Origin of the sequence: Streptomyces sp. NPDC047049, from assembly GCF_040643995.1 — a bacterium.
GTDB classification, from domain to species: domain Bacteria; phylum Actinomycetota; class Actinomycetes; order Streptomycetales; family Streptomycetaceae; genus Streptomyces; species Streptomyces mooreae.
Window position 1 is genome coordinate 1 of record NZ_JBEYVM010000020.1, and the last position, 57671, is coordinate 57671.

Sequence of the window (57671 nt, forward strand, 5' to 3'; positions counted from 1 at the left end):
CGGGGCGTTACGGTGGGACACGAGGGCCTCCTGCACTCGGCGGTAGATGTCGCAATCCCCACCGAGCCAGAAGGCCCTCACCTCGTTCAAGCACCACGAAGGCGCATGTCGCCTGTCACCAACGTGCCGGGACAGCACAGCTAGGGCCTGTCTAGACAGGCCCTAGGAACGCCTCAGGGTGTGTGCCTCGGCGTCATAGCGGTCCGTGCGCGCGGGATCCGCCGTGGCCAGCGCCTTCGTGAGCGGCATCCCGGTGCGGCCGGCGAGCGCCAGCCGTTCCCGGACCTCGCGCGGGGTACGCGGGCGGTAGCCGGGCCCCGTACCGCAGCAGCCGCCGTGGAAGGTCAGCCCCGCACGCAGGACGGCCTCCAGGGCGCGCCAGCCCGCTGTGTCGCGCCGCTTGGGGACCGCGAGGTCGGCACCGGCGTCGATCAGTTCGGCGCGGCACTGCGGGCAGCGCCCCGGCCCCCGTGAGGTTGCCGTCTTCTTCCACGCGGCCCGGCAGTCCAGGCACACGAAGTGCATCCGGCTGCTGTAAAAACACATCCGCGCAGCGTACGGCTGGTGACAAGGCCGTACCGAGCCAATTAGGGTGCGCCGACATACTCCGCGATGGATTGGATGGGGAGGCACGCGTGCCCACGACCGAGAGCGCCGACAACGACCAGTTGTTCGTGCTGACGGCGGTGCTGCTGACGCCCGCGCAGTTCCCGAGCGTGCTCGGCGACGACTACCCCGAGGTGTGTGCGGGCCTCGGCCTCGAACCGTTCGCGGAGGGCTACGGGCTGGTCCTCGGTCAGGACAGTGACGGCGCACGCTGGACCGTGGCGACGGAGGATGTGTCGCTGGTGGCCTGTGCGATCGCGGCCTGGGACTGCGGGATGGAGTACGACCTCTCCCCCGGGGAGCACAGCATCGTCGGGGCGCTTCCCGGCTGGCCGCTCTCGCTCGCGGTGGCGGCGCCGGGTGTGCCGCAGCCGCACGATCCGGAGCCGCAGGAGGGCGACCCGGCGCCGCTCGCGCCGCCGGATGCCGAGGAGTGGGGGCCTGCGCAACGGCGGCTCGGGGCGGACGAGATCGCCATGCAGTGGGCGGCGTGGCGCGAGCAGGTGGATGACGAGGACACCTTCGCCGAGCCGGGGGATCCTGCCCACGAGGGCGTGCGGAGGGTGCTGGAGGAGGCGCGCGGCTATGTGAGCGAGCCGCCGCCGCCCGGGCGGGTGCGGTCGTCGTTCGCGGCCGGTGAGGCGCGGACCCTGCGGGTCGACGGCCCCGGCTGGAGCATGGTCGCGCGCACCGATGACATTGCGTTCGTGCTGCTGGACGACGAACCGGGTGAGGTGCATCCGGTGGGGCGGGGGCCCGCGCTTCCCGCGCTGCTGTCGTCGCTCGACGAGTTGGCGGTACGGCCGGTCTGAGGCGGGCTGCTCCGGCGGACCGTTGCGCGCGGGGACGGGCGGGGAGGGCTGGTCGGGCGCGACCGTACGACAGGAGACCGCGGGGCGGGCCAGGGCCTGTTCCCCCCTCCCGCCAGGGCCCGTGAGCCCGCCCGGTCAGCGGCCGATCTGCTTGCGGCTGACGCGGCGGAGCCGGCGCCGTTGGGAGGGGTCGAGCGTCAGATACGCGACGGCCGGGACCCCGACCATGACCAAGAGGGCCGCCCAGAAGGGCAGCAGCCACAGCAGGATCACTCCCACCGCGACGCCGCCGACCGCGACCTTCGCCTGTGTGGACATCCTTCACGCCCCTTCCGCGGCGTACGCCGCGCTCTGTGTACTCCATTGAACGCCGTTTTCGCGCAACAGGTTCCAGGTATCCGCGTGCCGTCCTGTACTCTCGGGCGCTTCAGGCGCCAGTAGTCAAACTTGAGGAGTCCTGATCCAGTGACACCACTCGCGGCGATCACACCCGCTCGGCTCTCCGCTCTGTCCCGCTGTGCAGCGGTTTTCCTGCCGTCGGATCCGCCACGTGCCGGGCGGGTGGCCTTCTGGCGTCCCGATGGCGCACCCGTGGAAGAGGCAGGCGGCGCGGACGGGGCGACGGGCGGGGACGGCGGGGCGCCGGACGGGGACGGCCGCACCAGGGACGGGGAGGCCTGGGTGACGGAGCAGCTGGAGGTGGTCCTGCCGGACGAGGACGAGGACGGTGGGGTGTCCCTGTGCGAGGTACCGGCGCTCGTCCTGACGGTTGCCGAGGCGGTGCCGGTGCTATCCCGCGCGCGGGCCGCGCGGGGCACCCATCCGGCCGCCGCCTTCTGGGGGGCCGCGGCGGTGCTGGCGCTGCAGCTCGCGGCGCGCGGCCGGCTGCTGCCGGGGGTGAGTCCCGACGGGTATGACGCCTGGCGGCTGGGTCCGCTCGATCCGGTGGACATCGAGCGGCTGCGCGATCTCGCCGCCGCCATGCCGCCGTACGCCCACGCCGTCCCGCTGCCGGATTCCGCACCGCCGGCGCTGCCGGACCCCGAGCGGCAGGTCCGCGCCTTCCTCGACGCGGTGGCGGACGGGCTGCCGCGCTCCCCCGCGGCGGCGCTGGTCACCGGAGCGCCGGCCTTCGCGGTGCCGGCGCCCCAGCAGATCCCCGAACAGCGCGCCTGGGCCGCCGAGGTCGCCGCGGGGCATGACGCGGGCGTACGGATCTCGCTGCGGGTGGAGGTACGGGGCACGGAGGCGGCGGGAAGCACCGAGACCTCGGCGGCCACCGAGACCACCCAGGCCACCCAAGCCACCCCGGTCGCCGGTACCGCGGAGCCCACGGCCGCCGGCATCGCCTTCACCGCCGTGCTCCAGCTGCACAGCCTCACCGACCCGACGCTGGTCGCCGATGCCGCCGCGGTGTGGGCGGGGGCGTCGCCCGCCGGGCAGGCCTTCGGGTCGCAGGCGCGGATGGACACGCTGCTGGCGTTGCGTCGTGCGGCGGATGTCTGGGCGCCGCTCACCCCGTTGCTGTCCGCCGCGGTGCCCGGGGCGCTGGAGCTGGCCGAGGAAGAAGTCGCCGAACTGCTCGGCCCGGCCGGCCGTGCGCTGGCCGCCGCCGGGGTGCAGGTGCACTGGCCGAAGGATCTGGCGCGCACGCTGACCAGCCGGGCCGAGGTGGGGTCGCCCGAGGCGGGCGACGGCAGCCGGTGGGACGGGCCGGGGCCGGGGCTGCCGTCGCTGTTGTCGGCGGATGCCCTGCTCTCCTTCAGCTGGCGGTTCGCGGTGGGCGGCCAGGAGGTGGGCAGGAACGAGCTGGACCGGCTCGCCGAGGCGGGACGGCCGCTGGTGCGACTGCACGGCCGGTGGGTGCTGATCGACCCGGAGACGGTGCGGGCCGCCCGGGACCGGCCGGACCGTAAGATCACGCCGCTCGATGCGCTCGGCGCCGCGCTCACCGGATCCGCCGAGATGCCGGACGGCGGGCGGGTGGAGGTGACGGCCTCCGGGTGGCCGGCCCGGCTGCGCGATCTGCTCGCCGACCCGGAGAACGACACTGCCGCAGCCGTCCGGCAGCCGGCCGCGCTGACCGCGACGCTGCGCGACTACCAGCTGCGCGGACTCGGCTGGCTGCACCGGATGACGTCGCTGGGGCTGGGCGCCTGCCTCGCCGACGACATGGGACTGGGGAAGACGATCACGCTCATCTCCCTGCATCTGCACCGGCAGACCCACCCCGCCTCGGCCGGCCCCACGCTGGTCGTCTGTCCCGCCTCCCTCATGGGCAACTGGCAGCGGGAGATCGAGAAGTTCGCGCCGGGAACACCGGTGCGCCGCTTCCACGGCGGGCGGCGCAGCCTGGCGGAGCCGGCGGACGGCGAGCTCGTGCTGACCACCTACGGAACGATGCGGCTCGACGCCGGGAAGCTGGCGCAGGTGGGCTGGGGGCTGGTCGTCGCCGACGAGGCACAGCACGTCAAGAACCCCGTCTCCGCGACCGCCAAGGCGCTGCGCACCCTGCCCGCCAAGGCCCGGGTGGCGCTGACCGGCACCCCGGTGGAGAACAATCTGTCGGAGCTGTGGGCGATCCTGGACTGGACGACGCCCGGCCTGCTGGGGCCGCTCAGCCGGTTCCGGACGCGCTATGCGCAGGTCATCGAGGGCGGTGCGGCGGCGTCCCCGGAGGCGGGCGCGGCGGCCGAGCGGCTTGCCCGCCTGGTGCGGCCCTTCCTGTTGCGCCGCCGTAAGTCCGATCCGGGGATCGCGCCGGAGCTGCCGCCCAAGACGGAGACCGACCGTGTCGTGGCGCTGACCGGGGAGCAGGCCGGGCTCTACGAGGCCGTGGTGCGCGAGGGGCTTGAGGAGATCGCCGGGACGGACGGGTTCGCCCGCCACGGGCTGGTGGTCAAACTCCTCACCTCGCTGAAGCAGATCTGCAACCACCCCGCGCAGTACCTCAAGGAAGGCAGCGGCACGGCGGACCGGGGGCAGACGGCGGGAGCGGTGCGGATCGCGGGCCGTTCGGGAAAGGTCGAGCTGCTGGACGAACTGCTCGACACCGTCCTGGCCGAGGGTTCGAGCGTGCTGGTGTTCACCCAGTATGTGCAGATGGCACGGCTGCTGGAGAGCCATCTGGCGACGCGCGGGGTACCCACGCAGTTCTTGCACGGCCAGACGCCGGTGGCCCGCCGTGAGGAGATGGTGCGGCGCTTCCAGGACGGCGCGGCGCCGGTGTTCCTGCTGTCGTTGAAGGCGGCGGGTACGGGGTTGAACCTCACCCGGGCGTCGCATGTCGTCCACTTCGACCGCTGGTGGAATCCGGCCGTCGAGGCGCAGGCCACCGACCGCGCGTACCGCATCGGGCAGACCCGGCCGGTGCAGGTCCACCGGATCGTCACGGAGGGCACGATCGAGGACCGGATCGCCGACATGCTCGCCCGTAAGCAGCAGTTGGCCGATGCGGTGCTGGGGTCCGGTGAGGCCGCGCTGACCGAACTCACCGACGCCGAGCTGGCCGACCTGGTCGCACTGCGAGGGAGTGAGCGATGACGAGGCCCGGAGAGGAAGAGGGAGAAGTGATGACCCCGGACCAGGAGTCGTCTCCGGACGAGAGGGACCCGGCAACGGAGCGGCACCCGGACGGGCGGAGCCCGGAGCAGGTCAGGCGCCCGGACGACCGGGACGCGGCGGCCGGCGAGCGGACGTTCGGTGCCTTGCCCCCGGCACGCGGCCGGGCCTTTGCGCGGAGTTGGTGGGGGCAGGCGTGGCTCAAGGCGCTGGAGGACACCGCGCTGGACGGCGAGCAGCTGAAGCTGGGGCGGCGGCATGCGCGGGCCGGGGCGGTCGGCGCGGTCTCGGTGCGTCCCGGCCGGATCACCGCGATCGTCCAGGACCGCGACCATACGCGGCACCGGTCCGATGTCCTGTTGCAGCAGTTGGACGCGGCGGACTGGGACCGCCTTCTCGACCTGGTCGCGGACCGGGCCGGGCATATCGCGGCGCTGCTGGACCGGGACATGCCGCCGGTACTCGTCGAGGACGCGTCGGCCGCCGGGGTCGAACTGCTGCCGGGCATCGGCGACCTGGAGGCGGAGTGCGGCTGCGGCGCCTGGGACCACTGCGCGCATACGGCCGCGCTGTGCTACCAGTTGGCGCGGCTGCTCGACCAGGATCCGTTCGTCCTGCTGCTGTTGCGCGGCCGGGGGGAGCGGGAACTGCTCGACGCCTTGCAGGCACGCAGCGCGGCGCGGGCGGCAGGGCCGGCGGGCGGGGCCGGAGCAGCGGGCAGGGACGGAGCGGCGGAGCGTCCCGGTCCGGGGGTGCCGGCGACGGAGGCGTATGCGGCGCGCGACATCCTGCCGCCGCTGCCCGCCGCACCGCCGCCGGTCGCCGCACCGGGCGTCCCACCGGTGCTCGGCGGTGCCACCCCGCCCGCGCCCGGGGTTGCGGTGGCGGCACTGGAGTTCCTGATCGGGGACGCGGCGGGGCGCGCCCGGGGCTTGCTGGCGGATGCGCTCTCCGCCGGGCATCCGGACGATCCGCTGCCGCCGGTGCTCACCCCCGCCCAGGACGCGGTCCGGCTCGCGGCGGCCGGCCCCGGGGAGGCCATATCGGCGCGGCTGGCGGCCGGTTCGGGGCGTGATGCGCGGGCGCTGGCACTGGCCGTACGGGCCTGGGACCTGGGCGGCCCGGCCGGGCTCGCGGTCCTGGAGGAGGACTGGACACCGGAGCCGGAGGCGCTGGCGCGGGCCACCGGGCAGCTCGCGGCCGCCTGGGAGGACGGCGAGGCCCGGCCGCGGCTGCGGGCCGCCCGCAACCGCTGGACGGTGGCCGGTGGCGAGGCCCAGCTGCGCTACGGGCGGGACGGCCGCTGGTGGCCGTACCGCAGGGAGGAGGGGCAGTGGGTGCCCGCGGGCCCGGCCACCGACGATCCTGCGGGCGCCTGGGCGGTGTTGTCGGCCGAGGGGTGAGGGGAGCGGTGAGGCGGGGGGTCGGGGAGAGGGGCGCTGCCGGTGCTGCGGGACGCCGCGCCGTGGCGGCATCCGGCAGCCCGGGGCGAGGGTTCCACGGCCGCCGTCCAGCTCCCTTTCGTCGCCGGGGTGGGCCGCTGCCCCCTGGGCCGGGGCGGCCGCTGGGCAGCACCCCGTGGCGTCCCGGCCCCATCCTCCCCATCCGGCTGCGCCGTGCCGCCGCACATGATTCGCTGAGCTGATCCCCCCACCGCCAGGCACGTCGCCCGCAGCAGGAGGACCAGTGACCGGCACCTCGCCGCACGCGCCGCACCACCCCGCCCAGGACCAGCACCCCCCGTACTACGAGGACCGCTCACCGGGAAGCGGGGCTCTGCCGCCGCGCGCCTGGTACCCGAGGTCGGATGCCGCCCGCCTCTCGCTGCACGGCCGCTGGCGGTTCCGGCTCTCGGCGAGCGCCACCGCCGAGGACGACTCGTTCGCCCGCCCGGACTTCGACGACACGCACTGGCCGGAGCTGCGGGTGCCGGGCCACTGGGCACTCCAGGGACGCTTCGCCTCCGAAGGCTCCTACGAGGGCAGCGGCACCGCGCGGCCGATCGGGACACCCGCTTACACCAACACCGCCTACCCCTTCCCGGTCGATCCGCCACGGGTGCCGGACGAGAACCCGACGGGTGATCACCGGCAGGTCTTCGATCTGCCCGCGGGGTGGGGCGAGGGCCCCGCGGTGCTGCACTTCGCCGGGGTGGAATCCTGCGCCCGGGTCTGGCTCAACGGCCAGGAGCTGGGCCACTTCAAGGGCAGCCGGCTGCCGCATGAATTCGAGGTCGGTCCACTGCTGCGGCCGCGCGGCAATGTGCTGGCGGTACGCGTCCACCAGTGGTCGTCGGGCAGCTATCTGGAGGACCAGGACCAGTGGTGGCTGCCGGGCATCTTCCGGGAGGTCGTGCTGCACCGCCGTCCCGAGGGGGCGGTCGCCGACCATTTCGTCCATGCCGGGTTCGATCACGTCACGGGACACGGCACGCTGCGGGTGGAGTCCGAGCCGGAGGGCCGGGTGACGGTCCCGGCACTCGGCCTCGATCTGGCGACCGGTCAGAGCGCGACGGTGCCGGTGCGCCCCTGGACGGCCGAGACGCCGCACCTCTACGCCGGGGAGCTGGTGACCTCCGGTGAACGGATCCCGCTGCGCATCGGGTTCCGTACGGTCCGCGTCGAGGACGGGCTGCTGAAGGTCAACGGCCGCCGGATTTTGCTGCGCGGCGTCAACCGCCATGAGTTCCATCCGCGCTACGGACGGGCCGTCGGGCCCGAGACGATGCGCCGCGATCTGCTGCTGATGAAGCAGCACCACGTCAACGCGGTGCGCACCAGCCACTATCCGCCGCACCCCGCCTTCCTCGACCTGTGCGACGAGCTGGGCCTGTGGGTCGTCGAGGAGTGCGATCTGGAGACCCATGGGTTCGGCGGGCAGGGCCGGCGGGACAATCCGGTGGATGACGCGCGCTGGGAGCCGGCGTTGCTCGACCGGGCCCGGCGGATGGTCGAGCGGGACAAGAACCACCCCGCCGTCGTGCTGTGGTCGCTGGGAAACGAGTGCGGTACGGGGCGCGGGCTGTCCGCCATGGCTGCCTGGATGCGCGAGCGCGACCCGTCCCGCCCGCTCCACTACGAGGGCGACCCCAGCTGCGCCGACACCGACGTCTACTCCCGGATGTACGCCGACCACGCCGAGGTGGAACGCATCGGGCGGCGTGCCGAGGAGCCGCTGTCCGATCCGGAGCTGGACGCCCGACGGCGTCAACTCCCCTTCCTCCTCTGCGAGTACGCGCATGCGATGGGGAACGGGCCGGGCGGACTGAGCGAGTACCAACGGCTGTTCGAGCGCTATGAACGCTGCCAGGGCGGTTTCGTCTGGGAGTGGATCGACCACGGGCTGCGGCAGCGGACGCCCGCCGGGGAGGTGTTCCACGCCTATGGCGGAGACTTCGGAGAGGAGCTGCACGACGGGAACTTCGTCTGCGACGGCCTGGTCTTTCCCGACCGGGTGCCCTCCCCCGGCCTGCTGGAGTTCAAGAAGGTCGTCGAACCGGTACGGATCGAGGCCTGGGCCGACGAGACCGGGCCCGCGGCCGGGGCCGACGGGAGCGCGGCCCGGGCCGACGAGGGCGGCACGGCGGGCGCGGTCCGGATCACCAATCTGTACGACTTCGCCGACCTGGGTCACCTCGGCTTCCATTGGAGCTACGAAGTGGACGGTGAGCTGCGCGGTCACGGCCGGCTCACCGTGCCGCCGCTGGGGCCGGGCGAGTCGGCCGTGGTGCAGCTGCCGGCGCCGCCGGTCGGGCCGGACACCAAGGGCGCCGAGGACACCGGGGGCGACGAGGGCCCCAGGGGCGACGAGGGCTCCAGGGGCGACGAGGGCGAAGCGCTCTGGACGGTCCGGGCCGTGCTGGACGGGGACACCCCCTGGGCATCCGCGGGGCACGAGATCGCCTGGGGCCAGCTGCCGGCCGCCCCGCGCCCCGCCGTCACTCCCCCGGCCGCCACCGCCGCGCCGCGCCGCGGTGAGGGCAATGTGATCGTCCTCGGACCCGGGACCTTCGACGCGGGGACGGGGACGCTGGCCTATCTGGACGGCGTCCGGATCGGCGGTCCCCGGCTGGATGTCTGGCGGGCGCCGACCGACAACGACGAGGCCGCGCCCTGGCAGCCGGGGCCGCGGCCGGCCACCGAGTGGCGGCGGATCGGCCTGCACCGGATGCGGCACCGCGTCGATGCCGTCGAGACCGGGCCTGACACCGTGGTCGTACGGTCCCGGGTCGCCCCGGCCGGGTCGCCGCTGGCGCTGCGCACGGTCTGCCGCTGGACGGCTCAACGGAACCTGCTGCGGCTGGAGTTGAGCGTCGACCCCGAGGGTGACTGGCCGGTGCCGCTGCCCCGGCTCGGCGTGCGGATGCGGGTGTGCGGCAGCCTGGGCCTGGCCCGGTGGTTCGGCGGCGGGCCGGGCGAGGGCTATCCGGACACCCGGGCGGCCGCCCGGCTCGGCCGCTGGTCGATGACGGTGGACGCCCTGCAGACGCCGTACGTGCGGCCGCAGGAGAACGGTGCGCGGCCCGGTGTGCGCTGGGCGGAGCTGACCCGTTCGGACGGCTCGGGCCTGCGGATCGAGGGCGATCCGGACTTCTTCCTCACCGCCCGCCGGTGGTCGACCGAGGAGCTGGCCGCCGCCCGCCACACCACGGATCTGCGGCCGGGCGAGGACCTGTGGCTCCATCTCGACCATGCACAGCACGGCATCGGCAGCCAGTCCTGCGGGCCGGGGGTGCTGCCGCAGCACCGGTTGGAGGTGGCGCCGGCACGGTTCTCGTTCGTGTTCTCGTCGCTGCACTGAGCCCGCGCCGGACGAGGCGCCGGCCGGTCGCCGACCGGTCGTCGGCCGGTCGTCGGCCGTGCGCACCACTGCGGCCAGGGATGGTGTCACCGGTCGGCGTTACGATCCGGGGTGAGGCGTCAGCACCCGCGCGTCCGCAGCACCGAGAGGCTTTGCACCATGGTCAGCACGCCCCCGCCGCTCACCGACGCCCTCGCCGCGGGGCCGCTCGTCCTCGACGGCGGGCTGTCCAACCAGTTGGAGGCCGCCGGGCACGACCTCAGCGACGCGCTGTGGTCGGCCCGGCTGCTGGCCGAGGAGCCGGAAGCGGTGGTGCGGGCACATCTGGCGTACTACGAGGCCGGGGCGCAGGTCGCGATCACCTCCAGCTATCAGGCGACGTTCGAGGGGTTCGCGCGACGCGGCATCGGCGGGGAGCGGGCCGCTGCGCTGCTCGGCCGGAGTGTGGAGCTGGCCCGCGAGGCGGCCCGGCGGGCGTCGGCCGGCGGGGTGGCCGGGCCGCTGTATGTGGCCGCGTCGGCGGGACCGTACGGGGCGATGCTGGCGGACGGGTCCGAGTACCGCGGCCGGTACGGCCTGTCGGTGGACGAGCTGGAGCGTTTCCACCGGCCGCGTCTGGAGGTGCTGGCCGCGGCGCGGCCGGATGTGCTGGCGCTGGAGACGGTGCCGGACGCCGAGGAGGCCCGGGCGCTGGTGCGGGCAGTGCGCGGACTGGGGGTACCGGCCTATCTGTCGTACAGCGTGGCGGGGGACCGCACCCGGGCCGGGCAGCCGCTGACGGAGGCGTTCGCGGTGGCGGCCGAGGCGGATGAGGTGATCGCGGTGGGGGTGAACTGCTGCGCACCCAAGGACGCGGACCGGGCCGTGCGGTCGGCGGCGCGAGTCACGGGCAAGCCGGTGGTGGTCTACCCCAACAGCGGGGAGAGCTGGGACGCCGGGGCGCGGGCCTGGTGCGGCGAGGCCGCGTTCAGCGCGGACCGGGTCGCCGCCTGGGCCGCGGACGGTGCCCGGCTCATCGGCGGCTGCTGCCGGGTGGGTCCGGACGCCATCGCCCGGCTGGCGGCGGCGCTACGGGCTGCCCCGTAATCCCCGGCGGGCGCACGACAGCTACGGCGCCTCACCGCGCTGCCGGTTCGCCCGAATATGCCCAGTATGAGAACGACCCTCCGCCTTGCGATGCAGCTCGGCATCCGAGGGGCGAAAGCGGGAGCCGAGACGGAGCGAGCGCAGCGAGTGCAGTGCATCTGACACCGCGCGCTGATCCACCGGGGATTACGGGACAGCCCCTGGGCCGCTGACGGGGCCTGCCCGGATGCGGGCCGAAGGCGTTACACAGACGCAACCGACGCAGCGGCGACAGAGCCCAGGACCGGTGGCAGGATGCAGCCACATCGCAGCACGCACGGCTTGATTGATGTTCATCCTGCCCCTGGAGGGCCTGTGTCCGCTCGCTCCGCGTTGCCTGTCATAGCCGTCGCCACAGCCGTCGCCGTCCTGGCGGGGTGCAGCAGCACCACGTCCGGCGGGAAGAAGGGGTCCGGCGGCCTGGAACTGGTCTCCTCCGGGACCCTGAAGACCTGCACCCACCTGCCCTACGCGCCGTTCCAGGTGAAGAAGGACGGCAAGGTCGTCGGGTTCGATGTGGATCTGGTGGACCTCGTCGCCAAGGATCTGGGCGTCAAACAGGAGATCGTCAACACCCCCTTCGAAGGCATCGAGACCGGCCAGGATTTCACGATCCGCAAATGTGATCTGGCCGCCGCCGGCATGACGATCACGCCCGCGCGGGACAAGGTCATGGACTTCTCCGACCCGTATTTCAATGCCACCCAGGCGCTGCTGACGAAGAAGGGCAAGCCCTTCAAGAAGGTCGAGGACCTCAAGGGCAAGAAGCTCGGTTACCAGAAGGCCACCACCGGCGGGATCTACGCCAAGAAGCACGGCGCCGGCGTCGAGCTGGTGGAGTTCGAGGATCTGGGGCTGCTGCTGACCGCCGTGAAGTCCGGGCAGGTCGACGCCGGCATCAATGACAACGGTGTGCTCTTCGACTATGTGAAGCAGAATCCGGACACCGCGGTCACCGCGGAATTCAATACCGGTGAGCACTACGGCATCGGTGTGCGCACCGGAAATGACGCACTGCGGAAGAAGATCAACGCGGCGGTCAAGAAGGCGAAATCGGACGGGACGTACGACCGGATCTACAAGAAGTGGTTCGGCACCACCCCGCAGAGCTGAGGCCCGCCGTCATGTCCGTCATGTCTTTGTCGAAACGACAGCGCGCCCGGGTGATCCGCGGCGTGCAGTACGGCGTCCTGGTCCTCGCCGTGGTGGTCTTCGCACTGATCGCCGACTGGCATCAGCTGCGGATGGCGTTCTTCGACGTCGAGGTCGCGAAGGCGCTGTTCCCCGACATCATCACCACGGCGCTGGTCAACACCGTCCTCTACACCCTGCTCGGCTTCGGCTTCGGTCTGGCGCTGGGGCTGGTGCTCGCCCTGATGCGGCTCTCCTCGGTGCCGCCCTACCGCTGGATCGCGGTCACCTATATCGAGTTCTTCCGCGGGATTCCCTGTCTGCTGGTGTTCATCGCGCTCGGCTTCGGTGTGCCGCTGGCCTTCGAGGTGGCGCTCGATATGAACGTCACGGTCATGCTGTCGCTCGGGCTGGTGGGCGCGGCGTATATGGCGGAGACCATCCGGGCCGGTATTCAGGCGGTCCCCAAGGGGCAGACGGAGGCGGCGCGTTCCCTGGGAATGTCGCACGGCCGGGCGATGGTCTCGATCGTCATTCCACAGGCGTTCCGCATCGTGCTGCCGCCGCTGACCAATGAACTGATCCTGCTGACCAAGGACTCGTCGCTGGTGTACCTGCTGGGGCTCTCCCTCACCCAGTTCGAGCTGGCCAACTTCGGGCGCGATGCGCTCAATGAGCACAAGAGCCTGACCCCGATCCTGATCGCCGGGCTGCTCTATCTCGTGATCACCCTCCCGCTCGGCCAACTGGTCCGACGGCTGGAGGCCCGTACGGCGAAGGCCAGGTGAGCTGTGTGACGACCGACCAGGCGGCACCGGGGACGACGGATGCGAAGGCCATCGACGTCCAGGGCCTGCGCAAGGCGTTCGGTGAGCTGGAGGTGCTGCGCGGGATCGACTTCTCGGTGGCGCGCGGTGAGGTGGTGTGTGTCATCGGGCCCTCGGGGTCCGGGAAGTCGACCCTGCTGCGCTGTGTGAATCTGCTGGAGGAGCCGAGCGCGGGCCGCGTCACGGTGGCCGGCACCGAGGTGACCGACCCGGACGTGGACATCGACCGGGTCCGGCAGCGGATCGGGATGGTCTTCCAGGCCTTCAACCTCTTTCCGCATCTGACGGCGCTGGAGAATCTGACGATTGCCCAGCGCCGGGTGCTGCGCCGCGACCGCGCCGAGGCGGAGCGGATCGCCCGCGCCAACCTCGAACGGGTCGGGCTCAGTGACAAGGCGGCCGCCTATCCGGCGCAGTTGTCCGGTGGGCAGCAACAGCGCGTGGCCATCGCCCGCGCGCTGTCCATGGACCCGGAACTGATGCTCTTCGACGAGCCGACCTCGGCGCTGGACCCGGAGCTGGTCGGCGATGTGCTGGCGGTGATGCGGGGGCTGGCGCAGGAGGGCATGACGATGCTCGTCGTCACCCATGAGATGAGCTTTGCGCGGGAGGTCGCCGACCGGGTGGTGTTCATGGACGGCGGGGTGATCGTCGAGCAGGGCACTCCCGAGCAGGTGGTGGGCGCCCCTCGGCACGAGCGGACCAGGACGTTCCTGGCGCGGGTGCTGGATCCGGCCGCCGCCGAGGTCGGCGAGGTGACGGACACCGGCGCGGCGGGCAAGCGCATCGATCGCTGACCGCCCCGCTGCCGTCGGCGGGGATCAGCGGGCGTCGGCGGACGTCGGCAGGCGTCGGCATGCTGCTCCCGAAGTCGCCGACGCCCGTGCTGACCGGGCCGAAACCGCGTCTGAACCATCCGGCTGGTGGGCACCTTGGCCACAGGCAGCAAGGCACCCTACGGCTCGGAGGTCCTTCGTGTTCACCGACCTGCCCCTGGACGAGCTGCGCAACTACCGCCCGCCGCGCCCCGAGCCGCCCGGCTTTGACGCCTTCTGGCAGCGCACCCTCGACGAAGCCCGTGACCGTGACCTCGATGCCCGCTTCACCGAGGTCGATGCGGGGCTGGCGCGGCTGCGCACCCATGACGTGACGTTCTCCGGTTTCGGCGGGCACCGTATCCGCGGCTGGTTCCTCTTCCCGCGCGCGGCCGAGGGGCCGCTGCCGTGCGTCGTGCAGTACCTCGGTTACGGCGGCGGCCGGGGGATGGTGCACGACTGGCTGCTCTGGCCTTCCGCGGGGTACGCCACCCTCGTCATGGACTCCCGTGGGCAGAGCGGCCCCAACCGGCCCGGTGACACCCCCGATCCGGTCGGCTCCGGCAATCCGGGCGTGCCCGGCAAGATGACCCAGGGGCTCCTCCATCCCGAGGACTACTACTACCGGCGGCTGTTCACCGACGCCGTACGGGCCGTGGAGGCGGCTCGGGGGCACGCGGCGGTGGACGCCGGCCGGATCGTGGTCGCCGGCGGCAGCCAGGGTGGTGCCGCCGCGCTGGCGACGGCGGGGCTGGTCCCCGGGCTGGCGGGCGCGTTGATCGATGTGCCGTTCCTGACCCATATCCGCCGGGCCGTCGACCTCACGGATCGCGGACCGTACGGCGAGCTCACCCGCTACTTCGCGGGTGCCCGCGGCCACATCGACACCGCGCTGCACACCCTGGACCACTTCGACGGCCTGAACTTCGCGGCCCGTGCCACCGCCCCGGCGCTCTTCGGCACGGCACTGCGGGACGAGGTCGTGCCGCCGTCCACCGGCTTCGCCGCGTACCACCACTACGCGGGCGAGAAGGAGCTGAAGGTCTGGCGGTTCAATGCCCATGAGGGGGGCGGCGGCGAGCAGCGCGCGGCCGAAATATCCTTTGTGCGCCGATTGTTCGGCGGCTGAGCGGCCCGGCCCGACGCGACTGGCCGGGCACGCGCCGGGCCGGACCGGTCGGGTCGGGTCGGTCGGGTCGGGTCGGGTCGGTCGGGTCGGGTCGGTGGTCGACGGCTCTCAGAAGGTCCCCAGCAGATGCTCCAGCGCCAGCTGGTCCAGATGCTCGAAGGCCATCCCGCGGGCGGCCGCCGCCTCGGCGTCGAAGGACTCGTAGGCGGTGTGGTCGGCGAGCAGCCCGGCCAGGCCGTCCTCGGCGGTGGGCCGGCTCAGCTGATCCAGCCGCGCGGCGTGCAGCGCGTCCTGGACGGCAGGGTCGGCCCGGAAGGCGGCGGCGCGCTCCCTGAGGATCAGGTAGTTGCGCATACAGCCGGCCGCCGAGGTCCAGACGCCGTCCAGGTCCTCGGTGCGCGGCGGCTTGAAGTCGAAGTGCCGCGGCCCGTCGTATCCGGCCGTCTCCAGCAGGTCGACCAGCCAGAAGGCGGACCGCAGGTCACCCGCGCCGAAGCGCAGGTCCTGGTCGTACTTGATCCCGCTCTGGCCGTTGAGGTCGATGTGGAAGAGCTTGCCCGCCCACAGCGCCTGGGCGATGCCGTGCGGGAAGTTGAGCCCGGCCATCTGCTCGTGCCCCACCTCGGGGTTGACGCCGTAGAGCTGCGGGCGCTCCAGCCGCTCGATGAAGGCGAGGGCGTGGCCGACGGTGGGCAGCAGGATGTCGCCGCGCGGCTCGTTGGGCTTGGGCTCGATGGCGAACCGCAGGTCGTAGCCCTGCTCGACGACGTACTGGCCGAGGAGGTCGAACGCCTCCTTCATCCGGTCCAGGGCGGCCCGCACGTCCTTGGCCGCGCCGGACTCCGCGCCCTCCCGTCCGCCCCAGGCGACATAGGTGCGGGCGCCCAGCTCGGCGGCGAGGTCGATATTGCGGAGCGTCTTGCGCAGGGCGTAGCGGCGGACGTCGCGGTCGTTGGCGGTGAAAGCGCCGTCCTTGAAGACGGGGTGGGTGAAGAGGTTGGTGGTGGCCATCGGCACGACCAGGCCGGTGGCGTCCAGCGCCTTCCGGAAGCGGGTGACGGCCGCCTGGCGCTCGATGTCCCCGGCGCCGGACGGGATCAGATCGTCGTCGTGGAAGGTGACGCCCCACGCGCCCAGGCCGGCGAGGCGGTGGACCGATTCGACGGGGTCCAGGGCGCGACGGGTGGCGTCACCGAAGGGGTCACGGCCCTGCCAGCCGACGGTCCACAGGCCGAAGCTGAACTTGTCCTCGGGCACGGGCTGGTGACTCATCGCGACTCCCGGTGATTTCGTCAACGCACTTTACAAATTACGCCGCGGCCAAACTAATATGCGGCAGCACACCGGGGAACCCCCTGGAACAGGACGATGGAGCAGGGCCGCCGAGGGAGGCAGTGCACGATGGGCGCACAGTCAGCGGGACCGCTGGTCGTCGGGGTGGACAGCTCGACGCAGTCCACCAAGGCGCTGGTCGTGGACGCGGCGACCGGTGCCGTCGTCGCCCGGGGCCAGGCAGCGCACACGGTCGGCGGCGGCGCCGGCAAGGAGAGCGACCCCGCGCAGTGGTGGCGGGCGCTGAGCGAGGCGCTGGAGCGGTGCGGCGACGCGGCGCGGCAGGCCTCGGCGGTCTCCGTCGGCGGCCAGCAGCACGGTCTGGTCACCCTGGACGCGGCCGGTGAGCCGGTACGCCCCGCCCTGCTGTGGAACGACGTACGGCCGGCGCCCCAGAGCGAGCGGCTGATCGCGGAGCTGGGCGGCGCGCGGGCCTGGGCCGAGCGGGTGGGGAGCGTGCCGGGGCCGGCGTTCACCGTGGCCAAGTGGGCCTGGCTGCGGGAGCACGAGCCGGCCGCGGCCGCCGCCACCGCCGCGGTGCGGCTGCCGCACGACTACCTCACCCAGCGCCTGACCGGCGAGTCCGTCACCGACCGCGGCGACGCGTCCGGGACGGGCTGGTGGGCGTCGTCCACCGGGGCCTATGACGCGGAGATCCTGGAACATGTCGGCCTGTCCCCCGAGGCGCTGCCGCGGGTGGCGCTCCCGGGCGAGGCCGCCGGGACGGTGCACGCCGGTGATCTGCCGCTGCCGCACGGCGCGTTGGTGGCCGCCGGGACGGGAGACAACATGGCTGCCGCGCTCGGGCTGGGCCTGCGTCCCGGGCAGCCGGTGCTGAGCCTGGGCACCTCGGGGACGGTCTATGCGGTCTCCACCCACCGGCCCGCCGACCCGACCGGCACCGTCGCGGGCTTCGCCGATGCCCGCGGCGACTGGCTGCCGCTGGCCTGCACCCTGAACTGCACCCTGGCCGTGGACCGGGTGGCGGCGCTGCTGGGACGCGACCGGGAGGCCGTGGAAGGCGGCGGTGACGTGGTGATGCTGCCGTTCCTCGACGGCGAGCGCACCCCGAACCTGCCGGGCGCCTCGGGCCTGGTCCACGGGCTGCGGCACGGCACCACGGCCGGTCAGCTGCTCCAGGCGGCTTACGACGGCGCGGTGTTCGCGCTGCTGCAGGCCCTGGACCGGGTGCTGGACGCGGATGCCGCGCCCGATGCGCCGCTGCTGCTGATCGGCGGCGGCGCGAAGGGCGTGGCCTGGCAGGAGACCGTCCGCCGGCTGTCGGGACGCCCGGTGGTGGTGCCGCGGGCGCAGGAACTGGTGGCGCTCGGCGCGGCGGCGCAGGCGGCCGGGCTGCTGCTGGAGGAGGACCCGGCGGCGGTGGCGCGTCGCTGGGGGACGGCGCGCGGCGCGGAGTACGAGGCGCGGCCGCGGGACGGCGCCGCCTGGGACCGGCTGGCGGCGACGCTCTCCGACGGCGGGGCGCTGCTGCGACGGTGACCCCGGCCCCGCCGCCGTCCCCCTCCTGGAGGGAACGCCCTCCCCCCCCCACGTCGAGGAGACCCCTGTGACCGCGCCCGGCGGCGACACCCAGCACGGCATCCGGCGGCGCAATCTTGCCCGGGTGCTGCGGACCGTGGCCGCCGAGGGGCCGCTCTCCCGGCCGGCGGTCGCGGCGCGGATCGGACTGACCCGGGCGGGAGTGGCCCCCCTGGTCGACGAGTTGCTGCGGGCGGGCCTGCTGGTGGAGGCGGGGCGGGCGGCCACCGGTGGCCGGGGCCGGCCGGGCGGCGAACTGGCGGTCAGCGACCGGGGCCCGGCCGGGCTCGGTGCCGAGATAGGCGTCGATCATCTGGCGGTGTGCGCGGTCGATCTGCGCGGGCGGGTCCGGGCCCGGGTGGCGGCCGATGCGGCGAACCGGCACAGCGCTCCCGGGCCGGTGCTGCGGCGGCTGGCCGCGCTGCTCGCCGAGGTCACCGACGCGATCGCCGCCGAGGGGCTGCGGCCGGCCGGGCTGGCGGTGGCCGTACCCGGTCTGGTGGCCCGCGGCACGACGACCGTGGTGCATGCCCCCAACCTCGGCTGGCGGGCCGCCGATCTCGCCCCGGGGCTCGCCGGGGCAACGGTCCCGCGGGACGGCTGCCCGGCCCTCCCGCTCACCGTCGAGAACGAGGCCAACCTCGGTGCGCTGGCCGAACTGCGGCTGGGCGGGGGCGACGGGCAGCCCGGCCCGCCCCCGGACTTCGTGCATGTGTCGGCGGAGATCGGCATCGGTGCCGCGGTCGTCGTGGACGGTCAACTGCTGCGGGGGGCGCGGGGGTTCGCGGGGGAGCTGGGGCATGTGCCGGTGCACCCGGACGGCCCGGCGTGCGACTGTGGCGGCCGGGGCTGCCTGGAGCAGTACGCCGGTGAGGAGGCCGTACTGCGTGCGGGCGGGCTCGCCCCCGGGCGGGCGGCGGCCGCTCATCCGGGACCGGGTGCCCGTATCGGCCTGCTGGCGCGCCGTGCCGCTGACGGGGACACGGCCGTCGTGCGGGCGCTGCACGAGGCGGGGACGGCGCTCGGTATCGCGCTCGCCGGGGCGGTGAATCTGCTCGATCCCCGGGCGGTGGTCCTCGGGGGCGCGCTGGCCGGGCTGGCGCCCTGGATCCTGCCGTCCCTGGAGCGGGAGTTGGCGCTGCGGACGGCCGTCGCGGCGGATTCCGGGCGGGCCGGCGGGCCGGTGGTGACGGTGTCCCGCCTGGGCGCGGACGGGCCGCTGCTGGGGGCGGCGCACGCGGCGCTGCAGACCGTGCTGGACGATCCCCTCCACGCCGGCGCCTCGGCACACTCTCCCCGGAATGGAAGCCGCTAAACCTATCCATGGACAGAGAATTCCATGCCACCCCATCGAGCGATTGTGTCGATAAAAACAGCACCACTATCTTCGGTTCGGCGGGCTGCCGCGGAACTCCCGTGAAAGGGGGCTCCGCAGGCGGTCCGTATCGCGCCCTCCGAAGAGACAGGTGGCATTGTGACGATTGCCGAGGAATCACTGCCCGGCAGTGCGGAAGAGGCCCAGAATTCCAGTCTGAGCACCACCGCCGCGCGGAATCTGGCGACCACCACCAAGACCGCGCCGCAGATGCAGGGCATCACGTCCCGCTGGCTGCTGCGGCTGCTGCCCTGGGTGCAGGTGTCCGGTGGCACCTACCGGGTGAACCGCCGGCTGACGTACACCCTCGGCGACGGGCGCATCGATTTCGATATCAGCGGCCACGACGTTTCGGTCATCCCCGAGGAGCTGCGCGAGCTGCCGGCCCTGCGGGATTTCACCGATACCGAGGTACTGGCCGCGCTCGGCGAGCGGTTCACCCAGCAGGATTACGCACCCGGTGAACTGATCGCCGGGGCCGGCACCCCGGGCGACCGGCTGGTGCTGATCGCACACGGCCGGGTGGACCGTATCGGCACCGGCAAGTACGGCGACGAGACGGTGCTCGAAGCGCTGGCCGGCGGCGATCACCTCGGCGACGCGCCACTCACCGACCCCGAGGGGACCTGGGAGTTCAGCTATCGCGCGGTGACCCGGGTGACCGTGATGGCGCTGCCCCGGCAGGCCGTGGCGGAGATCGCCGACCGCTCCCCCGGGCTGCGCGAGCATCTGGCCCAGGCCGGGCAGGACGCCGCACAGCCGACGAACGCCACGGGGGAATCGGCGGTCTCCATCACCTCGGGGCACCACGGCGAGCCGTCCCTCCCCGGCACCTTCGTCGACTACGATCTGGCGCCGCGGGAGTACGAACTCAGCGTCGCGCAGACGGTGTTGCGCGCCCACAGCCGGGTCGGCGACCTCTACAGCGACCCGATGAACCAGGTCGAGGAGCAGCTGAAGCTGACCGTCCAGGCGCTGCGCGAGCGCCAGGAACACGAGATGATCAACAACCCCGGCTTCGGGCTGCTGCACCACGCCGACCTCAAGCAGCGCATCCACACCCGCACCGGCCCGCCCACCCCCGACGACCTCGACGACCTGCTGGCGACGGTGTGGAAGGACCCGGGTTTCCTGCTCGCCCATCCCCTCACCATCGCGGCGATCGGGCGGGAGTGCAGTGCCCGCGGACTGTATCCGACCGCGGTCGAGGTCATGGGGCATTCACTGCCGTCCTGGCGTGGGGTGCCGATTTTCCCGTGCAACAAAATTCCGGTGACGAAGGAGCGGACGAGTTCGATTCTGCTGCTGCGTACCGGAGAAGAAAAGCAGGGAGTTGTCGGTCTGCACCAGACCGGAATTCCCGATGAATACGAGCCGAGCCTCTCGGTGCGTTATATGGGCCTCGATGACCGGGCCGTACTCAAATATCTCGTCAGCGCCTACTATTCCGCGGCCATTCTCGTGCCGGATGCGCTGGGCGTTCTCGACGACGTACAGATCGGCCACTGACCGGCCCGCGGAAGGGCACGGCGCGCACGGGAGCGGCCCGGTCCCCGCCCGGCCGCGCCGGCCGTCCGCAGATGCAGGCCCCGCACGCAGAGCACAGCCCGCACCGACAAGAACAGGTGAGCCTTCTCCATGACCACATCGGTGGATCCGACGTCCGGCCCGCAGCAGTCCCCGGTCGAGCAGAGCCGGTCCAGCCTGGACACCGCGGCCGCCCGCAAGCTGGCGACCACGACCAAGACCGTGCCGCAGATGCAGGGGATCTCCTCCCGCTGGCTGCTGCGGATCCTGCCCTGGACGCAGGTCTCGGGCGGTACGTACCGCGTCAACCGCCGCCTGACCCACACCCTCGGCGACGGCCGGGTGGAGTTCACCTCGACCGGCTCCGAAGTGCGGGTGATCCCGGCGGAGTTGCGGGAGCTGGCGCCGCTGCGCGGGTACACCGACGCCGCGACGCTTCAGTCGCTGGCGGACCGCTTCGTCCAGCGGGAGTTCGCCCCCGGTGAGGTGCTGGCCCGGAGCGGCGCGCCCACGGACCGGGTCATCCTGATCGCCCACGGCAAGCTCGACCGCATCGGCGCCGGCAAGTACGGCGACGAGACGGTCCTGGGGGTGCTGGCCGACGGTGACGCCCTCGGCGCCGCGGCGCTGCTGACACCGGACGCGGAGTGGGAGCACTCCGTGCGGGCGGTGACCCGGGTGACCGCGCTGACCCTCTACCGCAGCGACCTCGAAGAGGTGCTGGGCCGGTCACCGTCGCTGCGCAGCCATCTGGAGGAGTTCCGCGAGGCGCTGGTCCCCGCGCAGAACAAGCACGGTGAGGCGGCCATCGAGCTGGCCGCGGGCCATGTCGGCGAGCCGGCCCTGCCGGGTACCTTCGTCGACTACGACCTGGCGCCGCGGGAGTACGAACTCAGCGTGGCCCAGACCGTGTTGAAGATCCACTCGCGGGTCGCCGACCTCTACAACGACCCGATGAACCAGCTGGACCAGCAGCTGCGGCTGACCGTGGAGGCGCTGCGCGAGCGCCAGGAACACGAGCTGATCAACAATCCCGGGTTCGGGCTGCTGCACAACGCCGACCTCAAGCAGCGCCTCCACACCCGCAGCGGACCGCCGACCCCCGATGACCTGGACGAGCTGATCTCCCGGCGCCGTAAGACGCAGTTCCTGCTGGCGCATCCGCGCACCATCGCGGCGATCGGGCGGGAGTGGAACGCCCGGGGGATCTACCCCACCACCGCGGAGTGCGAGGGCACGGCGGTCCGCGCCTGGCGGGGCATCCCGCTGCTGCCCTGCAACAAGATCCCCATCACCCCGGACCAGACCAGCTCGATTCTGGCGCTGCGGGTCGGCGAGGAGAACCAGGGCGTGGTGGGGCTGCACCAGACCGGCATCCCGGACGAGTACCGGCCCGGCCTGTCGGTGCGTTTCATGGGGATCAATGACCAGGCCGTCATCAATTACCTGGTCAGCGCCTACTATTCGGCGGCGGTGCTGGTGCCGGACGCACTGGGCATCCTGGAGGACGTGGAAATCGGCCACTGACCGGCCCCATCCCGGTCCGGGTGCCACGTCCACGAGCGGCCGCCAGGGCCGCGGGCGTGGCACCCGGGTGACGACCGATCAGGTATCTCCGCTCTCCTGACCTGCGCCGTTGCCGCCTTTGGTCGAGCCATTGGCGAAGCGGCCATTCCCTTGGCAGGGCGTGCCCTGTTGCGCATCATGAACACACCGCAGGTGTGTGACATGTACGCGACCATGCCCCCCCACGGTCCCTGTCAGGAGTTCACATGGAGCCCGACCACCGCTGCCCGGACCGCCGTCGCCTGCTCACCGGTGCGGCCGCGCTCGCCGCATCCGCCGCGCTCGTCCCCTTCACCGCGCCCGGGGCCGGGGCCGCCGCGCACCGGCCGACTCCGGGCGGCGGCGCCTACCCCCCGCACCAGTGGGTTCCGGCCAGCCCGTCCAACTTCACCGCGGCCAGGCGGCCGACGAAGTACCCGGTCGAAATGGTCGTGGTGCATGTGACCCAGGAGACCTACAAGAACACCCTCAAGCTGTTCAAGGACCCCCGGCACAAGGCGGCCGCGCACTATCTCGTACGGTCCGCCGACGGCAGGATCGCCCAGTGCGTCAGGGAGCGGGACGTCGCCTGGCACGCCGGGAACTGGGACTACAACACCCGCAGCATCGGCATCGAGCACGAGGGCTGGATCGACGACCCGACGTGGTTCACCGACCCGCTCTACGAGCAGTCCGCCCGGCTCACCGCCGCCATCTGTGACCGCTACCGGATCCCCAAGGACCGCGAGCACATCATCGGCCACGTCGAGGTGCCGGGCACCGACCACACCGACCCGGGTGAGTACTGGGACTGGGCGCGCTATCTGATGCTGGTCAACGAGGCCTCCTGGCGGGGCGTCGGGTGACGCGGGCGCGCCGTGGCACGCCCTCCGGGGGTGTCCGGACCGGCGCGGTGCGGCCCCCGGCGGCGACGGCGTCGGCGACACGACGGCCGTGGTGCGGGTCTACGCATTGATGACATCTCCGGGTCATAGTGAACGTCTCCGGCACCTGGGACAGTTGGCACGACGTCAGGGGGGATCGTGAAGCGGCGATTCGGTCGAGTGCACGCGGTGCTGACGGTGCTGGTGGCGTGGGGGGTGCTGGCCGGCGGAGGGATGGCGGGCGGGGCACCGGCCACCGCCGCGGACAGCGCACTGCGCCGCTCTTCCGCCCGGCTGGTGGCCCCCGGCGTGGCCTACGGCGAATTCCGGATGACGGTGCCGCGCGGCCTCGTGCACGGGCATCTGCTGACGGTCGACCTGGCCGATCCGCGGGTCTCGGTCGACCTGCTGTATCCGGGGGCGGTCGGCGCGCGGTCACCGGTGTCCCTGCTGGCGGCCGAGCGCGGCGCGGTGGGCGCCGTCAACGGCGACTTCTTCAACATCACCGAGACCCAGCACCCGGGCGTGCAGGCGACCGGCGCCTCGGTCGGCCCGGCGGTGGCCTCGGGGCGGCAGCTGAAGGGCGCGGTGCCCGACGGCCAGCGGTTCGGGCCGGCCATGCCGCCGGGCGCGACCACCGAGGACGTCATCGGCGTCGGCTACGACCACCGGGCCCGGCTGGACCGGCTCACCCTGCGCGGCGCGGTGCTGACCGGCGGGGGGACGCTGCCGCTGCGCGGCCTGAACCAGTACGCACTCCCCGTCGGCGGCATCGGCGCCTACACCCCGCAGTGGGGCACGGTGTCCCGGATGCGCGCCACCTGCGGCACGGACACCGACCGGGCGGCGCCGTGCAGCAGGGACACCACGGAGGTGACCGTCCGGCACGGCCGGGTGACGGCCGTGGAGGACGTCCCGGGCAGCGGCGGGGTGCCGGGGGGCAGTGTGGTGCTGGTGGGCCGGGAGGAAGGGGCGCGGCGGCTGCGCGCCCTGGAGGTCGGCGATCCGGTGCGGCTCGCCTCCCGCCTCGTCGGCAGGGGGCCCGTCCCCCTGCGGTTCGCGGTGGGCGGCTTCCCGATCGTGCGGGACGACGCGCCGGTGGCCGGTCTGGACACGGTCGCGGTGGCGGTGCGTACCTCCGCGGGGACCGGGGACGGCGGGCGGCTGCTCTATCTCATGGCGCTGGACGGGGCCCCCGGCCAGACCGGTCTGACGGTGCGCGAACTGGCGGACCTGATGGTGGCGTTGGGTGCGCGGGACGCGATGGACCTGGACGGGGGCGGGTCGTCGACGCTGGTCACCGGCGACAGGTACGGGGCCACGGTCCGCAACCATCCGTCGGGCGGGGCGGAGCGGCCGGTACCCAACGCGATCGGGGTGTTCTCCGCCGGGTGAGGGCCCGGGCGGCCACCGGCGACACCGGTCGCGGGACCGCCACCGTCACAGTCGCGGAGCCGCCACCGTCACAGCCGCGGAGCCGCCACCGTCACGGGCGCACGCTGCTCACCACATCCGCGGCACCGGAGAGCCCCTGGTGGATGTCCGGCGCGAGGCTGCTGTTCGCCAGGTAGAAGCCGAGCAGCGCGCACACCAGGGCGTGCGAGATCTTGAGCTTGCCGCTGCGCAGGAAGATCACGGTCAGGACGACCAGCAGCAGTACGACCGAGATGGAAATGGCCATGGACGCACACCTCCTCAACCGCCGCCCGAACGGGCAGCAAGGGGTGGCCAGTTTGGCGTATTTCGGGGTATGTCAGGTTCTCCTCCGGGTGCTCCGATCAGGTGATCACTGCGGGTCACTGCGGGGTGCCGGGCAGGTGTGTGCGGGGTGCGGCGGGCAGGCAACAGACCCAGAGTGAGGCCGGCGGCGACCGGCGCGCAGGGGATCAATCGCCCATATCGCCGCAAGCTCCTGACATCGACCCGCCACCCCCGCACTCCCCACGGCCCGCCGGCGACTGTGCCGTGGATCACATCACTCCCTGCAACGAAGTGTGGCGATCCCTCGTCTTAGCGGCCGACAACGCCGCCCTCGCCCACAGCCCTGCCCTCCACCGCACCACCCGCCGCCCTCCCGCACCGCAGACGGAAGCCCCCGACATGAGCCAGCCCCCCTGCCGCCGCCGGCCTTCCCGGCCGCGGCGTGTCGCACTCGCGCTGGCCCCGGTGCTCGCCCTGGGCACGCTCACCGGGTGCGGGGCAGGCCGGGAGGCGGCCCCGCAGGGCGATCCGGTGCAGGTGGCGCTGGGCGCGGCGGGCGGGACCAGGACCGTACAGGCAGGCGACCGCCTCCAGGTGACGGCTCAGGGCGGCGTCCTGACCGAGGTGTCCGTCACCGACCCCAGCGGACGGCGGCTGCCCGGCGGGCTCGCCCGCGGCGGAACCAGCTGGACGTCCAGGGCGAAGACCGCGCCGGGCACCAAGTACTCCGTCGTCGCCCGGACCAGGAACGCCCAGGGCGGCGTCGGCGCGGCCAAGGAGTCGCTGACCACCGCGACCGCGGCCAGGCTCAATACGCTGATGCTCGATCCCCGCTCGCCGGACGCGGCGGCCGGCGCCGACCGGCCCCTGACGATCCTCTTCAACTTCCCGGTGGCCGACCGGGCCGCGGTCGAACGGCGGCTCAGCGTCACCACCGACAGCGGGATGACCGGGTCGTGGGCCTGGGAACCGGACGGCGACGGCGGCGACCGGGTGGACTGGCGGCCCGCGCGGCCCTGGAAACCGGGTACCGAGGTCACGCTGCGGGCGGCTCTCGACGGCGTGGACTCCGGGGGCGGCCGCTACTTCGTCCACGACTATGACCTGAAGTTCACCATCGGCCGGAGTTGCACCGACTCGGACATGGAGCCGGTTTGTGGCAAGGTCCACAGGAGTGACCCCATAGAGGTCACCGCACCCTCCGTACGAGGGGAAGACAACAGGGCCATCGGGATCGGAGACTGGAATGACGGCTGATCCCCGTGGCAGAGAACCAGCGCCGCGCGGCGCGCAGCTGAACCCTTTCCAAGCCTAATGTGACGGAATGAGCACCGTGCAGGACCAGGATCAACTCACGGGGTGGCAGCGCTTCCGGCGCCGCGTCCCCAATGGCTTCGCCATCATCTTCAGCGTGTTGGGGCTCTTCTGTGCCCTGATGGCGCTGATCGGGCCCCTCCGGCGCGGATTCCACCCGGTGATCTACTGGCTGGACACGCTCACCATCCCGGTGGTGCCGAACTTCGCGTATGCGGTGTTCCTCTTCCTTCTGGCCGCGGCGATGACCGCCCGCAAACAGGTCGCGCTGTGGTTCGTGGTGACCTACATGGTGCTGGTCACCCTCGCGGACGCGCTGTTCCTGGTCGAGAGGTACTGGGAGTACACCTTCTCCCTGGTGCTGTGCGCCGGTGCGCTGGTGCTCCTGCTCGTCTCGCACCGCGAGTTCTATGCGATCACCCGGCGCGGCGCGTTCCTGCGCGCGATCCTGGTGCTGATCGGCGGGCTTGCCGCGGCGGTGCTGATCGGCTGGGGACTGGTCTCGCTGGCCCCGGGCACGCTGGAGCCCGGCGCCGCCAACCGGCTGCTGTGGGCCGCCAACCGCGTCTGCGGCGGGCTCGTCGGCGGCCGGCTGATCGAGGGCCATCCGCCGCACTGGACCAGCGCCGTCCTCGGCCTGCTCGGGGCGCTGGCGCTGCTGAACGCCGCCGCCACCCTGTTCCGTTCGCAGCGCATGGAAGCCGCGCTGCACGGTGACGAGGAGGCCCGCATCCGGGCGCTGCTGGACCGCTACGGCAGCCAGGACTCGCTCGGCTACTTCGCTTCCCGCCGCGACAAGGCCGTGGTCTTCTCCCGCAGCGGCAAGGCCGCCGTCACCTACCGCGTCGAGGCCGGTGTCTGTCTGGCCAGCGGTGACCCGGTCGGTGACCGGGAGGCGTGGACGCAGGCCATCGAGGCCTGGCTGGAGGTCGCCGGACGGTACGGCTGGCAGCCCGCCGTCATGGGGGCCAGCGAGAGCGGCGCCAAGGCGTTCGCCCGCAGCGGCCTCGGGGCGCTGCAGCTCGGCGACGAAGCGATCTTGCATGTGAAGGACTTCGACCTCGACGGCCGGGAGATGCGGGTGACCCGCCAGGCCGTCAACCGCGTCGAGCGCACCGGCGCGACCTTCCGCGTACGGCGTCACTCCGCGCTGACCGACGAGGAGATGCAGGAGGTCATCCACCGGGCGGATGCCTGGCGGGACACCGAGACCGAGCGCGGCTTCTCGATGGCGCTGGACCGGCTGGGCGACCCGGAGGACGGCGACTGCCTGCTGGCCGAGGCGTTCGACGGCGACGGCAACATGATCGCGCTGCTGTCCTTCGTGCCGTGGGGCAAGGACGGCATCTCGCTGGACGTCATGCGCCGGGACCGCACCGCGCCCAACGGCGTCATGGAGTTCATGGTGGCCCGGCTGTGCGCCCAGGCCGGTGCCATGGGCGTGCGCCGGATCTCGCTGAACTTCGCGGTGTTCCGGTCCGCCTTCGAGGAGGGCGGCCGGATCGGTGCCGGGCCGGTGCTGAAGTTCTGGCGCCGGCTGCTGCTGTTCTTCTCCAAGTGGTGGCAGCTGGAAGCCCTCTACCGTTCCAACGCGAAGTACAACCCGGAGTGGTACCCGCGGTTCCTGTGCTACGCGGACGCCGGTGCGCTGGCCCGGATCGGTCTGGCCTCCGGTATCGCCGAGGGCTTCGTGGCCGTGCCGAGCCTGGGCAAGCTGTGGGGCAAGGGCCACAAGAAGCGGGTGCTGGCCCCGGCGAGCACCGCGGGCCTGCCGTCCCTGGACGAGCTCGGGCTGGTGCAGACCGGACCAGCCACCGAGGAGGAGCTGCACGAGCAAGAACTGGCCGCGCTGCCCGAGCAGGTGCGGGTGCGCCACCGGAAGCTGGAGCGGCTGCGGGAGGCCGGCACCGATCCGTACCCGGTGGGCGTGGAGCGTACGCACACCCTGGGCCAGGTCCGCGACGAGTACCCGGATCTGACGCCCGGCGCGCGGACCGGCAAGACCGTCAGCATCGCGGGGCGGGTGCTGCTCACCCGCGATCACGGTGGCGTGCTCTTCGCGGTGCTGCGGGACTGGTCGGGCGATCTGCAGATCGCGCTGACGCGGGAGGGCAGTGGCAAGGAGCTGCTGGAGCGCTTCGGTGCGGACATCGACCTCGGTGACCATGTCGAGGCCGAGGGCGAGGTCGGCACCAGCGACCGCGGTGAGCTGACGGTGTTCGTGACCCGGTGGCGGCTGACGGCCAAGTGCCTGCGGCCGCTTCCGGACAAGCGGCGCGGGCTGACCGACCCGGAGGCCAAGGTCCGCCAGCGGTATGTGGACCTGGTCGTCTCGCCGGATTCGCGGGACAACGTACGGGCGCGCAGCACGGCCGTACAGGCACTGCGCCAGGGTCTGATCGAGCGCGGCTACCTCGAGGTCGAGACACCGATGCTGCAGCAGATCCACGGCGGCGCCAACGCCCGCCCCTTCCAGACCCACATCAACGCCTACGACCTCGACCTGTATCTGCGGATCGCGCCGGAGCTGTATCTCAAGCGGCTGTGCGTGGGCGGTATGGAGAAGGTCTTCGAGATGGGGCGGACCTTCCGCAACGAGGGCATCTCCTACAAGCACAACCCCGAGTTCACGATGCTGGAGGCGTACCAGGCGTTCGCCGACTACGACGTGATGCTCGACCTGACCCGGGAGCTGATCCAGGGCGCGGCCGTCGCCGCGTTCGGCAGCGCCACCGCCCGCAAGGCGGACGAGAGCGGCCGGCTGGTCGAGCACGACATCTCGGGGATCTGGCCGGTGAAGACCGTCTACGGCGCGATCTCCGAAGCGCTCGGCGAGGAGGTCGACGCGGACACCGGCTCCGAGGCGCTGCGCCGGCTGTGCGCCGCCTCGTCGGTGCCGGTGAAGCCGGAGATGGGCCGGGGCGACATCGTGCTGGAGATGTACGAGCGGCTGGTGGAGGAGCGGACCGAGCTCCCGACGTTCTACAAGGACTTCCCCACCGATGTCTCGCCGCTGACCCGTCAGCACCGCCGGGACCCGCGGCTCGCCGAGCGCTGGGACCTGGTCGCGTTCGGCACCGAACTGGGCACCGCCTACTCGGAGCTGACCGACCCGGTGGAGCAGCGGCGGCGGCTCACCGCCCAGTCGCTGCTGGCGGCCGGCGGTGATGTGGAGGCGATGGAGCTGGACGAGGACTTCCTGCAGGCCCTGGAGTACGCGATGCCGCCGACCGGTGGTCTGGGCATCGGCGTGGACCGGCTGGTCATGTTCCTCACCGGGCTGTCGATCCGCGAGACGCTGCCGTTCCCGCTGGTGCGGCGCCGCTGACGGGGCCGCGGGCCCGCTTCTGCGGGTTGGACGGCGGAGGCCGCCCCCACCGCACGGTGGGGGCGGCCTCCGCCGTTTCGCGCAGTCAGCCCGTGGCGCCGGCCGGGCACCCGGCCGGGGTCGACGCCGCCTGCTGGGAGTACTTCCACTCCGGGTCGAGCAGTTCGGTCTTGAGCTGCTTCGCCGCGGCCGGGCTCTCGACGATGTAGCCGAAGTCCTGCAGCCAGGCCGGGTAGAGGTTCTTGGAACCGATGTAGAACGCCGAGTCGTCCACCGACACCAGCTTGTGGTGCAGCGCGTACGGCTTGCCGTCGGCCCACTTCGCGGCGTCGGAGCTGCGGAACGAGGCGAGCCGCAGGTTGCCGCACAGCGCCCGCGACGCCTTCTCGTTGTCGCCGGTGAGGGCCACGAGACGCGTGCGGAGGGTGTCGCTGATCTCGTCCAGGGACTTGATCTGGGAGTAGCCCCCGCTGCCGACGGCACCGCGGTTGGCGGGATCGCTGACGACGAGGCGGACCTTCACCCCGGCGGCCAGCTTGCCCGCGAGGGTGTCGTAGGTCCGGATGTCGTAGCGCGGCAGCGGCGGACAGGTGCCGTTGAGGTCCTGCTGCGAGATCTCGACGTGGTCGCGCGCGCTCGCGATGAGCGAACGCAGCGCGTTCTCCTCGGGGTTGACCGTGTCGTAGTCGCGGTCGCCGTTGGTGTGGTCGTGCAGCCCCACGGTGCACTTGGTGTCCGGGGCCGTGGGCAGGTCCGGGTGGTACCCCGAGGAGGGGTCCAACTCCTTGATGCCCACGCCCAGCCCGCCGACCGCGATGACCGGGACGTCACCGGTGGGCCCGGCGGGGGCGGCGCCCGCCTCCTCCTTCTCCATCGACGGCATGCAGGAGGAACCGTTCGAGGTGGCGAGCCAGACCTTCGCCGGGTCGGACGCGTTCCGGCAGGTCCAGTCCCAGAGGGTGTCGAGGTACTTCCCCGCCGAGCGGGCGGCCGGCCCGCTGAGCGCCATGTCCACGTCCGACACCGGGTGGTCGGTGTCGAGGTAGTCGTCCTTCCAGCCGTTGATCCCGCCCGTGATGGCCGTCTTCCCGTCGACCACAAGGAGCTTGGAGTGATTCCAGGAGAGCGACGTCTTGGACGTGGTCATCGAGGCGACGTTGAGCGTGACCTTGCCGGCCGCCGGGCCGAGCTTGTCGATCAGGTCGTCCCGGTAGCGCGACGGCACCACATTGAGGTGGTAGAGGGGGGCGGCGCCGACCAGGATGCGCACCCGCGGGGAGTGTCCCGCCTTGACGGACGCCTTGAGACCGGCGACGACGGCGTCCTCGAACCCGCCGTTGGGGAACGGGGCCAGCGAGGAGATGTCCACGGTGTGCCGGGCGTCGGCGATGTTGCGGGTCATCTTGTCGAGCAGCCGCCGGGTGCCCGCGCGGTCCTTGCAGCCGGCGTCGCCCCAGCAGCCGGGGGTCTGCAGCAGCCAGCCGGAGGGGTTGTCCGCCGGGGCGTCCAGGCGGTTGCCGTCGGTGCGCTCCCACACCGAGCCTTCGAGGCCGGGGGAGGTTTCGCGGAGCGACCGCTCGATGGAGTCCAGGTGGGGGGTGGGCGGGGTGTCCGCGGCGTATGCCGCCGAGGCCGGTAGCGTCGCGCACACGGTCGTCAGGGCGACGGACGCCGGTATGAGCCGGCGGAGCCGGTGGAGTCTGTGAGGAGCCAAGAACTTGCCTTCTTACGGTGACGAGGCGAGCCGAGCGCTGATCACCTGCCGCTGATCGCACGCCCGGCTCCGGTTGCCCCCAGAAGCTATCGGGCCGCCTCCCGTTCGCTCGGTGCGGAAGACGATCTTCGCTACAACTGCGATCGCCCCCGCGGCGTTTGCGGCTTTCCTGTACGTGACTGCCGCGAAGTTGCCGATGTTCAGCACCAAGTGCCGGAACCAGGTGTCAGAACCAGTTGACGGTGAGCGGGAAGGCGGCGGTGGCGGTGGCGCCGTGGGAGTCGGTGACGGTGGCGGTGATCGGAAAGGTGCCGGTCTGCCAGGGCCTGCCGCCGATCCGGCCGCCGGGGGCGTCGGCGCCCAGGCCCAGCGGCAGGCCGGTGGCGCGGTAGGTGAGCGGGGGCGTGCCGCCGGTTGCGGTCAGCTGGACGGTGCAGTCCTGGAGGAAGCGGCAGGTCTGCGGGCCGGGGGCGGTGAGCTTCAGGTCACCGCCGGGCGGCTCGGTGCCGCCGGTGTCGAACACGCCGGTGACGGGGGCGGCGGTGGCCGCATTGCCCGCGTGCCCGGTGCCGTACATGTCCTCGACCGTCCGCAGCAGGCTGTAGTGGTTGTAGGCGCCGCTGAGGCTGCCGGGTGCGACATGGGCTCCGTGGAAGACGGTCGCGATCCGGTTGGAGCCGAAGTAGTTGTCCTCGTCCCAGGTCACCAGCAGCAGGCTGTTGTGGTCCTCGGCCCACCGGGCGTAGGAGGCGAGGTTGTTCCTGAGCCAGGTGTCGCCGGTGCCGACGCCGCAGTCGTGCATGTCGTTGCACATGTCCGGGATGACGAAGGAGACGGTCGGCAGCCGGGTGAAGTCGTCCTGGGGGAACTGGGCGAAGGTCTTTCCGGTGCTCACGGGCACGTTCTTGAAGGCGAACCAGGGGTTGTGCTTCTGGGCGTAGCGGCCGTCGGAGCAGGTGGTGGAGCCCTCGTTGGGCAGGCCTTCGTTGTAGCTCGCGAAGGTCTTGCCGGCGGCGAGCAGTTCCTGGCCAAGGTTGGGCGCGGTCATCGACTGCGCGGTGTAGCAGCCGTCGCCGGTGATCCCCTGGGTGGCGCCGGAGAAGAGGTTGAAGTAGTTCGGCTGGCTGGGATGGGTGAGCGCCTGCATGCCCGTCAGGCCGGCGCCTTCGCCGGCGAGTTGGTTGAGGTAGGGCGCGGCGGCGTTGCCGATGATCTCGCCGTACTGCTTGTTCTCGAAGACGACGATCACGACATGGTCGTAGGACGGCAGAGCGGCCCGGATGCCGGTGCCGCTCGCGTGGGCCGCCGTACCTTCCGTGGTGGTGCGGGCGTCGGCGGTGGTGGCCGCAAACGTCAGGCCGAGCGCGCCGAGCACCGCCACGAGCGCCCTGCGCAGATGGACGGCTGTTCGCTTCATCGGGTCTCCCTCCGTTCCGGTGATGCCGGGCCGGGCTGAGGTGTTCGTGGTCGGGGCGTGGTCGTGACTCGGGGCAGGGGCGGAGCGTGATCGTGGTCGTGGTCGTGGTCGTCAGGCTTCGCGGCGGGCCGCGTCCACGACGTTGATCCGCAGGAGGCGGGGTACGGGCAGGTCACAGCTGCGGAAGGCCTCGGCGGTGGCGGTCCGGACCGCCGCGCGCCGGTCCGGGGGCACCAGCAGCAGCACACCGCGCCCCGGGCGGGTGCCGGGCCACCAGGCGGACCAGGCGCCGGCGCGCAGGGCCGCGCTTACCGCGGTGGCGAGTCCGGTGGCCGTACGGGTGGTCGGGGTGTCGGGGGTGGCAGTGGTTGCCGGGGTGGCGTCGCCGCTGTCCGCGTCGCGGGTCGCGGTGGGACGGGCCGTCAGGAGGAGCAGGCCGGCGTCCGCGGCGCCGTCAGGGGCGCGCAGCGGCAGCTGGGTGCGGCCGTCGGCCGCCAGGAGGTGGCCGGCCCGGGCGAAGAGCACGGCCCGGCGCAGCCCGTCATCGCCGGGCACGGCGGAGCCGAGGAGGCGGGCCAGTTGCGGGCGGGTCGGCGGGTCGCCGCCCCGCCCGGCGTGCACACCCGAGACCGCCAGGGCGACCGCGCACTCCAGCGGTTCGGCGACGGGCAGCCCCACGGCCTCGGGCAAGGGGGCGTTCAGCTGCAGATCGGCGCCGCCCCGGCCACAGCCGGCAGCGGCGAGGCCGCGCAGCACGGCGTACGGGCGGGCGGCCCAGGCGGGGGCGCGGGCCGCCGGCCCGGTGAGGGGGAGCTCGGCGGTCTCCGCGGGGTGGTTGAGCGAGGCGCAGCGCAGCATCCCGTCGGCGCGCGGGGCGACGGCTACATCGACGTAGTGGCCGGCCGCCGCGAACCAGTCGGCCCCCGGCGCCGGCCCGGTACCCGGCGGGCCGGGCGGGACGGCGGGCGCGGAGACCCGGAAGGCGTACGGGGCCCGCCACACCGCGTCGGGCGGACGGTGAAAACCCGTCGAGAAGCCGTGGGAGAGCAGGCGCAGCAGCGGGTCCGCCGTGGTGCGGCGGGCCAGGTCCACCGCGCTCACCCGAGCTCCTTGCGGGCGAGCAGCCGGTAGGCGTTGCCGCCGTCGGTGGCCCGGGCCACCGCGGTACGCAGGCCGTCGAGGGCGAGCGCGGCGGCGTAGCAGGGCACCGCCATGGCCTGTACGGCGCTCCGGGCGGCACGGCGGGCCGGGGTCGCGGGCACGGTGGACCAGGGGGCCTGCGGGTCGGGGGCGATCCTGTTCGCGGCGAGGGCGGTGGCGGCGAGGAAGTCACCGTTGGGCTGGTGGGCCTCGCCGTGCTGCTCCGCGAGCACGGTGAACCCCCGTGCGGCCAGGGCCTGTTTGAGGTTTCCGATGGGCATCAGGTGCTGGTGCTGGGGCTGGAACCAGGGCAGCCAGTAGCGGCCGAGCAGCCGGCCGGCCCGGGACTCGGGGTCGGGGAGTTCGATCAGCAGATGGCCGCCGGGCGCCAGGACCTTGACGGCGGCGTCGAGTTCGGTGAACGGGTCCCGGGTGTGTTCGAGGTAGTGGTGCATGCTCACGGTGTCGTAGCGGCCGGCGAGCCGGTCGGCGAGGTCGGGGAACTGCCCCTGGTAGGCGGTGTCGATCCAGCCCCGGCGTGCGGCCTCGTGGACCCCGTCGCCCATGTCCAGCCCGTCGAAGCGGGTGTCGGGCCATACGGAGCGGGCGGCGTTGCAGAAGTGTGCGGCGGCGGTTCCGACGTCGAGCCAGGCCCGGGGGGTGGTGAAGGGCCGGAGCAGTTCGGCGCGGGCGCGGTAGGTGGCGCTCATCCGGCCCAGGACCAGGGCGGTGCCGTCGCCGCCGAGACCTTCGTAGAAGTCGCGGTAGTAGAAGTCGAGTCCGTCCGGGGTGAGCCGGGGATTCTGGAAGATGTGGCCGCACTGGCGGCACTCCTCCAGGGTGAACCGGCCGGGCTTGCCCTGGAGCAGGTCGGGCGTGCGCAGCCGCACCTCGGGGCCGGGCGCCGAGCACCAGGGGCAGTCGGTGCGGCGCGGCTCGAAGAACCGGTCCGTGCCGCCGGCGAGAGCGGTGGCGTAGGCGGCGCGCCGTGCCGCCTCACCGGCGGTGCCGGGTGCGTCGACGGCGCCGGGCGTTCCGGCGGCCGGTGTGGCGAGGGTCCGCAGGGCGGTCGACAGGGCGCGCAGCGGACGCAGGGCGGTGGCGCGGGCGAGGCCCGCGGGGCGCGGCCCCCGGGCGGGCCCCAGGACGACGGCGGGCTGCAGCCAGTAGAGAGCGGTCGCCGCGGCACCCCAACGCGGCGCGGAGACCAGGCACTTCACCAGCAGGGCGAGACCGGCGAGCTGGGCTGTGGACATCAGGGCGGGCGGCAGACCACGGGCGCGCAGCTCCTCGGCGTGCCGCGCGGGGTCGGGGGGCGGGCCGGTCAGTCCGGGGGCGAGGACCCAGCCGGTGGCGTCGGGTGCGTACTCCTTGAGGGTGCGGACGAGGCGGAGCAGATCGGCGGCCGAACGCGGCGGGGTGGCGGCGTCGAGACCGGCCCGCCGGTGGACGTCGTCGGCCACCAGCAGGGCGTGGGCCGCGCCGTGTCCCGGGGCGCACCGGTCGGTGCGGTGGGCCGTGGGGTCGAGCAGCCGGAGCAGACCGAGAACGCTCTCGGCCTCCAGGCGTACCGGTATCAGGTCCACGACGCGCAGGCCTTCGCGTACGGCGTGGTCCGCCGCGGCGCGCAGGGTCGCCGCGTCGGCCGTGACACCGGGCGCGGTGATCAGGTGCCAGCCGGGCAGCGGCGGCCGCGGGGCATCCTGGGCCGGGGCGGGTTCGAGCACGGGCAGCGCGGCGAGCCTGCGGCGGGCGCGCACGGTACCCGCCCCCAGGGCCGTCACGGCGGCGGCCGCCACCCATCGCGTGCGGGGTCCCGAACGGTGCACTCGCGTCATCGGGCTCACGGTCCCTTCTCGTTCTCGGTCTCGGGCTGGGGCTCGGGCGCGGTCCCGGCCTCGGGCGCGGTCCCGGCCTCGGGCGCGGTCCCGGCCTCGGGCTCGGTGGGGGCGGTGCCAGGTCCGGCCACGGCGCCGGCCCGCAGCTTCTCCAGACGGTCGGCCGCCGTACGGGCGCCGCCCGCTGCGGCGAAGGACGCCTGGATGCGGCGGGCCGCGCGGCGGTGGGCCGGGGCGTCCAGCACGGCGGCCAGCGCCTGGTGCAGCTCGTCCGCACGGGCCCGGCCGAACCGCACCCGCACCCCCGCCCCGGCCCCGGTCACCTGGCCGGCGACGATCGGCTGATCGTCGCGGACGGGCGCCACGACCAGCGGCAGTCCGTACGCAAGCGCCTCGCACACGGTGTTGTGGCCGCCGTGGCACAACACCGCGTCGAGGTGTGGCAGCAGGGCGAGCTGGGGGACGTACTCCTGGTGCAGCACATGGTGCGGGACGTTCCCGGCGAGGTCAGCGGGGGCCGCCAGGATCAGTTGCGCCCGGTCCGCGAGGGCGTCCGCGGCGCGCAGGACCGCGGGGTAGAAGCGGGCGCCCGCCTCGCGGTTGAGGGTGCCGAGGGAGACGAGCACCCGGGCACGTGCGGGGTCGAGACGGTGCCACGGGAAGTCTCCGTGGGACGGGCGAGACCCGAAGGCGGGTCCGACGAAGGCGTAGTGGGAGGGATACCGCCGTCCTGCGGGACGGGACGCCGCACCCGCATGGCCGGCGGCCGGTGCGGAGGAATGGCCCTCGGCAACGGGCGGCCCGCCGGCCTCGTCACCGGCCGGCCCGCCGTCCCCCAGAAGCGCGGGCGTGGAGAAGACCAGGACCAGGTGCGGGGAGAAGCGTGGGTCCCAGCCGCTGGGCGCACCGCATTCGGCGAGCAGGGCGGTGATGCGCTGTGCCACCCACTCCCCCACCTTGGGGACCCCGGCGAAGGGCCGGGTGAACTCGGCCGTGGTGGTCGCCGAGGTCGCCCAGGGCAGACCGTGACGCCGCGCCACCAGCGGCCCGGCCAGGGCCTGTTGATCGGCCACCAGCACGTCGGGCGCAAAGGCCTCGACGGCGGCGTGCACGCCGGGCAGCATCGCGCGGGCGAGGGGCAGCAGGACGTCCGCCCACAGGAAGCGCAGGGCCGCGATGCCGCGCAGATCGCGCCACCGCCCGTGCAGGACGTCGATGCCATCGCCCCCGCTCCGGTCTCCCGCCGGGTACAGGAGCGAGCCCGCGGGGAGCAGGGTCGCAAGGGCCGCGGCGGGTCCGGTCCAGGCGACCTGGTGGCCGCGCGCGGTGAGCTCGGCGGCGACCGCGATCGTGGGGTTGACGTGTCCGGCGAGCGGCGGGACGACGAACAGCACTCTCATCGGGCCACCGCCCCGGCCCGGTCGCCGAGTCGTTCCAGCACGGCGGCGCAGAGCCCTTCGGTGGCTTCGTTGAGCACGGTGTGTCCCACGCCCGGGAGCACACACAGAGCGCAGTCCGGTGCCCCGGCCGCGAGTTCCCGGGCTCCGGGGAGGAGTTCGGAGTGCTCTCCGTAGACGGCGAGGACCGGGCACCTCAGCCGGGCGAAGTCGTGGGAGGTGAAGGCAGCGCCGGCCGCGATGTCCTCGATCAGGGAGGTGCGGTTGAGCAGGGCGTCGGCACCGGCGGTCAGCCGGGCCTCCTTGCGCCGCCCGAGTGCGGCAAGCTGCTCGGGCAGGCGGCGGTGTTCGAGGCCGAGGGCCGCGACGGAGAGGGTGTCGGTCATGTCCTCCACCCAGTCGCCGGTCAGCTGGGCGTCGATCAGCACCAGTGAGGCGACCAGTTCGGGCCGGACGAGCGCCGTGTGCAGGGCGAGGACACCGCCGTAGCTGTTGCCGACCAGATGGACGGGACGGCGGTCGAGGCCGAGGGAGCCGAGCAGGGCGGCGAGGTCGGCGGCCGCGGTGTCCCGGTCGTAGCCGCCGGGCGGGCGGTCGCTGCGGCCGTGGCCGCGCTGGTCGTAGAGGAGCACGGGGTGACCGGCGCGGGATACGGGGCCCGCGAGGGTGCAGTAGAAGCTCGACAGGTTGTCCATCACCAGGCCGTGGAGGAAGACGACCGTGGGGCCGTCACCGCGGCCCGGCAGCCGCTGGGTGTGCAGGCGCAGCCCGCCCGCGGGGGTCAGGGACATGGGTGCGCTCAGCCCGCGCAGGCCTGGTCGGCGGCGGTGACCGTGTCGATGTGGACGGCGAGTTCGCCGACCGTCATGGCCAGGATCTGGTCGATGTCCTTCTCCGCGAGGAGACCGAGGAGGTCCACCGCGCTGCCGTAGCGCTGTTGCAGCAGCTCGGCGAGGGCGACGAACTCGATGCTCTCCAGCGCCAGATCGTCGTTGAAGGTGGTCGCGGGGGTGACCTCGCCCACGATGAGCAGTTCGTCGCCGACGACGCTCACCAGCATGTCGGTGATCTCGGCCAGGATCGTCCCGGTGCGCTCGGGGAGCGGGTCAGCTGCCATGGGTGGCCTCCGTGGAAGTGGGGGTGTCGGTGTCCGTACGGGGCACGGGCGGCGGCCCGGTCCAGGCGACGACGTGGTGCGCGGACAGGTCGTGGACGGAGTCGAGGTGGACGAGGTGGCGTAGGCCGTCCGGGGAGTCCACCCGCAGCGCGCCGCCCGGTGCGGACGTCACGGCCCAGTCCAGGGGCCGGCCGCCGAGGCCGCTGCCCGCCGCCTTCGCCGCGGCCTCCTTGGCGCACCACAGGGCGGTGAGCCAGTAGGCGCGGCCCGTTCCACGAGTCGCTCCGCGGGCCTGGAGGCCGTCCGCCAGACGGCGTTCGGCCGGGGTAAGGACGATCTGTTCGAGGGCTCGCGGATCGTCGGTGACCGGCTCGATGGCGATGCCGACGGGACCCGCCCGGTGGGCGAGGGCCACGGCGACGTGGTCCTTGTGGGCGAGGGAGAGGTGGAGGCCGGCGGCGAGCGGGCCCTCGGGCCTGGTGCGGCCGTACGGGTCGGTGCCGACCGGGACCTCGGCGGGGAAGACGGGGCCCGCTCCCGACTCCCACAACAGTTCCCGGACCGCGTCCTTGGCGGCGATCCGGCCCAGCAGCCAGCCCGTGCGGGCGCGCGGCGCGCACCGTTCGTAGCGTGCGCGTTCGGCGGCGCCCAGATAGCGGCGCATCACCAGCTCCTGCGAGGCCGGGTCCGTCCAACGGCGCCGGGCCAGGCACCAGCCGCCCGGCCGGGGTTCGCCGATGCCGCACACCTCCGGAGTGAACTTCATCGGCCACACCCGTTCATCGGCACCGAACCGGCGGTACGTCCAGTTCTCCAGCCGCGCCCACACCGCGCCGTCGGCGCCGCGCAGTTCCACATCGCCGCGTACCGAGCCGGGCCCCACCTCATGGATCCGGGCGGTGGCCGTCAGCAGCGCGCCCTCGGGGGGCGGCGGCCCGTAGAGCCGTACCCGGTCCAGGGTCGCGGGGAAGACCAGCCGGTCACCGGTGAGTTTCAGCTGCATCCAGTGACCGAGGAGCTGGCCCGCGGCGTCCAGGAGGGCGCCGGGGGCCGGCAGCGCGCGCAGCGTTCCGCGGATGCCGTCCGCGGCGAGCGCGGTGACCTCGTGGACCCCGGCGAAGGCCGGGCCGTGGAACATCCACCGGTCCCGGTAAAGGGCCTCGGCGCTGACGGGCACCGGCCCGCAGGACGTCAGGGCCGGGGCGCCGAGGAGCGGTGGAGGCGGGTGGTGTGCCGCGAGATGGACGGTGACGGTGGCGTGGCCGCCGAGGTTCACCCGTACCCGGCCGCCGTCGGCGGGGGTCGCGGTGACGGTGAGGTCGACGGGCGGGGCGACGGGCAGCCAGCGCAGGGCCCGCACGTCGGAGTAGCCGGTGACGGTGAGCCCGGAGCGCACCTCGTGGGCCGCCTCGGCGGCCAGTTCCAGCAGTGTGGTCATGGGGACGACGGGGAAGCGGTCGGCCGGCTCCGGCCAGTCGTCGGGCTGGAGGTAGACACAGTGGTCGCGGACGTAGGGGAGGGTGCCGAGGGAGAGGTGACGGGTGGTGCGGTGGGGGCTGGGGGGCGGGGTTGGGGTCGGGCCAGGGGGCGGGGTCAGGTTCGGGGTCGGGGCCCGGCCGGCGTTGCGGCCGGCGACGGGTGTCGGGGCGGGCCGGACGGCCGCGGTGGCCGCGGTGGCCGCGGTGGCCGCGGTGGCCGCGGCGGCGACCGTACGGGTGGCGGCCCGGGTTTCGGCGAGGACGGCGTCCAGGGCCTGCCGTACGGGGTCCGCGACGGACGGCCGGGGGTGCGGCAGCGCTCCCCCACCCCCGCCTTCTCCTGCATCCGGTGGCACTGCCCCACCACCGCCTCCGGCTGCGCCGGGCAGCGCTCCCCCGCCCCCTCCCCCTCCTCCCCCTTCGGGGGAGGAGGCGGGGGGTGGGTTCGGGGGTGGGGGAGGGCCGGCGGACGCGAAAAGCAGTCCCCCCTGAGCCGCCACCCCGTCCAAGAGGACCAGCGGCGAACCGAGATCGAGGCGGACCGATGCGCCGGCTCCGGCCGGGGCCGTGGCTCCCGCCGGGGCCGTGGCTCCCACCCGGCCCGTGGCGGGGTCCGGACTCGTGACTCCCTCCGGTTCCCCAGCGCGGTCCGGGGCCGTGGCGCGGCCCACGGCCAGGGCGCCCTCCGAAGCCAGGGCACGGTCCACGGCGACGACGCGCCCCGCCCCCGGAGCACCACCGGCCGAAGGAGCCAACCGCTCCCACCGCGGAGCCATCCCCTCGGCCCACAACGCGGCCGCGGTCCGCACCAGTTGCTCCCCTCCCCCGCCGCGGGTGCCGGCCGCCGCCACGGTGAGATGGTCCTCCCCGTGGAGGGTGTCGCCGATGAAGCCGGTAAGACTGCCGGCACCGGCCTGGACGAAGGCGCGTACGCCCGTGTCGTACAGCCGCCTGGTCAGGTGCTGGAAGCGGACCGGCTCCAGAAGGTGCCGCAGCACCAGCGCACGGACCTTTGACGGGTCGTCGGGGAAGGGCGCGACGGTCGTCGCCGACCAGACGGGCACCTGCGGGTCCCGCAGCGGCAAGGCCTCGAAGGCCGCGCCGACCTGGTCGAGGTAGGGCGCCCACATCGGCGTGTGGAAGCCGGAGCGGAAGGGCATCTCCTGGGCGCGTACGCCCTGTGCGGCGAGTCTGCGGACGGCCTCGGCAAGCGGTCCCGGGGCTCCGCAGATCACCGACTGGTGCGGGCAGTTGTCGTGGCTGACCGCCACCCTTTCCAGGCCTTCCAGCGCCGCGGCCGCCTGTGCGGCACCGCAGCCCAGGGCCGCGTAGACCAGGTCGGGCACCGCGAGGGAGCCGGGCCGCAGCGAGCCGAGGAAGGTGTCCACGGCCTGCGGCGGGTACATTCCGGCGACCACCATGGCCGTCCACTCCCCGAGGCTGTGGCCGGTCAGCAGATCGGGGGTGATGCCCAGTCGGTCCAGGGCGCGGGCGAGCAGCCGGCCGACGGCGAGGGAGTCGACGGCCCGCTCGACCAGACCGCTGCCCCCGGAGACCGCGGGGCGCGGCAGCGCCATCCGGTCGGCGAGGTCGTCCACGCGCGGCGGCGGCTCCGCCTCCAGCCCCGGAAAGACGAACGCGAGCCGCGCTCCCGCCTCCCGCGCGTACGGCCCGAAGAACGGGCTCGGCGTGAACCACACCTCACCACGCCCCCGCCAGGGCAGTCCCCGGGCGAGGATCTTGGCGGCCAGGGCGCGGCGCTGCGGGGTGGGACCGAGAAGAGCGAGACGGCACGGGCCGTCGCCCAGGGGAACGCCGGTGCCCGCGCCCCCCGCCTTCGCGCCCACCCCCTCTCCCGGATTCCGTAATTTCTCCGCCAGTTCGGCGGGAGAGTGCGCGGCGAGCAGTACCGCGCGCTCCGGCTCCGCCGTCCGCAGCGGGGAGGTGCGGGGCGTGGGCGGCGCGGCGGCGGGCCGGCATCCCGGGGCTTCCTCCAGGATGACGTGGGCGTTGATCCCGCCGAAGCCGAAGGCATTGACTCCGGCCCGTAAGGGTGCCCGTCCGGCGTCCCAGGGTTCGGCCTCGGTGACCGGACGCATCCGGGTCCGCGCCAGGCCCTCGTGCGGCTCGTCCAGATGCAGGGTCGGCGGCAGGGTGCGGTCGTGCACGGCGAGGGCGGCCTTGATCAGTCCGGCGATCCCGGCGGCCTGCATGGTGTGGCCGAGCATCGACTTCACCGAGCCCAGACCGATCGGCGCCCGGCCCGCGCCGGAAGGCCCGAACACCCGGGCCAGGGTGTCCAGTTCGGCGGCGTCACCGACCGGCGTTCCGGTGCCGTGCGCCTCCAGCAGGCCGAGCGCGGCAGGGTGTTCCGGATCGAGGCCGGCGCTGCCCCAGGCCTGTTGCAACGCCCTGGTCTGCCCCTCCGTCCGGGGGTTCATCAGGCTCGACGCGCGCCCGTCCCCCGCCACCCCCGCCCCGCGGATGACCGCGTAGACCCGGTCCCCGTCGCGTTCGGCGTCGGCCAGGCGTTTGAGGAGGACGACGCCGGTGCCTTCGGACAGCAGCGTGCCGTCGGCCCGGCGGTCGAAGGGACGGATGCACTGGGTGGGGCTCAGGGCGCGCAGCTGGGTGAAGACGCTCCACAGGGTGGCGATATGGCAGTGGTGCACGGCTCCGGCGACCACGCTGTCGCAGCGCCCGGCGGCCAGCAGGTCGACGGCCTGGGCCACGGCGAGCAGCGAGGAGGCACAGGCCGCGTCGAGGGTGTAGGCGGGCCCGCGGAAGTCCAGCCGGTTGGCGGTCCGGGCGGCGGTGAAGCTGGGCACCAGGCCGATGGACGCCTCCGGCGACTCGGGGCCCAGGCTCTCCTGGAAGGCGTCGCGCACCGCGGCGATCTTCGACTCCCCCAGTTCCGGGGCGAGTTGGCGCAGGGTGGCGGCGAGCTGGTGGGCGGTACGGACCCGCTGGTCGAGCCGGGCGGTGGCCACGCCCATGAAGCCGCCGCGGCCGAGTATGACCCCGATACGGGAGCGGTCGGCGGGCAGCCGCTCCTGGCCGCCCGCGTCGGCGATGGCGTCGGCGATGACGCGCAGGGCGAGCAGTTGGTCGGGTTCGGCTCCCGGGACGGTGGCGGGCATGATGCCGAAGCGGGTGGGGTCGAAGGCGGCGAGTTCGTCCAGGAAGCCGCCCCGCCGGCAGTAGAAGCGGTCGCTGCGGGCGGGGCCCTCGGCGGCGTGCGGATCGTAGTAGACCTCGGGGTCCCAGCGGCCGGGCGGCACCTGTGTGATGCAGTCCCGGCCGGCCAGCAGGTTGCGCCGGTACGCGGCGAGGTCACCGGCACCGGGGAAGAGCGCCCCCATGCCGACGATCGCGGCGTCCGTGGGGCGGGGGCCGGTCCGCCGGGCGCCGGTGTCACTCATCGCCCACCGCCTCGCCGCCGGCCTCCGCCGCGAGGACGACCTGGGGCGAGGTGCCGTGGGCCAGTTCGGCCAGCAGGGCGTCGGCCGCGGCCGCGGGGTCCAGGAGCGGGATGCCCCGGCGGGCGTAGGCGCGCTCCAGCTCCGGGGTGACCATGCCGCCGCCGTCGGCCGCCCAGGGTCCCCAGTCGACGGCGAGGACGCGCCCGGCCGTACGGGCCGACCAGGCCCTGGCGAGGGTGTCCAGGGCGTCGTTGGCGGCGGCGTAGTCGGCCTGGCCGCGGTTGCCGAAGACCCCGGCGACGCTGCCGAAGAGGACCAGGAAGCCGGTGTCGTCGCCGGCGGCCTCCAGGAGGTGGCGGGCGCCGTCGACCTTGGTGGCGAAGACCCGGTCGAAGGAGGCCGGGTCCTTGTCCCGCAGCAGCTTGTCGTCCAGGGTGCCCGCGCCGTGCACGATCCCGTCGAGGCGGCCGTGCCGGTCCCGGATGTCGTCCACCACGGCGCGTACGGCGGCGGCGTCGGTGACATCGGCCGCGTGGTAGCGCACGGAAGCGGCGTGCGGTGCCAAGGCGGCGAGGGTGCCGGTGATTTCGCGGCGGGCCAGGATGCGGGTGGCCGCCGCCTCGATCTGGGCGGGTCTGCGCAGCCCTTGGGCGAGGAGGGCGGCGCGCAGCGCGATGCGGTCGTGGGCGTGCGCGAGCGCCGGGTCCTCGGGGGTCTCGTCCAGGGGGGTGCGCCCGAGGAGTTCGAGGTGGCAGCCGTGGGCGCGGGCCAGGGCGTGCGCCGTACGGGCGGTGATGCCGCGCGCGCCGCCGGTCAGCAGCACCACGGAGCCCGCGTCGAGCAGCGGCCGGCCGGTGGCGGGCCGGTCGTGCGGCAGGGGCGTGCGGACGGTGCGCAGGGTGGTGCGGGTGCCGTGGGTGCGGCCGACGACGACCGGTTCGCCGGGGGCGCAGAGTTCGGCGAGGAGGTGGGCCGCGATGCGTTCGGGGCGGTCCTTCGGGTCGATGTCCACGGCGCGGATCAGGACGCCGGGGTATTCGAGGGCGGCCGTACGGGCAAAGCCGCGCAGTCCGGCGCCGGGCAGCGGGTCGGGGGCGTCCCCGGCGTCGTCCTGGCCGAAGGTGCCGCCGGCCGCGGTGGCCAGCAGCAGCCACCGGGCGCCGCCGGTCAGGGCGGTGCGCAGCCCCGCGTACTGTCCGGGCAGGACCGCGCCGCGGCCCGCCCGCAGGGCGCTGAGGTCCACCAGTCCGCCCACCCCGTCGGCGGTGGCCTCGGCCAGCCGCTCGGCGGGCACGGTACGGACCGATGCGCCATGGCTCTCCAGCAGGGCGGCGAGGGCGAGCGCCACGCCCTGGCCGTCCTCCACCACGGTGAAGTCGCTGCCCGCCACCACCTCGGCGGCCGGCCGGCTCGCCGGCGGGCCGAGGGGCGCTACCTGCACCAGGTAGCGAGTGGGGCGTTGGGGCACGGGGGCGCTCGCGGCTCCGGCTTCGGCCGCGGCCCCGGCGGGCGGCTTCGGGACGGTGGGCGGGTGCGCGAGGCCGGGCGGCATGGACTCGGAGAGCCGGGATGGCTGGGATGACTGGGATAGCTGGGATGGCTGGGATGGCCGGGGCTGCCGGGGTGGTCCGGATAAGGAGTCAGCCGGCTCGGACAGGGCAGGGGCCGGTGCGGAACCGACCCCGGCAAGGGCCACTGCGGGGCCGGCTCCCGCGAGGGTCGCCACGGGCTCGGGTGACGCGGCCGTCTCCGGCACGTCCTCGTGGTGGGCGGCGGCGATCCAGTCGACGATGCCGCTGATGGTCTTGACCCGGGAAAGCTGCTCCACCGCCGATTCCATCGCTCCGTCGGCGTCCTGCGGCAGTCCGATCCGGTCGGCCAGCGCACCGATGATCTCCACGCGCTTGATGGAGTCCACCGACAGGTCGGCCTCCAGGTCGAGCCCCGCGTCGAGCATGTCGTGCGGGTAGCCGGTCCGGGTGTGAATGATCTCCCGTACGGCATCCAGGAGTTCCGCGGGGCTCAGACGCCGCGCCGCGGTGCCGGGCGCCTGCCCCGCGGCGCCGTCGGCGGCCCCGGGACCGGCGTCGGCCCCGGCACCGGCACCGGCATCGGCCGCGTCCCCGGTGCCGGTCCGGATGGGCGCGGCACACGACGCGGCAGCCCGCTCAGTGGCCTCTCCCGTCTTTCCCGCCTCTCCTCCCGTCCCCAAATACCGCAGCACAACATCCCGTTGAGCCGCGATGAGCTCGCGCGACGCCCGCAGATACTCCAGCACCGCATCCTGCCGAGCACCGTCACCGGAGGCCGTGGAGCTCCCGAAGGCCGTGGCGCTCCCGACGGCCGTGGCGCTCCCGGATGCCGTGGAGCCCACAGACGCGGTCGAGCCCCCGGAGAAGGCCGAGCCCCCGGACGCCGGGGTGCCCCCGGACGTCCTCCCCTCCCCGGCCCCCCACCCCGTTTCCACGCGGCGCGCGGGGCGCAGTCCGCCCGGCAGGCAGTCACCGTCGGCGGTGCGCACCAGATGCCCGTCGACCAGCCATCCCGGGCGGCGCGGCGCCACCGCGGGCAGCCTCTCCGTACGCCCGTGGAACAGGGCCTCCGGGGCGATCGGCACCCCGGCCGCCGCGAGCCGAGCCAGTACGTGCGGCAGCCGGGCCAGCCCCGGCTCGCCCGGGACGTCCAGCGCCACGGCCGTGTGCGGCCGGCCGTCCAGGATGCGCCCGACGAGACCGGTGAGCACCCGGCCGGGCCCGGCCTCCACGAAGGTGCGCACCCCGGCCGCGTACATGTCCTCGATCTGCTCCACGAAGCGCACGGGCGCGGCGACCTGGTCCGCAAGGGTGGCACGGACCGCGGACGCCTCCCGGTCGTACGGCCGCGCGGTGGCGCCGGACCACACCGGGAAGGTGGGCACGGCCACCTGCGACGCGGACAGTTCGGCGGCGAACGTGTCGCGCGCCGGGGCGAGTTGCGGGCTGTGGAAGGCGCAGGCCACCGGCAGACGACGCGCGTCCAGGCCGGCCGCGCACAGCGCCGCCACCGCCGATTCCACGGCATCCGTGGGCCCGGAAATCACGCTCTGCTCCGGCGCGTTGTGATTGGCGACGACGACCCCGGCCGCGTGGATCAGCTCCCTGACGCGCTCCGGGGCGGCCACCACGGCGGCCATCGCCCCGGGGTCGTTTCCGGCGGCCCCGAGGATGGCCTCGCCGCGGCGGGCGCTGAGGCGCAGCAGGGTCGCGGTGTCGTAGGCGCCCGCGGCCCACAGCGCGGTCAGCTCACCGTACGAGTGGCCCGCCGCGCAGTCGGGGCGCACGCCGAGCGTGGTGAGCAGCCGGTGCGCGGCGGCGGAGGCGAGACCGAGCGCCGGCTGGGCGACGCGGGTGTCGGTGAGGGCGGCCTGCTGGGCGGCCCGGCGCTCGGCGGTGAACGCGGTGGGCGGGAACATGGCCGCGGCCCACTCCGGATCGGCGTCCTCCAGAAGGCCGCGCAGGGCGGGGAAGGCGAGGAACAACTCCGCCATCATTCCCGGGCGTTGACTCCCCTGCCCGGGGAAGAGGAAGGAGACCAGCCCGGGGTCGGCGTCCCTGCGGCGCGGATACACGCCCTCGACGGCATCGAACCGGCGGGCGGCCGCCAGCTTGACGGCGAGGTCGTCGAGGTCGTCGGCCACCACACAGAGCTGGACCGGCCCCTGCGCCGCCGCGGTCTCGGCGGCCAGGTCGCGCAGCGGCCACGGCCGTCCGGCGGCGTCGTTGTCGGCCAGCCGTGCGGCCAGACGCTCCATGGCCCGTACGGCGGCGGGGCGGTCGGCCCCCCGGAAGCAGAAGAGTTCGGCGGGCCAGTGGACCAGGGCGTGGTCGGGCTCGGGCGCACCGTCGTAACCGGCCAGCACGGCGTGGTAGTTGGTGCCGCCGAAGCCGAAGGCGCTCACCCCGGCGAAGCGCCGCCCCACGGGGACCGGCCAGGGCCGGGCGCCCCCGGTGTCGAAGCGGAACGGTCCGGTGTCCGCGGCCGGCCGGGTCAGATGCAGGGTCGGGGGCCGTACGCCGGTGTGCACGGCGCGGGCGGCCTTGATGAGTCCGGCCAGGCCGGCCGCGCATTTGGTGTGCCCGATCTGCGATTTGACCGAGCCCAGCGTGCAGCTGCCCGGGGTGGCGCCCGCTGCCTCGAACACCTCGGTGAGGACGCCGAGTTCGGCGGTGTCGCCGACGACGGTTCCGGTGCCGTGGGCTTCGAGGAGTCCGACCTGCGCGGGGCTGATCCCGGCGCGCCGGTAGGCGCGTTCGAGGGCCCGCCGCTGGCCCTCGGGCCGGGGTGCGGTCAGTCCGAGGGACCGCCCGTCACTGGAAGTGCCGACGGCCTTGACGACCGCGTAGATCCGGTCGCCGTCGCGTTCCGCGTCGGCGAGCCGCTTGAGGACCAGGACACCGATGCCCTCGCCGAGTGCGATGCCGTCGGCCGCCGCGTCGAAGGGGCGGCAGCGGCCGGTGGGCGACAGGGCGCGTACGGAGGCGAACATCAGGTAGTCGTTGATGCCGTTGTGCACATCGGCGCCGCCGCACAGCGCCATATCGCTGTCGTGGTCGCGCAGTTGGCGGCAGGCCAGGTCGAGGGCGGCGAGCGAGGAGGCGCAGGCGGCGTCCACGGTGCAGTTGGCGCCGCCGAGGTCGAGCCGGCTGGCGATGCGTCCGGCGATGACGTTGGCGAGGACGCCGGGGAAGGAGTCCTCGGTCAGGCGGGGCAGTTCGGCGTCGAGTGCGGGCGGCAGGTCGCCGAGGTAGGCCGGGTGGAGTGCGCGCAGGCCGTAGGCGCCGGCAAGTTCGGTGCCCGCCTCGGCGCCGAAGACGACGCTGGTGCGGGCGCGGTCGAAGTCGCGCTCGGCGTATCCGGCGTCCGCCAGGGCCTCGGCGGCCGCCTCCAGTGCGAGCAGCTGTACCGGTTCGATGGCAGCGAGGGAGGCCGGCGGGATGCCGTGGGCGAGGGCGTCGAAGGGGACGGCGGGCAGGAAGCCGCCCCAGCGCGACGGGGTGCGTTCGCCCGCCCGCGCGGGGTCCGGGTCGTGGTACGTACCGGTGTCCCAGCGCTCGGCGGGCACCTCGGTGACGGAGTCGACGCCGGAGACGATGTTGGACCAGAAGCGGGCGGAGTCGGGGGCCCCTGGGTAGACGCACGCCATGCCGACGAGGGCGATGTCCAGCGGCTCCGCCTCCCCTCCCCGGTGGCCGTCCTGTGGCCCGCCGGACGCCCCGAACTGCTCCGCACGGGCCGTGAGCTGCGCGGTGGCCCCCTCGGTCACGGCGGTGTGCAGCGCGGCGACGGTGGTGGTGGCGTCGCGGGCGGTGGCGGCCTGGCCCAGCATGTACAGGCCCTCCCGGCGCTGTTCCCGCTCCCCCACCGGCGCGAGCGGCCCGCCGGCCGTATGGCGCAGGCCCTTGCTCGCCAGGCGCAGCCGTCCGAGGTTGCGCCGCTCCAGCTCCTCCCACCGGGCGCGCGGGTCCGTGCCCTGGGCGGCGAGGCACCGTTCGGCGGCCGTGAACTCCTCGGTGTAGGCAGTCTCGGCGCAGCGTGTGGCATGGCCCGGAGCGGTCCGCAGCAGGACGGTCCGGTCACAGGCCAGGGCGGTGTCCTGGAAGCCGGGCAGGACGGCGCCGGTGCTCACGGCCTCCTGGGTGAAGAGGTAGGCGGTGCCCATCAGGACGCCGACGCGGGCGCCGAGTCCGGCGAGCGGGGCCGCGGCGGCGGCCGCCATGGCGGCGGTGCGGGCGTCGTGGATACCGCCCGCGAAGAGCAGGTCCAGGTCCCCGGCCGGCCCGCCGTGCGTCCGGGCGTGGGCGGTCAGCCGCTCGATCTGCTCCTCCCACAGCGGGAAGCTGGCCCGGGGGCCGATGTGACCGCCGCACTCCTGCCCCTCGAAGACGAATCTCCGGGCGCCTTCGGCGAGGTAGCGCTCCAGCAGGCCGGGGGCCGGGACATGGAGGTAGGTCCGGGTCCCGGCCGCTTCGAGCGGCGCGGCCTGGGCGGGCCGGCCGCCGGCGATGAGCGCGTACTCAGGGGCGAACTCGGCCACGGCGGCGAGCTGTTCGCGCCGGAGTTCGGGCGGGGCGAAGCCCAGCAGGCCGACGCCCCAGGGCCGCTCGCCCAGCCGCCCGGTGGTCTCGGCGAGCAGCCGGCGTACCTGCTCCCCGTCCATGACGGCGAGGGCGAGAAAGGGCAGCCCGCCCTCGGCGGCGACCGCGGCGGCGAAGGCGGACACATCGCTGACCCGGGTCATCGGCCCCTGGGCCACGGGGAGATGGCGGGCCCCGGGGCGCGGCGCGAGCGGCCGGGTGCGTGCCGCCGCGGCAAGGTGCTCGGCGAGGGCGGTCCGTACCGCCTGGACGACGCCGCCGGTGGTGCGGTGCCGCGCGGCGAGCCGGGCGGCGAACGCCCCGTCCTGGCCGACGGGGAGCAGCTGGGTCCGCAGGTCCCGGGCGCCGAGAAGGGCGGCAGTGCGGGTGGCGGGGCCGGTCCGTGCCCCGGTGCTCCCGGCGTCGTCCCCTCCGGCGTCCCTGGCCGCCGCGGGGGCGGCGAGGTCCGGGCGGGTGAGGACCCGGTGGCCCGCGACGAGCGTGGTCTCGCTGCCGTCCATGGCCCGGATGGCGTCGGCGACCGCGCGGGGCAGCCGGGCCGCTCCCTCGGTGGTGAGCGCGAGCTGGGAGTCGAGCAGCACCCCGGCCGCTCCGCCGGCGACGGCCGCGGCGGCGGTGTGCGGGCCGATTCCTCCGGCGGCGAGCACGGGGACCCTCACGGACGGCTCGGCCAGTACGCGGGAGAGCAGGACGCAGGTGGTGAGTTCGCCGACCCGGCCGCCCGACTCGTGCCCCCGGGCGACGAGCGCGGTGACGCCGGCGGCACACGCCGCCACGGCCTCCTCGGGGGTGGTGATCTCGGCCCATACGCGGCGCCGCCCGCCACCGGCCCAGTCGTCAGGGCCGGGGACCGCGCGGCCCGAAGGCGGTACCGCACCGTCCGGACCGGGATCCGCACCGTCCGGGACCGGGGCCGTGTCCGGACCGACGCCGTACACCTGCGGATCGGCGCCGTACACCTGCGGATCGGCGCCGTACGCCCGCGGATCGGCGAGCAGCACGGTGTCGGTCGCCTCGGGCAGCTCGGCGGGCGTGAGCGGACACCCCACCGGTACCCGCACGCCGTGGCGTAATCGCCCGAGCCGGGCCAGCGCTTCGCGCGCGGCACCGGCGTCCCTGCCGAGGTCCAGCAGGCCGAGCGCGCCGGCGCGTTCGGCCGCCACGACGATCCGTTCGCCCGGTTCTCCGAAGGGCGAGAGCGCAACGACGAGATCGCGGCCGGAGTGGGGGGTGCCGGAGAGTGGGGGCCAGGGGGCCACGGGCGCTCCTTCTGCTGGGGGCGGACACGCATACCACTGCCACCTGCGGTAACCAGCGGTCAGACCCCGAGGACGGGCCCTGATCCGCTGATGCCGCGTTGCATGGTGGAGCCACCCCCATGCACTGTCAACGCACGTGCATCAGGCGGTAGTTGATTCCGCCAAGGTCACAAAGGTGCCGTGTCACCTCCGCCACCACCCGGCCACCTGGGCGAACACACGCTCGAAGACCGGTTTTCGGGATCTCACCTGGCCTGAAATACACCAGGGTCGGCGCAGTGCACCAACGGCTCGCCACGCGGACAGCGGCCGGCCTCCGCGGCGGCGATCCGTGCGGCCTTGTGCGCGACCTCCTGGCTGCCGCCCTGGTATCCGTCGTCCTCGCGCCCTTGCGGCCGGCCGGAGATGGCGAAACGGCCCGGGACGCGACGGCGTCGCGTCCCGGGCCGGGGCATGCACGGAGGGACGAAGAGCTGCCGGCAGGTCAGCTGTTGAGGCTGGTGTGGTTCCACCAGCCCTGGCGGCCGGCGGTGAAGTCGACGGCCGGGCCGGTTGCGTCGATCTTGCCCTGGTACTGCTGGCCCTTCTTCAGCGGGCTTTCGATCAGCTTGTCGTGGGCGTCCTGGATCGAGTCGATGACCAGGGTCGGGACCTTCTTGAGCGTCGCCGGGTCGATGGGCTTCGCCGTGCTGATGGTGAGGGCTTCGTCCCAGTTCGGGCGGTCCGCGAGCTGGTGGGCGAGGTGGATCTCGTCGCCTTCGCCGAAGATCAGGTAGGTCAGGTACTCGGGGTAGGGCAGCTGTCCGAGCTCGCGGAAGGAGAGGACGTCCTCCCGCTTGCACTCCACCGGGGTCTCGGTGGTCGTCATCTGCTGGAAGTCGCGGCTGCCGTCCGGCTTCACGACGACCCGCTCCAGGTGGACGCGGAACTCCTTGCCCTGCTGCAGCTCCGGAAGCTCGAAGTGGTGCGGACAACGCAGCGAGTAGAAGACCCGCTCGTTCTCGTGCTGCGCCAGATCCTTCAGGTACATCTCCCGCAGCTCACCGTTGTCCTTGATGGTGAAGGTGAAGACCGCCTGGTAGTTGTGGCCGGACTGGGGGTTGTAGAGCGCCAGGTGGTAGAAGAACAGCTTCTTCTTGCCCAGCAGCAGGAAGCGGTGGATGTGCTCGTGTCCGGCGTGGTCGGGTCCGGGTGTGGTGTTCATGCTGAGGTGTCGCCTTTCGTCGGGTGGGGGTCCTGTCGGGTGTGCCGCTGGCGCCGGGCCCAGAAGGGGCGGTCGGCCCAGCGGGTTTCCTGTGCGTGCACGGCCCGGTGGCCGTGCTGGTAGGCGGCGCGGGCCGTGGCGACCTTGGCCGCGTAGTCGGACAGCGCCGTCGGGTCGCCGTGCAGCCGGGCGTGGACCGCCTGGCCCGCGCTCAGCCCGGTGTAGAGGGCGGTGAGGATGCCCTGGGAGCTGAGCGGGTCGAAGGCGGCCGCCGCGTCTCCGGCGGCCGTCCAGCCGTCACCGTGCACCCGGTCCAGATGTGCGCTGTACGCGGGGGCGCGGCGGGGTGGCTGCAGGACGGTGAGGCCGTGCGGGCGGACCCGGCGGGAGACGTGCCGGGTGGCCAGCAGGCGGTCGTGGAACCGCTCGGCGCCGCGCGCGGCGGCGGCCGGCAGGTCGGGGTCGGTGAAGTAGGCGACCAGCCGGTGCCGGGAGGGCAGCAGGGCGGTGTACCACCAGCCGTCCTGGTCGGACTCGACCAGCGAACGGCCGTCGGTGGTGGTCTGCGGGGCCGGGTCGAGGGTGAGGTGGTAGGCGGTGAGCCGGTCCCCGGTGCGCCGCCGGGCGCCGGAGCGGACGGCGATCGCGGCGCCGCGTCCGGTGGCGTCCACCACCCAGCGGCAGCGGACCGTCCGCTCGCGGCCGCCCGCACGCTCGCGCAGGGCGAGCCGCCAGGTGCCGTCCGGCTGCCGCGAGGGGCACCGTACGCCGGTGTGCTCGGCGACCTCGGCACCCCCCGCGCGGGCGGCATCGCGCAGCCGCCGGTCGAAGAGCGGCCGGTCGAGGTGCCAGCCGTGGCCGTACGGGTCGTCGAGGGAGTCCACGGCGTGCAGTTCGGCCGAGCCCCATGCGGACAGGTTGCCGTGGCAGGGCAGATGGCCGCTGCCGAGGACCGGCTCCGCGATGCCGAGGTCGGCCAGGAGCAGCCGTCCCACGGACACCAGCGCCTCGCCGGCCTTGGGCGGGCCGGTACCGGCGTCGGCCAGCAGGACGCTGCGCCCGGCCCGTACGAGAGCGAGCGCGGCGGCACAGCCGGCCGGGCCACCGCCGGCGACCACCACGTCATAGCCCGGTGCGGGGTTCATCAGGCGCCGTGGAAGGGGTCGAGTTTCTCCAGGTACCCGGCGGCGATCGCGGTCTCGGGCTGCCCCGTCGCCTCCATGACCTCGTCGACCGCCTGCTGCACGAGCATGGCCTCGACGGTCTCGGCCGGGATGTCCCCGGTCCAGGTACCGGCCACGCCGGCCAGTTGCGGCACCCCCGCCTCGGGGACCTGGATGTTGATGAGGTTGGCGTGGTCGGGGGCCGGCGGATAGCCGGGTTCGGACTCCACGTGGATGACCGGGGGGAACTTCCCGTCACCCACGGTGTATTCGCGCGGCTCGACGATGCCGAACTTGAACCAGTCGTCGACCATCTGCCGGCGCTGGGCATTGGACTGGGTGTCCGTCAGTCCGCGCAGCCACACCACCCTCCTCTCGAAGGCCTGCTCCCTGGCGCTGTCGTCGGCGTCGGCCGGCGGGGTGTTGACGGTCGTGAAGTCGGCGTTCTTGAGGACGTGGTTGGGCACCTGGGCGGGCCAGAACGTCGGCAGATAGGGGCTGTAGCGGGGGCCGAGCCCGGATTGCACCTGGTAGCCGGAGCGGCAGCTCGCCGCGTCGCACTGCCAGGGGGCGGCCATCCAACGCGTGAGGTCGCCCGGCCCCTGCGCGTACAGCGGGCCGTTCTTGCCCATGGCGTCCTGGACGGTGAGCATGTCGCCGTAGTCGGGCTCCGGGTTCTCCGGTGTGCGGTGCAGGATGCGGAACGGCTCGGAGTACATGGTCTTGTGCCGCATCGGCCAGGTGACCTCGCAGCCCGGGTGGAAGGCGTCGGCGGCGCAGTTCTCCAGCGCGGCGCGGTCCAGCAGCCGCGGCTGCTGGGCCGGGGGCGCCTCGTCCACGTTCGGGAAGCCCGTGCGGGGCGGGCCGGAGGTGAAGCTGCCGTCGGCCCACAGGGCCAGCACCCGGTCCTGCTCGGCGGAGATCATGAGGTGCTGCCGCACCGAATCGGGTTTGCGGCTGGACATGGCGTCGCCGTAGAGCCACGGCCAGGGCACCGGGGACGTGCCGTCCCGGTCGTAGTCGCGCATCTGGACGTAGATCTGGCGGCGGAGCTCCCGGCTGGCCTCCCCCGGGTCGGCGAGCCGCCGGCGCATGGCCGGGTCGAGGAAGTCGTGCGGGCCGCGCCGGCCGAACTGGGTGGCGAAGCCGTGGTTGACCCACTGGAGCTGGCAGAACCGGCTCAGCAGCGGCTCGATGTGGTCCGGGTAGGAGACCCGCTGCACGACGGGCAGCGTGTGCTCGGCGAGGAACACGTCGTAGAGCACGTCGTACAAGGTGCGGACGGTCTTCACACCGGGTGCGTAGTGCGGCGGGGCCACCACGGCCCAGGCGGGGCTCGCGGTCTTCGTGACGCCCCCGATGGTGACCTCCGCCGTGACCGGTCCGTCGGAGACGTCGTCGTACCAGGTGTCGTTGTTGGCGACGCCGGAGATCTCCTTCTCGGGGGTGGCGTAGGAGGCCGACTTCCCGACACCTCCGACGACCAGCAGGCGGCCGTCGGGCTGGGTGGAGAGCGAGCCCAGCGGGACCTGCCGGTTCATGATCTTCCCGGCGAGGGCGGCGGTCTCGTGCAGGGAGGCGCGGATCGTCTTGTTGCCGGCATCGATGACGAGTTTCTTCCGCTCGGCTCCCTTGACGTCGAAGTTCCGGCGCTGAAGCTGTGCCGGCGGCAGACCGGCGGCCTCTTTGATGTCGAGCGCGAGGTGGAACTGGTACCAGGCGGACTTCTTGTTGGCCAGGTGCACCGACCACTTGATCTCGGTGACGTCCCCCTCGCCCATTTTGAGCTCCCTGACGACCTCGCCGGCCCGGTTGTAGCCGTAGACGCGGAAGCGGGCGGCCTGCCGGATGACCTTGCCCGAGCTGTCCTTGTACGAGCCGGGCGGCAGGGCCGGCTGGTCGGGCGACTCGGGGCCTATGAAGGGCTGGTGGTCACTGTTGCCGACCCGGGCTATGCCTATGGCGGGGTGGATCTTCACCTGTGCGATCTGCGTGTCCATCGAGGAGCCTTTCACTGGGCAGGCGCGGATGCCCCCGAGGACTCATACGTTGGATCGCGGTCGGGCGTGCGGTGACATCGAGGCGTCGCAATGGGTGCACGGATTCACCCTTTCGGGGCGGCCGGCCCGCCGGGCCCCTCCGGACCCGCTCACGGACCGTGACAGCGACCGCGGACCGGCATCATCGGGCGCACCCGGCGGCGTCGGTGGCGGTCATGACCGGGTCTCCTCGCTCCGCTCGTGGGCGGTGGCGTTCTCCAGGGCGTCGAGGACCGCGAGCTGCTTGCGGTCGCGCTCCTGGCTGAGGTCGCGGTACGAGCGGGAGCCGTACGCGTCCTCCACGGCCCTGATGAGCCGTTCGGTCTGTTCGGGGCCGTGCTCGGGGCGGCCGAGGGAGTCCCACATCCGCTGCATCGACGGGCCGATGTGCTCGGCCATGTGCCGGTAGCCGCCGGGGCCGCCGCCCAGGTGGGCGCCGAGGAAGGGGCCCACCGTCGACCAGCGCAGACCCAGCGAGTTCAGCACGATTGCGTCGAGCTCGGCCGGGCCGACCACGCCCTGTTCCACCAGGTGGATCGCCTCACGGCTGAGCGCGTTCTGCAGGCGGTTACCGACGAAGCCCGGGAGTTCCTTGCGCTCCACCACCGGCACCCGGCCGACCGAGTGGTAGAACTCCACCGCCCGGGTGACGGAGTCCTCGCGGGTGCGCCGTCCGGGCACCACCTCCACCAGCGGCACGAGGTGCGGCGGGTTGAACGGATGGCCGATCAGGATGCGCCCGGCGTCGTCGAGGCCGTCGGTGAACGCGGTGGAGGGAATGGCCGAGGACGAGCTCAGCAGGAGTGCGTGCGGCGGGGCTGCACGGACCAGTTGCGCGAAGAGCTCCCGCTTGAAGGCGGTGTTCTCCGGGCCGCTCTCCTGGACCACATCGGCGTGCCGGACGGCCTCGGTGACCTCGCCGGCCAGGTGGATGCGGCCGGCGAGGCCGTCGGCGTCGAGGCCCTGCCGGGCCAGTTGCGGGGCGGCCTCGGCCAGCGCCTCATGGACGGCCTCGGCGAGGTCCGGGCGCGGATCGGTGACCCGCACCTGCAAACCGTGCCCGGCGAACAGGGCGGCCCAGGAGAGCCCGATGGTCCCGGCGCCGATCACGGCCACGGTGGCGGCGGTGGGGTAGGTGGTGCTCATGACGGATGCTTCCTTCGGTGCGCGGGTTCAGCGCGCGAGGTAGTCGTACACCGGCTCGACCGGCGCCAGGGTGAGGTCGGTGAGGAGGTGGCTCGCCGAGACGATCTCGCGGACCGGGAGATCGGCCAGCGGGGCCAGCGCATGCGCCTGCAGCTGCAGCCGGGCGGGGCCGGTCCAGGCGCCCTTGACCGTCACGTCGCTGATCTCGGTACGGACCAACTGGGCCACCTGCGGCGCCCCGTCGTAGCCCGGGACCAGCTTGAGCATGAAGGTGGGCACGGTGATCTGTGCGGCCGCCTCGTCGGGGTCCAGCGCGTGGTGCTGGTAGCCCATGGTGGCGGTCGCCACCCGGACCGTGCCGTAGTCGAGGACGCCGACGAGCGCGCCGTGGTCCACATAAAGGGCGGGCGATCCGATGGTCTTGGGGTAGGCGCTCGCCTCGCGCCCGGACGCCGTGGCCGCGAAGTTGTCGAGTCCGCGGGACGGGTGGTGGCAGGGGGTGTGCTGCGCATGGCCCAGGTCCTCGGGGTGGGGCGGGGGTGCGGCGGGGTGACGTACCGTCAGCGGAGCTTCGCGGCGAGCTCGTCGAAGACCTCGTCGGTGTGCTGGCCGGGCAGCGGGGCGAGCCGCCGGACCGAGCCCGGCGTGGCGGAGTAGCGCACGGGGATGCCGATCGAACGGATCGGGCCCTCGCTGGGGTGCTCGACCAGGTCGAGGAGGTGGCCGTCCCGGACGTAGGGATCGTCGGCGGCGTGGTCCAGTTCCAGCACGGGCGCCATGGGAATGCTGTGCTTGGCGCAGATCTCCTCCCACTCCTCGGTGGTCAGGCCTCCGGCGCAGCGGGCGACCAGTTCCATGAGCGGGTCGACATCGGCGTCCTCGATGGACGGGCCCGCCACCCGGGGGTCCTCGGCGAGGTCGGGGCGGCCGGCGGCGGCGAAGAAGTCACGGTAGTTCTGCGGGGAGTACGGCACGATGCAGGCGAGCCCGTCGGCCGTGGACACGGCCCGGTGGCCGCGCTTCATCGACAGCGGGAAGCCGGTGGAGCCCTCCGCCGGCTCGTAGACGTGGCCGGCCAGATGCTCGACGAGGTTGAAGGCGAGAAGGGTGTCCGTCATGGGGACTTCGATGTGCTGGCCGCGCCCGGTGCGGTCGCGGTGCACCAGCGCGGCGAGCACCGAGTAGGCGATGGTCAGCGCTGCGACCTTGTCGCCGATGATCGTCGGCAGGTAGACGGGCCGGCCCAGCGCGCGGTGGGCCACGTCGACCAGCCCGGAGGACGCCTGCACCGTTTCGTCGTAGGCGGCGTGACCGGCCCGGCCGGAGTCGCCGCGGAAGCCCTGGGCGTGGGCGTAGACCAGGCCGGGGTGGCGCTCGGCGAGGTCGGCGTAGGTCAGGCCGAGCCGAGTCAGGGCGCCGGGGCGCATATTGGTGATCAGCACGTCGGCCGTGCCGATGAGCGCCAGGGCACGCTCGCGGCCGGCCTCGTCCTTGAGGTTCAGGGAGACGCTGCGCTTGTTGCGGTTGACGTTCAGGTTGAGCGGTGTCATCCCGGGCGTCGTCCGGTACCGGCCCGACCGTACGGTGTCCGACGGCGACTCGATCTTGATGACGTCGGCGCCGAGGTCCCCGAGGATCTGGGCGGCGTAAGGGCCCATCACCACCGTGGACAGATCGATCACCCGTACGCCGTCCAGCGGGCCGTTGGCGTGTTCGGTCGTGGCGTCCATTGTCGCTCCCGCGGAAGTAGCTGCACTGCGAATGTTTTCGCTTTCGACGCTAGGCGAGATACCGCAGGATGAGAACGATCAAGAAACGAAGAAGGGTATGACCACAGCGGTCATACCCTTCT

At 73.5% G+C, this 57671-nt stretch carries 35 protein-coding genes and 1 pseudogene; 17 read left to right on the top strand and 19 right to left on the bottom strand.

Translation table 11 applies throughout. The features are described 5' to 3' along the window. Positions 1-162 precede the first annotated feature (162 nt). The gene (locus tag ABZ851_RS30810; protein ID WP_361134473.1) at positions 163-546 is read right to left on the bottom strand and encodes a hypothetical protein; all 384 of its coding nucleotides are present in this window, start codon (positions 544-546) and stop codon (positions 163-165) included. Between the two features lie 89 nt (positions 547-635). Between ABZ851_RS30810 and ABZ851_RS30815 the strand changes: the two genes are divergently transcribed. Continuing rightward, complete coding sequence (locus ABZ851_RS30815) at positions 636-1418, top strand: hypothetical protein (RefSeq protein ID WP_361134476.1); 783 nt, start codon at positions 636-638, stop codon at positions 1416-1418. Positions 1419-1553: 135 nt separating this feature from the next. Here the strand turns inward: ABZ851_RS30815 and ABZ851_RS30820 are convergent, their stop codons facing one another. Continuing rightward, positions 1554-1736: a hypothetical protein gene (locus ABZ851_RS30820; RefSeq protein ID WP_361134479.1), complete on the bottom strand. Its 183-nt coding sequence runs from the start codon at positions 1734-1736 to the stop codon at positions 1554-1556. A gap of 147 nt (positions 1737-1883) precedes the next feature. Between ABZ851_RS30820 and ABZ851_RS30825 the strand changes: the two genes are divergently transcribed. The 8 genes from ABZ851_RS30825 to ABZ851_RS30860 all read left to right on the top strand — a co-directional run bounded on the left by ABZ851_RS30825 (position 1884) and on the right by ABZ851_RS30860 (position 14806). Beyond that, positions 1884-4961: a DEAD/DEAH box helicase gene (locus ABZ851_RS30825; RefSeq protein ID WP_361134482.1), complete on the top strand. Its 3078-nt coding sequence runs from the start codon at positions 1884-1886 to the stop codon at positions 4959-4961. Then, positions 4958-6382, top strand: a complete 1425-nt coding sequence (locus ABZ851_RS30830) for an SWF or SNF family helicase (protein WP_361134485.1) — start codon at positions 4958-4960, stop codon at positions 6380-6382. Before ABZ851_RS30825 ends, ABZ851_RS30830 begins: the two co-directional genes overlap by 4 nt. 283 nt (positions 6383-6665) lie before the next feature. Continuing rightward, positions 6666-9779 carry a glycoside hydrolase family 2 TIM barrel-domain containing protein gene (locus tag ABZ851_RS30835; RefSeq protein WP_361134487.1) on the top strand — a complete coding sequence of 1038 codons (3114 nt, stop codon included), beginning with the start codon at positions 6666-6668 and terminating at the stop codon, positions 9777-9779. 159 nt (positions 9780-9938) lie between these two features. After that, a complete protein-coding gene (mmuM, locus tag ABZ851_RS30840) occupies positions 9939-10865 on the top strand; it encodes a homocysteine S-methyltransferase (RefSeq protein WP_361134490.1) in 927 nt (308 codons plus the stop codon). Between the two features lie 354 nt (positions 10866-11219). Then, on the top strand, positions 11220-12017 hold the full coding sequence (locus ABZ851_RS30845; RefSeq protein WP_361134493.1) for a basic amino acid ABC transporter substrate-binding protein: 798 nt from the start codon (positions 11220-11222) through the stop codon (positions 12015-12017). A gap of 20 nt (positions 12018-12037) precedes the next feature. Continuing rightward, entirely contained in the window at positions 12038-12823 is a 786-nt protein-coding gene (locus tag ABZ851_RS30850) for an amino acid ABC transporter permease (protein ID WP_093491212.1), read from the top strand. Beyond that, the gene (locus tag ABZ851_RS30855) at positions 12820-13659 is read left to right on the top strand and encodes an amino acid ABC transporter ATP-binding protein (RefSeq protein ID WP_336049534.1); all 840 of its coding nucleotides are present in this window, start codon (positions 12820-12822) and stop codon (positions 13657-13659) included. The genes ABZ851_RS30850 and ABZ851_RS30855 overlap by 4 nt, the downstream gene beginning before the upstream one ends. Before the next feature lie 178 nt (positions 13660-13837). Next, positions 13838-14806, top strand: coding sequence for an acetylxylan esterase (locus tag ABZ851_RS30860; RefSeq protein ID WP_361134498.1), 969 nt, complete (start codon positions 13838-13840; stop codon positions 14804-14806). Between the two features lie 108 nt (positions 14807-14914). Here ABZ851_RS30860 and xylA read toward each other — a convergent pair whose 3' ends face one another. Further along, entirely contained in the window at positions 14915-16078 is a 1164-nt protein-coding gene (gene xylA / locus ABZ851_RS30865; protein ID WP_361134501.1) for a xylose isomerase, read from the bottom strand. A 129-nt stretch (positions 16079-16207) separates the two neighbouring features. Here xylA and xylB point away from each other — a divergent pair, with 129 nt between their 5' ends. The 6 genes from xylB (at position 16208) to ABZ851_RS30895 (ending at position 24403) form a co-directional block, all read left to right on the top strand. Then, positions 16208-17638: a xylulokinase gene (gene xylB / locus ABZ851_RS30870; RefSeq protein ID WP_361134504.1), complete on the top strand. Its 1431-nt coding sequence runs from the start codon at positions 16208-16210 to the stop codon at positions 17636-17638. 67 nt (positions 17639-17705) lie between these two features. Then, a complete protein-coding gene (locus tag ABZ851_RS30875; protein WP_361134507.1) occupies positions 17706-18992 on the top strand; it encodes an ROK family protein in 1287 nt (428 codons plus the stop codon). A gap of 156 nt (positions 18993-19148) precedes the next feature. Further along, complete coding sequence (locus ABZ851_RS30880; protein WP_361134751.1) at positions 19149-20561, top strand: family 2B encapsulin nanocompartment shell protein; 1413 nt, start codon at positions 19149-19151, stop codon at positions 20559-20561. A 129-nt stretch (positions 20562-20690) separates the two neighbouring features. Then, positions 20691-22106, top strand: a complete 1416-nt coding sequence (locus ABZ851_RS30885) for a family 2B encapsulin nanocompartment shell protein (RefSeq protein WP_361134510.1) — start codon at positions 20691-20693, stop codon at positions 22104-22106. A gap of 245 nt (positions 22107-22351) precedes the next feature. Further along, positions 22352-22990 carry an N-acetylmuramoyl-L-alanine amidase gene (locus tag ABZ851_RS30890; RefSeq protein ID WP_361134513.1) on the top strand — a complete coding sequence of 213 codons (639 nt, stop codon included), beginning with the start codon at positions 22352-22354 and terminating at the stop codon, positions 22988-22990. Positions 22991-23188: 198 nt separating this feature from the next. Continuing rightward, positions 23189-24403 carry a phosphodiester glycosidase family protein gene (locus ABZ851_RS30895; RefSeq protein ID WP_361134754.1) on the top strand — a complete coding sequence of 405 codons (1215 nt, stop codon included), beginning with the start codon at positions 23189-23191 and terminating at the stop codon, positions 24401-24403. 91 nt (positions 24404-24494) lie between these two features. Here the strand turns inward: ABZ851_RS30895 and ABZ851_RS30900 are convergent, their stop codons facing one another. Beyond that, positions 24495-24689: a hypothetical protein gene (locus tag ABZ851_RS30900; RefSeq protein ID WP_086718035.1), complete on the bottom strand. Its 195-nt coding sequence runs from the start codon at positions 24687-24689 to the stop codon at positions 24495-24497. Positions 24690-25108: 419 nt separating this feature from the next. On the opposite strand from ABZ851_RS30900, the gene ABZ851_RS30905 reads away from it, so the two are divergent. Next, on the top strand, positions 25109-25966 hold the full coding sequence (locus ABZ851_RS30905) for an Ig-like domain-containing protein (protein WP_361134516.1): 858 nt from the start codon (positions 25109-25111) through the stop codon (positions 25964-25966). Between the two features lie 67 nt (positions 25967-26033). Next, a complete protein-coding gene (lysX, locus tag ABZ851_RS30910; protein ID WP_361134519.1) occupies positions 26034-29351 on the top strand; it encodes a bifunctional lysylphosphatidylglycerol synthetase/lysine--tRNA ligase LysX in 3318 nt (1105 codons plus the stop codon). 85 nt (positions 29352-29436) lie between these two features. Here the strand turns inward: lysX and ABZ851_RS30915 are convergent, their stop codons facing one another. From ABZ851_RS30915 to ABZ851_RS30985, 15 genes and pseudogenes are all read right to left on the bottom strand, one after another. Continuing rightward, complete coding sequence (locus ABZ851_RS30915; RefSeq protein WP_361134522.1) at positions 29437-31065, bottom strand: phospholipase; 1629 nt, start codon at positions 31063-31065, stop codon at positions 29437-29439. 226 nt (positions 31066-31291) lie between these two features. Further along, complete coding sequence (locus tag ABZ851_RS30920; RefSeq protein ID WP_361134525.1) at positions 31292-32482, bottom strand: alkaline phosphatase family protein; 1191 nt, start codon at positions 32480-32482, stop codon at positions 31292-31294. 111 nt (positions 32483-32593) lie between these two features. Further along, positions 32594-33583: a galactokinase gene (locus tag ABZ851_RS30925; RefSeq protein ID WP_361134528.1), complete on the bottom strand. Its 990-nt coding sequence runs from the start codon at positions 33581-33583 to the stop codon at positions 32594-32596. After that, a complete protein-coding gene (locus ABZ851_RS30930; protein ID WP_361134531.1) occupies positions 33580-35460 on the bottom strand; it encodes a class I SAM-dependent methyltransferase in 1881 nt (626 codons plus the stop codon). Before ABZ851_RS30930 ends, ABZ851_RS30925 begins: the two co-directional genes overlap by 4 nt. Positions 35461-35465: 5 nt before the next feature. Continuing rightward, positions 35466-36860 (bottom strand): nucleotide disphospho-sugar-binding domain-containing protein, encoded by a 1395-nt coding sequence (locus tag ABZ851_RS30935; protein WP_361134534.1) that lies wholly within the window; start codon positions 36858-36860, stop codon positions 35466-35468. Further along, positions 36857-37648, bottom strand: a complete 792-nt coding sequence (locus ABZ851_RS30940; RefSeq protein ID WP_361134537.1) for an alpha/beta fold hydrolase — start codon at positions 37646-37648, stop codon at positions 36857-36859. Before ABZ851_RS30940 ends, ABZ851_RS30935 begins: the two co-directional genes overlap by 4 nt. 8 nt (positions 37649-37656) lie before the next feature. Further along, positions 37657-37974 carry a phosphopantetheine-binding protein gene (locus tag ABZ851_RS30945; RefSeq protein ID WP_328382547.1) on the bottom strand — a complete coding sequence of 106 codons (318 nt, stop codon included), beginning with the start codon at positions 37972-37974 and terminating at the stop codon, positions 37657-37659. After that, positions 37964-42874, bottom strand: coding sequence for a beta-ketoacyl synthase N-terminal-like domain-containing protein (locus ABZ851_RS30950; protein WP_361134540.1), 4911 nt, complete (start codon positions 42872-42874; stop codon positions 37964-37966). The genes ABZ851_RS30945 and ABZ851_RS30950 overlap by 11 nt, the downstream gene beginning before the upstream one ends. After that, on the bottom strand, positions 42867-50267 hold the full coding sequence (locus tag ABZ851_RS30955) for an SDR family NAD(P)-dependent oxidoreductase (protein WP_361134543.1): 7401 nt from the start codon (positions 50265-50267) through the stop codon (positions 42867-42869). Before ABZ851_RS30955 ends, ABZ851_RS30950 begins: the two co-directional genes overlap by 8 nt. A 484-nt stretch (positions 50268-50751) precedes the next feature. Continuing rightward, positions 50752-51471 (bottom strand): hypothetical protein, encoded by a 720-nt coding sequence (locus ABZ851_RS30960; RefSeq protein WP_361134546.1) that lies wholly within the window; start codon positions 51469-51471, stop codon positions 50752-50754. Then, a complete protein-coding gene (locus tag ABZ851_RS30965; RefSeq protein ID WP_361134549.1) occupies positions 51468-52616 on the bottom strand; it encodes an FAD-dependent monooxygenase in 1149 nt (382 codons plus the stop codon). The genes ABZ851_RS30960 and ABZ851_RS30965 overlap by 4 nt, the downstream gene beginning before the upstream one ends. After that, the gene (locus tag ABZ851_RS30970) at positions 52616-54634 is read right to left on the bottom strand and encodes a LodA/GoxA family CTQ-dependent oxidase (protein ID WP_361134552.1); all 2019 of its coding nucleotides are present in this window, start codon (positions 54632-54634) and stop codon (positions 52616-52618) included. Before ABZ851_RS30970 ends, ABZ851_RS30965 begins: the two co-directional genes overlap by 1 nt. Before the next feature lie 213 nt (positions 54635-54847). Beyond that, on the bottom strand, positions 54848-55819 hold the full coding sequence (locus tag ABZ851_RS30975; protein ID WP_361134555.1) for a 3-hydroxyacyl-CoA dehydrogenase NAD-binding domain-containing protein: 972 nt from the start codon (positions 55817-55819) through the stop codon (positions 54848-54850). A gap of 27 nt (positions 55820-55846) precedes the next feature. Next, a pseudogene (locus tag ABZ851_RS30980) lies at positions 55847-56293 on the bottom strand (acetoacetate decarboxylase); the annotation flags it as partial. 86 nt (positions 56294-56379) lie between these two features. Then, on the bottom strand, positions 56380-57549 hold the full coding sequence (locus ABZ851_RS30985) for a CoA transferase (RefSeq protein ID WP_361134558.1): 1170 nt from the start codon (positions 57547-57549) through the stop codon (positions 56380-56382). Positions 57550-57671 lie beyond the last annotated feature (122 nt).

Coding starts and splice junctions, on each gene's coding strand:
- ABZ851_RS30810 (WP_361134473.1), bottom strand. CDS start 546: ATGTGTTTTTACAGCAGCCGGATGCACTTCGTGTGCCTGGACTGCCGG.
- ABZ851_RS30820 (WP_361134479.1), bottom strand. CDS start 1,736: ATGTCCACACAGGCGAAGGTCGCGGTCGGCGGCGTCGCGGTGGGAGTG.
- ABZ851_RS30830 (WP_361134485.1), top strand. CDS start 4,958: ATGACGAGGCCCGGAGAGGAAGAGGGAGAAGTGATGACCCCGGACCAG.
- mmuM (WP_361134490.1), top strand. CDS start 9,939: ATGGTCAGCACGCCCCCGCCGCTCACCGACGCCCTCGCCGCGGGGCCG.
- ABZ851_RS30850 (WP_093491212.1), top strand. CDS start 12,038: ATGTCTTTGTCGAAACGACAGCGCGCCCGGGTGATCCGCGGCGTGCAG.
- xylA (WP_361134501.1), bottom strand. CDS start 16,078: ATGAGTCACCAGCCCGTGCCCGAGGACAAGTTCAGCTTCGGCCTGTGG.
- xylB (WP_361134504.1), top strand. CDS start 16,208: ATGGGCGCACAGTCAGCGGGACCGCTGGTCGTCGGGGTGGACAGCTCG.
- ABZ851_RS30885 (WP_361134510.1), top strand. CDS start 20,691: ATGACCACATCGGTGGATCCGACGTCCGGCCCGCAGCAGTCCCCGGTC.
- ABZ851_RS30890 (WP_361134513.1), top strand. CDS start 22,352: ATGGAGCCCGACCACCGCTGCCCGGACCGCCGTCGCCTGCTCACCGGT.
- ABZ851_RS30900 (WP_086718035.1), bottom strand. CDS start 24,689: ATGGCCATTTCCATCTCGGTCGTACTGCTGCTGGTCGTCCTGACCGTG.
- ABZ851_RS30905 (WP_361134516.1), top strand. CDS start 25,109: ATGAGCCAGCCCCCCTGCCGCCGCCGGCCTTCCCGGCCGCGGCGTGTC.
- lysX (WP_361134519.1), top strand. CDS start 26,034: ATGAGCACCGTGCAGGACCAGGATCAACTCACGGGGTGGCAGCGCTTC.
- ABZ851_RS30920 (WP_361134525.1), bottom strand. CDS start 32,482: ATGAAGCGAACAGCCGTCCATCTGCGCAGGGCGCTCGTGGCGGTGCTC.
- ABZ851_RS30930 (WP_361134531.1), bottom strand. CDS start 35,460: ATGACGCGAGTGCACCGTTCGGGACCCCGCACGCGATGGGTGGCGGCC.
- ABZ851_RS30935 (WP_361134534.1), bottom strand. CDS start 36,860: ATGAGAGTGCTGTTCGTCGTCCCGCCGCTCGCCGGACACGTCAACCCC.
- ABZ851_RS30940 (WP_361134537.1), bottom strand. CDS start 37,648: ATGTCCCTGACCCCCGCGGGCGGGCTGCGCCTGCACACCCAGCGGCTG.
- ABZ851_RS30945 (WP_328382547.1), bottom strand. CDS start 37,974: ATGGCAGCTGACCCGCTCCCCGAGCGCACCGGGACGATCCTGGCCGAG.
- ABZ851_RS30950 (WP_361134540.1), bottom strand. CDS start 42,874: ATGAGTGACACCGGCGCCCGGCGGACCGGCCCCCGCCCCACGGACGCC.
- ABZ851_RS30960 (WP_361134546.1), bottom strand. CDS start 51,471: ATGAACACCACACCCGGACCCGACCACGCCGGACACGAGCACATCCAC.
- ABZ851_RS30965 (WP_361134549.1), bottom strand. CDS start 52,616: ATGAACCCCGCACCGGGCTATGACGTGGTGGTCGCCGGCGGTGGCCCG.
- ABZ851_RS30970 (WP_361134552.1), bottom strand. CDS start 54,634: ATGGACACGCAGATCGCACAGGTGAAGATCCACCCCGCCATAGGCATA.
- ABZ851_RS30975 (WP_361134555.1), bottom strand. CDS start 55,819: ATGAGCACCACCTACCCCACCGCCGCCACCGTGGCCGTGATCGGCGCC.
- ABZ851_RS30985 (WP_361134558.1), bottom strand. CDS start 57,549: ATGGACGCCACGACCGAACACGCCAACGGCCCGCTGGACGGCGTACGG.